Origin of the sequence: Streptomyces sp. NPDC127197, assembly GCF_042672405.1 — a bacterium.
In the GTDB taxonomy this organism is placed as follows: Bacteria; Actinomycetota; Actinomycetes; order Streptomycetales; family Streptomycetaceae; genus Streptomyces; species Streptomyces flavusporus.
Genome location: NZ_JBHXVG010000014.1, coordinates 111,127 through 168,797, shown reverse-complemented (window position 1 = coordinate 168,797; position 57,671 = coordinate 111,127). Strand labels below are relative to the sequence as shown.

Annotated in this window: 32 protein-coding genes and 6 pseudogenes (1 of these 38 running past the window's edge); 13 read left to right on the top strand and 25 right to left on the bottom strand. The window is 72.2% G+C overall.

Annotated features, from left to right (window positions below; genetic code table 11):
* The 4 genes from ACFVJQ_RS23020 to ACFVJQ_RS23005 all read right to left on the bottom strand — a co-directional run.
* Window positions 1-10,815 carry the 5' portion of an SDR family NAD(P)-dependent oxidoreductase gene (locus tag ACFVJQ_RS23020; protein ID WP_385786323.1) on the bottom strand. The gene continues 10,266 nt to the left of window position 1, outside the view, so 10,815 of the gene's 21,081 nt are visible here — the first part of the coding sequence; its start codon is at window positions 10,813-10,815; the stop codon falls past the left edge of the window.
* A gap of 50 nt (window positions 10,816-10,865) precedes the next feature.
* Window positions 10,866-11,708: an alpha/beta fold hydrolase gene (locus tag ACFVJQ_RS23015; protein WP_385508725.1), complete on the bottom strand. Its 843-nt coding sequence runs from the start codon at window positions 11,706-11,708 to the stop codon at window positions 10,866-10,868.
* A 95-nt stretch (window positions 11,709-11,803) separates the two neighbouring features.
* Window positions 11,804-12,757: a chlorinating enzyme gene (locus ACFVJQ_RS23010; protein ID WP_385786319.1), complete on the bottom strand. Its 954-nt coding sequence runs from the start codon at window positions 12,755-12,757 to the stop codon at window positions 11,804-11,806.
* Between the two features lie 11 nt (window positions 12,758-12,768).
* Window positions 12,769-13,017: an acyl carrier protein gene (locus tag ACFVJQ_RS23005; RefSeq protein WP_385508723.1), complete on the bottom strand. Its 249-nt coding sequence runs from the start codon at window positions 13,015-13,017 to the stop codon at window positions 12,769-12,771.
* A 110-nt stretch (window positions 13,018-13,127) separates the two neighbouring features.
* Here ACFVJQ_RS23005 and ACFVJQ_RS23000 point away from each other — a divergent pair, with 110 nt between their 5' ends.
* Genes ACFVJQ_RS23000 through ACFVJQ_RS22980 form a run of 5 tightly spaced genes read left to right on the top strand, consistent with a single transcriptional unit; the run spans window position 13,128 to window position 20,939 of the window.
* Window positions 13,128-14,174 (top strand): cysteine synthase family protein, encoded by a 1,047-nt coding sequence (locus ACFVJQ_RS23000; protein ID WP_385508722.1) that lies wholly within the window; start codon window positions 13,128-13,130, stop codon window positions 14,172-14,174.
* On the top strand, window positions 14,171-15,613 hold the full coding sequence (locus ACFVJQ_RS22995) for an argininosuccinate lyase (protein WP_385786316.1): 1,443 nt from the start codon (window positions 14,171-14,173) through the stop codon (window positions 15,611-15,613). Before ACFVJQ_RS23000 ends, ACFVJQ_RS22995 begins: the two co-directional genes overlap by 4 nt.
* Window positions 15,610-16,812: an ATP-grasp domain-containing protein gene (locus ACFVJQ_RS22990; protein ID WP_385786313.1), complete on the top strand. Its 1,203-nt coding sequence runs from the start codon at window positions 15,610-15,612 to the stop codon at window positions 16,810-16,812. Before ACFVJQ_RS22995 ends, ACFVJQ_RS22990 begins: the two co-directional genes overlap by 4 nt.
* A 27-nt stretch (window positions 16,813-16,839) precedes the next feature.
* Window positions 16,840-20,022, top strand: a complete 3,183-nt coding sequence (locus tag ACFVJQ_RS22985) for an amino acid adenylation domain-containing protein (protein ID WP_385786310.1) — start codon at window positions 16,840-16,842, stop codon at window positions 20,020-20,022.
* A gap of 5 nt (window positions 20,023-20,027) precedes the next feature.
* Window positions 20,028-20,939 carry a kinase gene (locus tag ACFVJQ_RS22980; protein WP_385786307.1) on the top strand — a complete coding sequence of 304 codons (912 nt, stop codon included), beginning with the start codon at window positions 20,028-20,030 and terminating at the stop codon, window positions 20,937-20,939.
* Here ACFVJQ_RS22980 and ACFVJQ_RS22975 read toward each other — a convergent pair.
* From ACFVJQ_RS22975 to ACFVJQ_RS22920, 12 genes and pseudogenes are all read right to left on the bottom strand, one after another.
* Entirely contained in the window at window positions 20,926-21,876 is a 951-nt protein-coding gene (locus ACFVJQ_RS22975; RefSeq protein ID WP_385786304.1) for a TauD/TfdA family dioxygenase, read from the bottom strand. The genes ACFVJQ_RS22980 and ACFVJQ_RS22975 overlap by 14 nt on opposite strands.
* The gene (locus ACFVJQ_RS22970; protein ID WP_385786301.1) at window positions 21,873-34,640 is read right to left on the bottom strand and encodes an amino acid adenylation domain-containing protein; all 12,768 of its coding nucleotides are present in this window, start codon (window positions 34,638-34,640) and stop codon (window positions 21,873-21,875) included. The genes ACFVJQ_RS22975 and ACFVJQ_RS22970 overlap by 4 nt, the downstream gene beginning before the upstream one ends.
* 1 nt (window position 34,641) lies before the next feature.
* Window positions 34,642-37,074, bottom strand: coding sequence for an ACP S-malonyltransferase (gene fabD / locus ACFVJQ_RS22965; protein WP_385786298.1), 2,433 nt, complete (start codon window positions 37,072-37,074; stop codon window positions 34,642-34,644).
* A 30-nt stretch (window positions 37,075-37,104) separates the two neighbouring features.
* The gene (locus ACFVJQ_RS22960) at window positions 37,105-37,926 is read right to left on the bottom strand and encodes a DUF6039 family protein (RefSeq protein WP_385786295.1); all 822 of its coding nucleotides are present in this window, start codon (window positions 37,924-37,926) and stop codon (window positions 37,105-37,107) included.
* Window positions 37,927-37,969: 43 nt separating this feature from the next.
* The gene (locus ACFVJQ_RS22955; RefSeq protein ID WP_385508713.1) at window positions 37,970-38,815 is read right to left on the bottom strand and encodes a hypothetical protein; all 846 of its coding nucleotides are present in this window, start codon (window positions 38,813-38,815) and stop codon (window positions 37,970-37,972) included.
* A gap of 39 nt (window positions 38,816-38,854) precedes the next feature.
* Window positions 38,855-40,033 carry a class I SAM-dependent methyltransferase gene (locus tag ACFVJQ_RS22950; protein ID WP_385786292.1) on the bottom strand — a complete coding sequence of 393 codons (1,179 nt, stop codon included), beginning with the start codon at window positions 40,031-40,033 and terminating at the stop codon, window positions 38,855-38,857.
* A 17-nt stretch (window positions 40,034-40,050) separates the two neighbouring features.
* Window positions 40,051-41,337: a cytochrome P450 gene (locus ACFVJQ_RS22945; protein WP_385786289.1), complete on the bottom strand. Its 1,287-nt coding sequence runs from the start codon at window positions 41,335-41,337 to the stop codon at window positions 40,051-40,053.
* Window positions 41,338-41,539: 202 nt separating this feature from the next.
* Window positions 41,540-43,117: an ABC transporter ATP-binding protein gene (locus ACFVJQ_RS22940; protein ID WP_385508710.1), complete on the bottom strand. Its 1,578-nt coding sequence runs from the start codon at window positions 43,115-43,117 to the stop codon at window positions 41,540-41,542.
* Window positions 43,114-43,929, bottom strand: coding sequence for an ABC transporter permease (locus ACFVJQ_RS22935; protein WP_385508709.1), 816 nt, complete (start codon window positions 43,927-43,929; stop codon window positions 43,114-43,116). The genes ACFVJQ_RS22940 and ACFVJQ_RS22935 overlap by 4 nt, the downstream gene beginning before the upstream one ends.
* A complete protein-coding gene (locus tag ACFVJQ_RS22930) occupies window positions 43,926-44,909 on the bottom strand; it encodes an ABC transporter permease (RefSeq protein ID WP_385508708.1) in 984 nt (327 codons plus the stop codon). Before ACFVJQ_RS22930 ends, ACFVJQ_RS22935 begins: the two co-directional genes overlap by 4 nt.
* The gene (locus tag ACFVJQ_RS22925) at window positions 44,909-46,456 is read right to left on the bottom strand and encodes an ABC transporter substrate-binding protein (RefSeq protein WP_385508707.1); all 1,548 of its coding nucleotides are present in this window, start codon (window positions 46,454-46,456) and stop codon (window positions 44,909-44,911) included. The genes ACFVJQ_RS22930 and ACFVJQ_RS22925 overlap by 1 nt, the downstream gene beginning before the upstream one ends.
* A 145-nt stretch (window positions 46,457-46,601) precedes the next feature.
* Window positions 46,602-47,081: pseudogene (locus ACFVJQ_RS22920) on the bottom strand (substrate-binding domain-containing protein); the annotation flags it as partial.
* A 2-nt stretch (window positions 47,082-47,083) separates the two neighbouring features.
* Here ACFVJQ_RS22920 and ACFVJQ_RS22915 point away from each other — a divergent pair.
* Together ACFVJQ_RS22915 and ACFVJQ_RS22910 are read left to right on the top strand one after the other, a co-directional pair.
* Window positions 47,084-47,346 (top strand): annotated as a pseudogene (locus ACFVJQ_RS22915) (RidA family protein); the annotation flags it as partial.
* Window positions 47,347-47,813: 467 nt separating this feature from the next.
* Window positions 47,814-48,434, top strand: coding sequence for a DinB family protein (locus tag ACFVJQ_RS22910; RefSeq protein ID WP_385786284.1), 621 nt, complete (start codon window positions 47,814-47,816; stop codon window positions 48,432-48,434).
* Window positions 48,435-48,619: 185 nt separating this feature from the next.
* On the opposite strand, the gene ACFVJQ_RS22905 is transcribed toward ACFVJQ_RS22910, so the two are convergent.
* Together ACFVJQ_RS22905 and ACFVJQ_RS22900 are read right to left on the bottom strand one after the other, a co-directional pair.
* Window positions 48,620-48,832 carry a hypothetical protein gene (locus ACFVJQ_RS22905; protein ID WP_385508705.1) on the bottom strand — a complete coding sequence of 71 codons (213 nt, stop codon included), beginning with the start codon at window positions 48,830-48,832 and terminating at the stop codon, window positions 48,620-48,622.
* Window positions 48,833-49,179: 347 nt separating this feature from the next.
* The gene (locus tag ACFVJQ_RS22900; protein ID WP_385786281.1) at window positions 49,180-50,133 is read right to left on the bottom strand and encodes a zinc-binding dehydrogenase; all 954 of its coding nucleotides are present in this window, start codon (window positions 50,131-50,133) and stop codon (window positions 49,180-49,182) included.
* 77 nt (window positions 50,134-50,210) lie between these two features.
* Between ACFVJQ_RS22900 and ACFVJQ_RS22895 the strand changes: the two genes are divergently transcribed.
* On the top strand, window positions 50,211-50,609 hold the full coding sequence (locus ACFVJQ_RS22895; protein ID WP_385786278.1) for a winged helix-turn-helix transcriptional regulator: 399 nt from the start codon (window positions 50,211-50,213) through the stop codon (window positions 50,607-50,609).
* A 90-nt stretch (window positions 50,610-50,699) separates the two neighbouring features.
* Here ACFVJQ_RS22895 and ACFVJQ_RS22890 read toward each other — a convergent pair.
* A pseudogene (locus ACFVJQ_RS22890) lies at window positions 50,700-50,852 on the bottom strand (GCN5-related N-acetyltransferase); the annotation flags it as partial.
* Window positions 50,853-50,953: 101 nt separating this feature from the next.
* On the opposite strand from ACFVJQ_RS22890, the pseudogene ACFVJQ_RS22885 reads away from it, so the two are divergent.
* From ACFVJQ_RS22885 to ACFVJQ_RS22875, 3 genes and pseudogenes are all read left to right on the top strand, one after another.
* Window positions 50,954-51,466: pseudogene (locus ACFVJQ_RS22885) on the top strand (RHS repeat-associated core domain-containing protein); the annotation flags it as partial.
* 49 nt (window positions 51,467-51,515) lie between these two features.
* Window positions 51,516-52,544 (top strand): hypothetical protein, encoded by a 1,029-nt coding sequence (locus ACFVJQ_RS22880; RefSeq protein WP_385786275.1) that lies wholly within the window; start codon window positions 51,516-51,518, stop codon window positions 52,542-52,544.
* A 115-nt stretch (window positions 52,545-52,659) separates the two neighbouring features.
* Window positions 52,660-52,990: pseudogene (locus ACFVJQ_RS22875) on the top strand (transposase family protein); the annotation flags it as partial.
* A 116-nt stretch (window positions 52,991-53,106) separates the two neighbouring features.
* Here ACFVJQ_RS22875 and ACFVJQ_RS22870 read toward each other — a convergent pair.
* Window positions 53,107-53,481 carry a MerR family transcriptional regulator gene (locus tag ACFVJQ_RS22870; RefSeq protein ID WP_385514040.1) on the bottom strand — a complete coding sequence of 125 codons (375 nt, stop codon included), beginning with the start codon at window positions 53,479-53,481 and terminating at the stop codon, window positions 53,107-53,109.
* Between the two features lie 44 nt (window positions 53,482-53,525).
* Here ACFVJQ_RS22870 and ACFVJQ_RS22865 point away from each other — a divergent pair, with 44 nt between their 5' ends.
* Window positions 53,526-54,407 carry an NAD(P)H-binding protein gene (locus tag ACFVJQ_RS22865; RefSeq protein ID WP_385786272.1) on the top strand — a complete coding sequence of 294 codons (882 nt, stop codon included), beginning with the start codon at window positions 53,526-53,528 and terminating at the stop codon, window positions 54,405-54,407.
* 237 nt (window positions 54,408-54,644) lie between these two features.
* On the opposite strand, the gene ACFVJQ_RS22860 is transcribed toward ACFVJQ_RS22865, so the two are convergent.
* The 3 genes from ACFVJQ_RS22860 to ACFVJQ_RS22850 are packed head-to-tail and all read right to left on the bottom strand — an operon-like array spanning window position 54,645 to window position 55,749.
* Window positions 54,645-54,875 (bottom strand): hypothetical protein, encoded by a 231-nt coding sequence (locus ACFVJQ_RS22860; RefSeq protein ID WP_385786269.1) that lies wholly within the window; start codon window positions 54,873-54,875, stop codon window positions 54,645-54,647.
* Window positions 54,851-55,279 (bottom strand): transposase, encoded by a 429-nt coding sequence (locus tag ACFVJQ_RS22855; RefSeq protein WP_385786266.1) that lies wholly within the window; start codon window positions 55,277-55,279, stop codon window positions 54,851-54,853. Before ACFVJQ_RS22855 ends, ACFVJQ_RS22860 begins: the two co-directional genes overlap by 25 nt.
* Complete coding sequence (locus tag ACFVJQ_RS22850) at window positions 55,204-55,749, bottom strand: winged helix-turn-helix domain-containing protein (protein ID WP_385786263.1); 546 nt, start codon at window positions 55,747-55,749, stop codon at window positions 55,204-55,206. Before ACFVJQ_RS22850 ends, ACFVJQ_RS22855 begins: the two co-directional genes overlap by 76 nt.
* 66 nt (window positions 55,750-55,815) lie before the next feature.
* On the opposite strand from ACFVJQ_RS22850, the pseudogene ACFVJQ_RS22845 reads away from it, so the two are divergent.
* Window positions 55,816-56,004, top strand: a pseudogene (locus tag ACFVJQ_RS22845) (integrase core domain-containing protein); the annotation flags it as partial.
* Between the two features lie 86 nt (window positions 56,005-56,090).
* Here the strand turns inward: ACFVJQ_RS22845 and ACFVJQ_RS22840 are convergent.
* Together ACFVJQ_RS22840 and ACFVJQ_RS22835 are read right to left on the bottom strand one after the other, a co-directional pair.
* Window positions 56,091-56,651 (bottom strand): hypothetical protein, encoded by a 561-nt coding sequence (locus ACFVJQ_RS22840; protein WP_385514044.1) that lies wholly within the window; start codon window positions 56,649-56,651, stop codon window positions 56,091-56,093.
* A 34-nt stretch (window positions 56,652-56,685) separates the two neighbouring features.
* Complete coding sequence (locus ACFVJQ_RS22835) at window positions 56,686-57,138, bottom strand: hypothetical protein (RefSeq protein ID WP_385514045.1); 453 nt, start codon at window positions 57,136-57,138, stop codon at window positions 56,686-56,688.
* Window positions 57,139-57,671 lie beyond the last annotated feature (533 nt).

The window sequence follows — 57,671 nt, the reverse complement described above, 5'->3', positions numbered from 1 at the left end:
TTCGATGTCCAGGGTCTCGAACCGTACGAACGGGTACGTCGCCGCGAAGGCGTCCTCGCCCCGCCTCAGGAACGCCGTGGAGATGTCGGTGTACCGGTACTCCACGGGCAGCCCGGTCTCCGCGCAGGCCCGCAGCACGAAGGCGCTGCTGGCCCCGGTACCCGCGCCGACCTCGACGACCCGGACGGCGCGCCCGGTCTCCCGGTGGATCCTGCGTATGGCGTCGGCGGCCTCCTCGGCGAGCATGCCGTGGTAGAAGTCGGCCGAGGACTGGCCGCGGTAGACCTGCTCGACGAGTTCGGCGGAACCACCGGGGAACAGCACCTCCGTGGCGCGGCGCCGGCCGGCCAGCACGTCGGGCACCGCATCGGCACAGCAGCGCAGCAGGCGCCGGTGCGGGGCGGTCTCCGGATCCGCAGCCGTCTCCGGATCCCGGCCCGGTCGCGAGGCACCAGGGGCGGGCTCGATCCGATCGCCCGTCCGCCGGATCCGGCCGTCCGTCTCGAGCATCACCAGCAGCGCGTCGAAGAGCCGTTGCATGTCAGGCCGGACTCCGAGCCGGGCCGACAGCTGCTCGACCGTGCCGTCCAGGGAACCGAGTTCACGGCGCAGGCGATCCTCCAGCAGCTCCGGTGCCAGGCGTTCGAGGGCGGCGAACGCCGCTCGGGCCCGGGCCACCGGATCGGCGGAGGAGAGGTCGGCGGTCCCCGGCTCGACCGCCGCGGCGGGACCGGCCGCAGCAGGGACGGCCGCCATGGGCGTGCTCGCCGCCGTGGCGTCGGCACCGAGCCGCGCCAGTCCCTCCGGCGTGGCCCGGACCAGCAGGGCCTGCGGCACTCGGGAGAGGAGCAGCGCGTCGAGCGCGGCCATGCCCTCGTCCGGTGCGATCGACCCCACGCCGAAACCCGCGAGCCGCGCGGCGTGCCGCTCGTCGGCGACGACTCCGACGCTGCCCCAGTAGCCCCAGTTGACGACGGTGACGGGGAACCGGCAGCGCCGGCGGAGTTCGGCCGCGTACGCGTCCTCGAAGGTGCTCGCCGCCGCGTAGTTGGCCTGGCCCGCCGAGTCGGTGAAGGACACCGCCGAGGAGAAGAACGCCAGGAAGTCCGGCCGTTCGGTACGCAGGATCTCGCCGAACGCGACCGCGCCGGCCACCTTGGGGGCGAGGACGTCCGTCAGGCCGGCCTCGTCCATCCGGGCGAGCGTGCGGTCGCTCAGCACCAGCGCCGCGTGGAACGCGCCGTGCACGGCCCCGAACGCGCGGCGCCCGTCGCGGACCGCCGCGCGCAGGGCGGCCGGATCGGTGGCGTCGGCGCGCAGGTACAGCGCCTGTCCACCGAGCCGCGCGACCTCGGTGAGGAGTTCGGCGATGCGGGCGTCGGCAGCCCGCCGTCCGACGAGCGTCAGCCTGGCTCCGACGGTGCGGGCGAGATGGCCGGCGAGTTCCCGGCCGATGCCGCCGGTGCCGCCGAGGATCAGATAGTGGCCCCCCTGCCGGTAGGGATGGCCGGCGTCGGGCAGGGCGGTGTCCGGGCGGACGGCGCGGGTGAGCCTGCCGCTGTCGCGCAGGGCGACCACCCGGTCGGCGACCGGCTCGCGGCGCAGCAGCGCCGCCAGTTCGGCCGCGGGCCGGTCCCCGGTGCCCACGTCGATACAGCCGACGCTCCAGGCCGGGAATTCGGCGGCGGCGGAGCGGACCATGCCGATCAGCCCGGCGGCATGGGGGCGGACCGGACCGCTTCCGGTGTCCACGGCCCCGGCGAGCACCACCTTGAGGATCACCGGTCGGCCGGTGGAGATCAGTGCCTTGAGCGTGCGGAACAGCTCCAGGGTGGCCGGGTCGCGCTCTGGCGCGGGGCCGCGGAACGGTTCGCAGGCCAGGAAGTAGACGACGTCCGCGAGCCCGCCGGGGTCCAGGGAGGCCACCGCTACGGCGTGGTCGCCCGCGGCCCGGTGCTCCGCCACGAGCGCGTCCGCCAGGGCCGCGGTTCCGGCCCGGTGCACCACCTGGACCCGCGCCCCACCGCCGCTCTCGGGCGGTTCCGGAACGGGCCCCGCGTCGCGCCACTCGGGCAGATGGACGAGCCCTTCGGCGCCAGGGGAGCCGGCGTGGACCGTGCCCGGGACGACGTCCGGCACCCGAGCCGTGACCGTGGGCGAGGCAGCGTCCCGCGCGGTTCCGACGGCCCGTTCGGCCCGGCCGGGACGTGCCGGGCGCAGGACCAGGCCCGTGAAGCGGACGGCCACGCGCCCGTCCCGGTCGGCCAACCGGACGGTGAAACCGCCGCCCTCGCGCCGGACATGGGCATAGCCCGCGGCCGGGACAGGGCCGTACACGTCCAGCGAGGAGAGCGCGAACGGTACCTGCGGTGCGTTCGAGTCGCCGCCTTCGGCGAGTACGGCGACAGCTTGGAGCGCGGCATCCAGCGGGACCGGGTGCAGGGGTCGCCCGGGGACCTCCGCGGCCCGGGCGGCCGGCACCGAGAGGACACCGAGCGCCTCGTCCACGCCGTACAGGACCTGCTCAAGTGCCCGGAACGACTCTCCGTACGCGATACCCGCCGCGGCGAACCCGGCGTAGAGATCGGCACCGGAACGGCGGTGCGGGCACCGGGCAAGGACGGCCTCCGGATCGATGCGCCCGGCCCCGCCCGGCTCGCCGGCGACCACCCGGCCGCGCGCGCACACCGGACCGTCCGCCAGCGTGAAGCGCTCCCCGTCCACTTCCGCGACGGGACGGCGGCGGGCGCTGCCGGTCAGCCCGAAGGGCCGTAGCCACTGCACGTTCGTGAACCGCATCGGGCCGCTGAGCCCGGCGGCACGGGCGGCCAGTTCGAAGACGGCCACCCCCGGCAGCAGGGGCGTACCGCCGATCACATGATCCGTGGCCGGCCAGTCGGCCGTGGCGGGGGCCTCGTCGGTCGCGGCGGCCTCGCGCGCTGGGGTGGCCGCCGGGCCCGGAGCGGCTCCGGCCCACAGCGAGCTGGTGTCGAACTGGTGGCCGGGCAGGGAGATCCGGCGGCCGCCGGTGTGCCCGTACAAGCGTCCCCAGTCGAGCTCCTCGCCTGCGAGATAGCGCTCGGCGAGCTCCTCCTCCGGGCCGGTTCCGGGCCTGCGGGGCACGCCCGCGATCGCCTCTCGCAGCCGTTCCACCAGCTCGTCCGTCGAGGAGACGACGAACGCCGCCCGTACGGCGTGGTGGGCGCGCCCCGCGCCGAGCGTGACCGCCGCGTCCGCGAGCGCGGGCCGCGCGGCCTCGAGCCGGTCGGCCAGGGCTTCCATCGTCCGTACCAGGGCGGGACGGCTCCGGGCGGACAGGGGGATCACCATGGTGGCGGCCTCCGGCGGGGAATCGGTGCGGCGCGGTGGCTCCGCGACGACGAGGTGCGCGTTGGTGCCGCTGAAGCCGAAACTGCTGACCGCGCCGACGAGTTCGCCCGACGGCCCAGGCCGCCAGGGGCGCAGTTCGGTGACGGGCCGCAGCCGGCTCCGCTCGAAGTCGATCTCCGGATTGGGCGTGGAGTAGTTGATCGAGGGCGGGAGCTGCCGGTGGCGCAGCGCGAGCAGTACCTTGAGCAGGCCCGCGATGCCGGCCGCCATCGTGGTGTGACCGATGTTTCCCTTGACCGAGCCGAGACCGCAGTCGCCGGAGCGGCCCGCCCCCCGGCCCAGCACCTGATCCAGGGCCTTGACCTCGATCGGATCGCCGAGGGGGGTGCCCGTGCCGTGCGCCTCTACGTACGTCACGTCCTCGGGACTGATCCCGGCCTGCCGCCGCACGCGCTCGATGAGGCCGGACTGGCCGGCGGCGCTGGGCGCGGTGATGCCGTTGGTGCGCCCGTCGCCGTTGACGCCGCTGCCCCGGATCACCCCGTGGATCCGGTCGCCGTCGGCGACGGCCCGGTCCAGCCGCTTGAGCAGCACCGCGCCCACGCCCTCGCCCAGCACGATGCCGTCGGCCGACGCGTCGAACGGTGCGCTGCGCCCAGTGGGGGAGAGCATGCCGGTCTTGCTGGTCAGTACGTGCATCCGCGGGGTCAGCATCAGCGCGACGCCTCCCGCGACCGCCGCCTCGCACTCACCGGAGCGAATGCTCTCGCAGGCGAGGTGCACGGCGGCGAGGGACGAGGAGCACGCCGTGTCGATCGCCATGGTCGGGCCGGTCAGGTCGAGGTGGTAGGCGATCCGGGCGGCCAGCACCGAGGCCGAGTTGCCGAGGAAGGCGTGTGCGGTCTCGCCCTGCCCCGCGTCCCTGAGCAGGTCGAGGTACTCGCCGGCGGCGCAGCCGACGAACACCCCCCAGCGGCGCGGTGACGGCGCGTCCATCGCGTGGCCGGCGTCCTCCAGGGCCTGCCATGCGGTGCGCAGGAAGAGCCGCTGCTGCGGGTCCAGCGCCGCCGCCTCCAGCGGTGACATCCGGAAGAACTGCGGGTCGAACTGGTCGATCCCGTCCAGCAGCGCGGCCCACTTGCTGTACGTACGGCCGACGGCGCGCCGGTCGGGGTCGTAGAACTCCCGGGGGTCCCACCGTTCCGGCGGAACCTCGCGGATGCTGTCCCGCCCGGCGGCGAGGTTCTCCCAGAAGGCGTCCAGATCGGGCGCGTCGGGGAACTGCCCGGCCATACCGATGACGGCGATGTCCGACCGCACGAGCTCTTCCGACGGTACCGGGGGAGGGGCACTCGCTGGAGTCGGGCTCAGGACGACGGTCGCCGCGGAGGGCGAGGCGGGTGCTTCCTGTGACTCCGGCGAAGCGAAGGCGGAGTCCGGCGGCGGGAGCGTGACCTGTCCGTCGAGGGGCTGGATTGCGCCGGCTGCCAGGGGACTTGGTACGGCCTCGGCCGCCGGGGCGGTCGCGGACGCCAGCAGGGTCAGGTCGCGGGCGATGACCTCGCGGACGTGGGCGACCAGGCGGGGGACGGTCGGGTGGTCGTACACGGCGACCGAATCGATGTCCAGGTCGAAGGCCTTGTTGAGCGCCCGTACGAGCTCCACCGCACCGATCGAGTCGAGCCCCATCTCGTTGAAGCTCAGGGCGGGGTCGATCTCCTCGCGTGCCAGGTACAGGGTCTCGCAGAGCACGTCGTGCAGGACGTCCGTGATCCGTGCGGCGTCAGGGGCGGCCGGTGTCGGGCCGACCGTCTCGGCAACCGCCGGCGTGACCGGCGCCGGCACCGGGGCAGGCCGGGACTCGGCGGCGTGCACACCCGTGGAGCGGTCCGCGCCCGAGCTGAACCGTTCCACCTTGCGGAAGTGCTCCCGGATCCGGTCGACCGAGTCGCTGCCGAACACCCGCTCGTGCATGGCCGACTCCCGCTCGATCACCGGCGCGAGCCCGGTCAGCGCCCGGTCGGCCAGATCCCTCTTGAGCACCCGGACGGCGTCCGCCGGCTTCTCCGCGATCGAGCGGGCCAGCCCGAGAGCCGTCGCGAGCACCTCGGACCGGTCGGCGAAGCGGACGTCGGCACCGCGCCGTTCCAGTTCCTCCCCGCGGTACGGGCGCCCGGTGTAGATCATCTCGGCGGCCAGGGCACGCCCCAGCCGTTCCCCCAGGATGTGCGTGGCGCCCACCCCGGGCGTGAAGCCGTACGTCAGGAAGTTGGCGCCGTACACGCTCTCGCGCGCCATCACCACGATGTCCGCGAAGAGGCCGAAGGCGAGACCGCCGCCCGAGGCGTGGCCGCGCAGCGCGGAGATCACGGGACGGCCGCAGCGCAGCATGCCCTCGTAGACGAACGGCACATCGGTGAAGCGGCTGCCGCCCCCGGCCAGGGTCTCCAGGCCCTCCGGCGTGGCGCCCATGCTGAACACGGTCTCGGTGCCCGTCAGCACCACCGCGCGGACGCTGTCGTCGACTTCGATCCGCGCGAAGGCGTCCTGGAGGCCGCGCATCATCGCGTCGGTGAACATGTTGCTCCCGCCGGCGTCGCGCATGACGAGCAGCGCGATGCCCGGATCGAGCAGCCGGAACTCCACCTCCTCCCCGCCGACGTCGACCGGCTCGGGAGGACCGTCGGCCTCCGGCGCGGCCACGGTCAGGGCCGGGGGTACATACGTCTCCCGGTCGGGGGCGGCGGGGGCACGGTCGCCGTCCTTCCAGCGGCCGACCCAGCACACCTCCTGTCGGAACGGGTAGCCCGGCATGGGACGGCGCCGTCCCGTGCCGCTGCCGGCATGGCACGCGGCCCAGTCGACGTCGCCGCCCGCGGCCCAGTACGCCGCCACCTCGGCGAGTCGCCCGGACCGGAACGCGTCCACCACGTCGGCCGGTTCGGGCGTGTGCCCCGGGTCGCCCTCGCCCGCCGCCCGTGGGCGCTCGCCGTGGCTCCAGTAGGCGTGGTCGCCGGGCGGCTCACCGTCGACGTAGCGACGCAGCGCGGCCCGCACTTCGCCGATGTCCGACGCGATCACGGCCAGGCGGCAGGACATCGGGGCCCTGCCGACCTGCGAGGTGTACGCCAGGTCGGTGAGGAGGTGACGGTCCTCGTCCCCGCCCGCGGCGGCCAGTTCCGCGAGGGTGCTGTCCGGCCGCGGCACGGTTCCGGTCGCCTCGCCCAGCTCGCGCAGGCCCAGCACGTCGAAGCCGAGGTCGACGAGCGGCTCGCCCGGGTCGAGAGCCTCGGCCGGGACGCCCAGCAGCGCCGCGGCCCGTTCCGTGATCGACGGGACGGAGCGATCGCCCGTGCCGCCCAGGAACTCCAGGTGGCGCCCGGCGTAGTCGCGCAGCTCCGGCCCGTTCCGCGCGGACAGCACGAACAGCCGCTCCCCGCCGGGGGGTTCCGGATCACGTACGGCGGGAGGCTCCTCCTCGACCAGGACGTGGGCGCTCGCGCCGCCGGCCCCGAAGGCGCTGACACCGGCCCGGCGCGGGATGTTCCCGGCCGGCCAGGGACTGCGCTCCTGCGGCACGCGGAACGGAGAGCCGGCGAAGTCGATGTGCGGATTGGTGCGGGCCGAATGGAGGGAGGGCACCAGTTCGCCGTGGCGGAACTGCAGCAGGACCTTGGTGAGTCCTGCGATGCCCGCCGCGCTCTCCAGATGACCGATGTTGGACTTCACCGACCCGAGCGCCACCGAACCATCGGCCGGTGCGGCGTCCGCGAAGACCTTGCGCAGCGCCTCGACCTCGATCGGGTCACCGAGCGCCGTGCCCGTGCCGTGTGCTTCCACACAGCCGATCGTCGCCGGATCCCAGCCCGCGCGGTCCAGCGCGGCACGGATCAGCTCGGCCTGGGCGACCGGGCTGGGCACGGTATAACCGCTGGTACGGCCCGTGTGGTTGAGGACGGTGGCGCGGATGACCCCATGGATGTGGTCGCCGTCGGCCCGTGCCCGCCGCAACGGCTTGAGCAACACCACGCCGACCCCTTCGCCCGGCACGTAACCGCTGCCGTCCGCACCGAAGCTCCGGCACCGGCCGTCGGCGGAGAGGAACTGCCCCTGCGCGAGCTGCAGGTACTTCTGCGGGTGGACCGTGACGTTGACCCCGCCGGCGAGAGCCAGTTCGCACTCGCCCCGGCGCAGGCTCTCGCATGCCAGGTGGAGCGCGGTCAGGGACGACGAGCAGGCGGTGTCCACGGCCATGCTCGGGCCGTGCAGGTCGAGGGTGTAGGAGACGCGGTTGGCCACGGAGGCGTGCATGGCGGTCGGGGCGACGCCGCCGGCCTGGTCGGCGAACAGCTGGTAGTGGTTCCACATGACACCGGCGAACACGCCCGTGTTCCGGGTGGCGGCGGTGCGGGCGGGGTAGCCCGCGTTCTCGAGGGCGTGCCAGCTCGCCGTGAGGAAGAGCCGCTCCTGCGGATCCATCCGTTCGGCGTCCTTGCGGGAGATCCCGAAGAAGGCGGGGTGGAACCGGTCGACTCCGTCCAGGAAGCCGCCCCACCGGCTGTAGGTGCGGCCTTCGGCGTTCCTGTCCTCGGAGAGGTAGGCGCTGTGGTCCCACCGGTCGGCCGGGACCTCGACGATGCTGTCGACGCCCTCCGCCAGGTTGCGCCAGAAGGTGTCGAGGCCGGGTGCGCCGGGGTAGCGGCCGGCGATGCCGATGATCGCGACGGCCTCCTCGTCGGGGTCGGGGCCGCGGGTGTCCTCCGCGTGCGCGGGGGAGAGGTCCGGCTCGCTGGACGCGGTCGGCGTCGCGGGCCGGGTTTCCGGGGCGGGCAGCAGGTGCGGGACGCGGGCCGGATCGCCGTGCAGGACCGCGAAGGCCGGCGGGCCACCCGCGAGTCCCCGGTCCAGCAGGTCCAGCCCGACGGCGGTGGGCAGGGGCACCATGCCCGTCCGCGCGGTGGACTGCCGTAGCGCGGACTCGGCGCCCCGCATACCGCCGTCGGCCCACAGCGGCCAGGCCACGGCGAGGGTGCGGCCGGGGCGCGCGGCGGCCCGGGCGTGGGCGAAGTGCAGCTGGAAGGCGTTGGCGTAGGCGTACTCCGCCTGCCCCTGATTGGCCAGCACCGCGGACACCGAGGAGAACAGGACGAACAGGTGGAGGTCGTCGTCGGCGGTCGCCGCGTCGAGGTGGACGGTGCCGTCGGCCTTCGCAGCGCAGACGGCCCGCAGATCTGCCTCGTCCTTGCGGAAGAAGAGACCGTCGCGCAGCTCGCCCGCGCAGTGCAGGACGCCGTCGACACGTCCGAAGGCCTCCCGCGTCGCCGATGCAGCGGCCTCCGCCCCGGCCCGCGTCGACACGTCGGCGGTGACGTACCGGACGTCCCCGCCCAGGTTCCGCCAGGCGGCCATGCGCGCCTCCAGGCCCGCGTCGGCCGGGCGCCGGCCGGTCAGCATCAGTCGGGCCCGGTGCCGGGTCACCAGATGGCCGGCCACCAGACCGGCCAGTCCGCCGGCCCCGCCCGTGATCAGATACGCGCCACCGTCCGCGAAGCCGCCGCCGTCGGCCCGGTCGCCACCCGCGCCCGGTTCCACGGGGGCCCAGCGCCGCGTCTGCCGCTGTCCGGCCCGGTACCGCACCCAGTGCTCGGGCCCGTCAGGGTCGGACAGTTCGGCCCGCAGCGCGGCGCCGGCCGGGCCCTCGGTCTCGACGAGCCGGCAGCGCAGCAGCGGGACCTCGGCGCTGACCGTGGCCGCGAGCGCCGCCAGTGCGGCGAGCCGTGGTGCGGCCGGATGGTCCACGCTGATCAGGACCGGCGTGGCAGTGGTCGGCCGCGCGTCGACGAGCGCGGCGGCCAACGACCACAGTTCGGCGGCCGGCCGGTCCTGAGGGCGCAGCACGTATCCGCCGGGCCGGAACCCGTCGTCGGCCAGCGCACCCAGGAGCCGGCCGAGCTGCTCCCGGTCGGCGAGGTTGCACCGGAAGGCGCCGGGGGCCAGGCGTTCGAAGGCCGTGCCGGGCTCCACGATGGCGACCCGCTCGGCAATCGCGCGGCCCTCGGCGGCCAGTTCCTCCGTGGCGCCGAGCAGCACCACGTCGCCGACCCGTCCGCCGTCGGGCACAGGGGAGTCCGCCCACTGTTCGACCCGGCAGACCGTGACCGGCCCGGCCGCGTCCGGCTCGGCGGGTGCGGTGTCGTCGGCGCCGGTTCCGCGGGTCGCGGGGCCGCGGTCGCCGGTGAACGCCTCGGGATAGGTGTCGGCGAGATGGCGAGCCAGGGAGTCGATGGAGCCGTACTCGAAGAGCAGTGTCGGGTAGAGCACCGCGCCGACCAGCTCCTGAAGCTGTTCCCCGATCCGAAGCAGCGCCACGGAGTCCAGGCCCAGGTCGTAGAAGCCGGTGTCGGAAGGGATCACGGAAACGGGACGGTCCAGGGCCGCCGCGACGACTTCCTTCAGGCATGCCACCGCCGCGGCGGCCGCGTGCCGTCGCCCGGCCACAACATCCCTGACGGGCCCGGCACTTGGGACACCGTCCACCACCAAGGAGACGTCGGCCACCGCTTCGACCGGGCCGCCCTCGGCGACCGGCGCAGGCCGCCCCCGCACCTCGTCGAGCAGCCGGGTGATCAGCTCAGGATGCCGGATGCGCTTGCACGTCATGTCGCGGAACTCCACCAGCAGGCGGCCCCGTTCGTCGTGCAGCGTGTAGTCGTTGCGCACGAGGTCCCCGGATTCCGAGGCCACCTCGGGATGCGCCACATGGATGTGGAAGCTCCCGCCGACCGCCTCGGGCGCGCGGAACCATCCGATGTGGAACGGGATGAAGGGCTCCGCCCCGACGTCCTCGTTCTGGCCGAACGCCACCAGCGTGGAGGCGTCCGCCTTCGCGGGGTGGAAGTGGAAACCGTCCTCGTGACCGGCGTCTTGACGGCCGAGCCGCAGCGAGGCCAGGAGAGCGGGCTCGCCCTTGTACAGCCGGCCCACGCACGTCATCGGCCCGCCGTGGCGGATGCCCTCCCGGCGCGTGCGGGCGTACAGGACGTCCATGTCGTCCTCGCGCACGGCCGTGTCGCGCAGGCGCGCGAGATCGAGGGGCGCGGGCAACGGCTCGTCGGTGCCCACGAGTTCGGCTCGGGCGTTCTCCCGCCAAGGAGCGACCGGCTCCCCGTCGCGCAGCCACCGGCTCTCGACGCGGACCCGCCGGGGCCGGTCGTGGTCCGCGGCGTCGACGGTGACGCGCAGTTCGCGCTCATGGCCCTCGCAGGTGACGACCGGCTCCGAGAAGAGGACGTCGCGCAGCGCGAGGCGGTGGTGGTCCAGCCCCCGGGCGATGAGCACCCGGAGAATCAGGTCCAGGAAGGCGACCCCCGGCAGCACGGAGACGCCGTGGACCACGTGATGGGCCGTCACGAAATCGGCGTGCGTCAGCCGGATGCGGCAGTCGATCGCCCGCTCCCGCTCCTGATCTCGCTTGTACGCGGCCAATGCGTCGTCCCCCCTCGTGCGGAGCTGATCGGTGGTGCTCGCGCCCGGCGTCACGCCCGGTGCGCGGGCACGGGAATACCGCCGATGAAGTCGGCCAGGATCCTCTGGAGCCGCGGACCGGCGGCGAAGACGGAGATGTGGTCCCCGTGCGGCTCCACCCTCAGCACCGCGCCGGACAGCGCGGCGGCCACGCGGTGGGAGCCGGCCGGGTGCGCGGTGTGGTCGTCCTCGCTGGTCACGACCAGGGCGGGAATCCGCACGGCGGGCAGCGCCGGGGTGATGTCCTCGGTCATCGTGGCGAGGGTGAGCGTGCTGTAGCGGAAGAACAACTCGGCGGACGAGTACGGGTACATGACCAGCTCGGCCACCTCGGCGGGGACGCCCGCGCGGGCGGTCTCCGCCAGCGTCTCGTTGATCATGGCGGCGTCCGGGCGGCCCTGCGCGGCCATGCCGAGCAGCGCGCGCAGATTCTCCTGGTGGCCGGTCATCGGCGCCGGCGTGCCGGAGAAGTCACCGTGCCACAGGCTCAGCGACCCGATCCGGCCGGGCCGCAGGTGCGCGGCCCGGAGGGCGATCACGGCGCCTCCGCACAGGCCCATCACATGGGCTGTGCCGATCCCGTAGTGATCCATCACGGCGACCAGGTCGGCGGCCTGGGCGTCGACGTCGTGGGCGAGGGCGTCGAACGCGGCGCCGGTGCCCAACTCGCCGAAGAGCCCCCGGGTCTCCCAGGCCACCACATGGTGGCCGGCCGCGGCGAGGTGCCGCATCCACGGCTCGCACAGGGCGTACGGCATTCCGCAGGCGGAGGCGATGACGACGGCCGGGCGGCCGGGCTCACCGGCGGAGTACCCGCGCAGCGTCACGCCGGCATCGCCGGCGACGGTGTCCATGGCGGCGAACATTCGGCAGTCCTCGATGTCCTGGCAGGCGATGCCGCGCGGACCGGGACGGCATCGCGCAGCATCTCCCGGGCGGGCGGGGCGGATCACCGAGTGGTGAAGGGGTGACCGGTCGTGGTCTTGGCGGCGATCACGTTGTGGTCGTACTCGTTGGTGCCCGAGACCAGCACCGAGCCGAAGCGCTCCAGGCCGACCCGGCCGCCGTACTCGATGATCTCGGTGGTGTCCGGATAGACCCGGACCGACGTCGGCACGTAGCGGTTGGCGAAGCCGAGCCGCATCTCGTCGGTCCTGCCGTTGTGCGGCAGTGAGGCGTGCATGAGCGTGGACCAGAACATGATGGCCTCGCCCGGACGCATCACCATCGGCACGGCCTTGGACTCGTCGGGCACGAAATCCCGGTCGATCTGCAGCTCGCGGTAGTCGTAGCCGAAGAAGCCGCGCCGGATGCCGCCCTTGACCTCCGCGTTGATGCGGTCCGGGTCGTAGTGCATCTTCTTCGTCTCGTCGTACATCATCTTCTGGTGCGTGCCCGGTATGAACTGCAGGCAGCCGGTGTCCTCGTTGGCCGCGGTGAACGCGGTCCAGACGGTCAGCGTGCCGCCGAAGTGGACGAGTTCGTCGCCGGACCAGACGATCTGCGGGGAGCCGGAGGCGTTGGCGAAGGTGTCGGCCTGGTGCCAGTCAGTGCCCTCGTCGCCCGGGTACTTGGGGAAGAACTCGGTGCGCCAGCACAGCACGTCCGGGCCGAGCACCCCGGCTACCTTGTCCGTGATCCGCGGATTGCAGACATGATCGGCGAGGAAATCATTGTCCAGGTGCCGGTCGTAGTTGGAGATGTTGGTGTTTCCGGACTGCGCCGCCTCTTCCTGATAGACGGCGTTACTGCGGTCCATCAACGCCAGCCGTTCGGTGCGCCAGATACGGCGCATTTCCTCGACTTCATAGACCTTGAACGGGCCGAAGAAGCCGTCTGCGTGGAACTTGGCGAGTTCGTCCGGTGTGAGCGCGAATTCGCCCGGCGCGGCCTTCTGCGTCATCTCGGATCCCCTTAGCTGTCGGCGGCCAGAGCGGCCTGTTCCTTGGCGGCGCACGCAGCGAGATTCCGCGGCGTCGCAACTCCCCCCAGATCCCCCGCGCGCACTTTGACGTGCAGTTCCCGGCCGATTTCGGCGAGCACCCGTACGAAGGACAGGGACGTTCCCCCGTGATCGAACAGATCGTCGTCGAAGCCGAGGTCAGGCTTGCCGAGTACATCGCGGACGATTCCCAGAATCCTCTGCTCATCCGTGGGCTCCATGGCACAAACGTACGCAGCCACCGCAACGGCGTCTGTTCACTGTTGAGCAGACCCGCCGGCGGTCACCGGTGGACCGTGGATCCGAGAATGGCGGCTTCCCGGGGGAGCGAATGGCTTCGAATGCGTACCGCGAAACAACGGAGGCACTGCTGCTGCCCCGGATCATCCGGCTCGGACCCAACCTCTACGGCGCGGCGTTCACTCTGATGAAACTGGTGCCCGCGCGGCACATCCTGCTCAAGGCGGAGCGGACCGGGGCGCTCGGTCCGCGCACCACGATCGTGGAGACCACCTCGGGCACGTTCGGGCTGGCCCTGGCCATGCAGGCCGCCCTGATGCGACGCCCGCTCACCCTGGTGAGCGATCCGGTGATCGACGCGAGCCTGCTGCGCAGGCTGGCCGACCTCGGAGCCCGCGTGGAGATCTGCGCCGAGCCCGCGGCGGTCGGCGGCTTCCAGGAGGCCAGGCTCAAGCGGCTGGCCGAGATCCGCGCGGAACAGCCGGACACCTTCTGCCCCGAGCAGTACGACAACCCCGACAACCCGGGCTCGTACGGCGTCGTCGCCGAGCACCTGGAGCGGACCCTCGGGACCATCGACTGTCTGGTCGGCCCGGTGGGTTCGGGCGGCTCGATGTGCGGGACGGTCCGGGCGCTGCGCTCGACCGGCGGACCGCAGGTGCGGGCGATCGGTGTCGACACCCCGAACAGCGTGCTGTTCGGGCAGCCGGACGGCGAGCGCACGCTCCGCGGCCTCGGCAACAGCCTGATGCCGGGCAATCTCGACCACCGCGACTTCGACGAGGTGCACTGGTGCACGGCCCCCGAGGCCTTCGCCGCCACCCGGTTGCTGCACGCCACGCACGCGCTGTTCCAGGGGCCGACGAGCGGCGCCGCCTACCTGGTGGCCCGCTGGTGGGCGGCCCGGAACTCCGAGGCCCAGGTCGTGGTGATGCTGCCCGACGAGGGCTACCGCTACCAGGACACCGTCTACGACGACGCCTGGCTCGACGCCCGCGGCCTGCGCGCGCCGATGCCCCACGGACCCGTCGAGACCACCGACCCCACCGGCCCCGGCGCCGCGTGGACCCGTTACGCCTGGAACCGCCGCCCCTTCGCGGACGTCGCCGGCCCCCACCCGCTGGAGCCGGTCCGATGAGCCGCCTCACCGCCACCGTCGGCGCGCGCATCCAGTCCATCGTCTACGGCTCGTCCTCCGCGGCCGAACTCGCCGACGAACTGCGCCTGACCACCGAGATCGACCTGGCCCATCTGGTGATGCTGGCCGGCCGCGGACTGATCGGCGCCGAGGACGCCGCCGCCCTTGTCCGGGCGATCGAGCGGATGCGGGCCGAGGACTTCCGCTCCCTGCACGGCGTACCCACCCCGCGCGGCCTGTATCTGGCGTACGAACAGGCGCTGAGCGGCGAGTTGGGCGCCGAGACCGGGGGCCGGCTGCACACCGGCCGGTCGCGCAACGACCTCAAGGCCACCGCCACCGCCCTCAGGCTGCGCACCGAACTCCACGACCTGATCTCGGAACTGACCCGCTGCCAGGCCGTACTGCTGGCCCGCGCCCGGGCCCACCGCGACACGGTCATGCCGATCCACACCCACTACCAGGCCGCGCTGCCCGTCACCTACGGCTACTACCTGGCCGGAGTCGCCCTCGCCCTCGGACGGGACATCTCGGCGCTGCGCCGCTGCGTCGACGACCTGGACCGCTGCCCGATGGGCGCGAGCGCCGTGGCCGGAACCGACCTGCCGATCGACCCCGCGAGGACCGCCCGGCTGCTCGGCTTCGCGGGCCCGCCCCGGCACGCCCTGGACGCGGTGGCCAGCCGGGACGGCGCGCTGCACGCCCTCGCCGCGGCGGCGGGCGCGGCGCTCACCCTCAGCCGGCTCGGCACCGACCTGCAGCTGTGGAGCAGCGCCGAGTTCGGCTTCGTCACCTTCCCCGACCGGCTCGTCGGAGGCAGCTCCGCGATGCCGCAGAAGCGCAACGCGTTCCTGCTGGAGCACGTCAAGGCCAAGGCGGGAGCGGTGATCGGCGCCTGGACGGCCGCCGCGGCCACCACCCGCTCCACGCCCTTCACCAACTCGATCGAGGTCGGCACCGAGGCCGTGGGCGCGGTCCGGCCCGGCCTCAGGGCGGTCCTCGACGGGACGGTCCTCGCCCGCGCGCTCGTGGGCGGCGCCCGGCCGGTGCCGGAGCGGATGCTCGCCCGCGCGGAGGACGGCTTCGTCGGGGCCACCGCGCTGGCCAACCGACTGGTCCGGCAGGGCGTGCCGTTCCGCACCGCGCACGAGCTGGTGGGCGGCGCGGTGCGGCGGGCCGTGGAACGCGGGGGGACCCGGCTCACCGCCGAGGACCTACCGGCCGAACTGCGGGACACGGAGCTGTCGATGCCCGCGCTGGTGGCCGAGCAGCGATTCGGTGCGGGGCCCGGAGAGTTCGACCGGGTCTTCGGCTCCGTACGCGCCGATCTGGAGGACCATGCCGGATGGCTGGGCGCCGTACGCGAACGGTGGGGCGGCGCCGCCCACGAGCTGGCCGGGGCCGTCGCCGCCCTGGTGAAGGAGGGGACCCCGGCATGACCTGGCTGGCGCTCGTCGAGAGCAACACCACAGGCTCGGGGCGGCAGTTCTGCCGGGCCGCCCGTGAACTGGGGCTGCGCCCCGTCGTCCTGACGACCGGGCCTGGACGCTACCCGTATCTCACCGAGGACGAGGTGGACCATCTCGTCCTCGACACCGGCGACCCCGAGGCGGTGCTCGCCGCCTGCCGGGAGCTGAAGGCGGGGGAGGGGCTCGCCGGCATCACCTCCAGCTCCGAGTACTTCATCGCCACGGCGGCCGAGGCCGCGCAGCGGCTCGGTCTGCCCGCCCCCGACGCACAGGCGCTGACCCGCTGCCGCCACAAGGACCGGCAGCGCGCGGCACTCGCCGCCGCCGGGGTGGCGGTGCCCGGCCACCGAGCGGTGACCAAGGCCTCGGCGGCCCGCGAGGCCGCCGAACTGCTGGGCTGCCCGGTGGTGGTGAAGCCGACCACCGGTTCCGGCTCCGTCGGCGTCCGGCTGTGCACCGGCCCCGCCGAGGCGGCCGAGGCCGCGGCCGCCCTGCTCGAGGCGCCGCGCGACGAGCGCGGCCGGGCGAGACCCCGACTGGTCCTCGTCGAACGCTACGTCGAAGGCCCCGAGTACTCGGTGGAGACGTTCGACGACACGGTGGTCGGCGTCGTGGCCAAACACCTGGGCCCGACCCCGTACTTCGTGGAGCGCGGCCACGACTTCCCCGCGCCGGCGGCGCCCCCGGAGCTGGCCCGGACCGCGTTGCGGGCACTGAAGGCCCTCGGTCTCGGCTGGGGTCCCGCCCACACAGAGCTGCGGTGCGGCACCGCCGGCCCGGTCGTGATCGAGGTCAACCCCCGGCTGGCCGGCGGCATGATCCCCGCCCTGGTCCAACGGGCCGCCGGGGTGGACCTGGTGGCCGCCACCGTGGCCAGGGCCGTGGGCCACCGGGTCGCGGTGGAGCCCGGCTGGCAGGCCCATGCCTCGATCCGGTTCGCGCTCGCCGGCCGCGCCGGCACCGTCACCGCCGTCCACGGGCTGGAGACCGCACGCGACATGCCCGGGGTCGAACTCGCCGAGCTCACCGTGGCGCCCGGGGTCAGGGTGGAGCTCACCCGTTCCTTCCGGGACCGGTTCGGCTACGCCGTCGCGACCGGGCCCGACGCCGCCACCGCCGCCGACCGGGCGGAGCGGGCCGCGGCTCGCCTGGACATCACCTGCGCATAGCGACCTGCCGAGGAGTCAGGAGACCAGATGACCGACACGCAGCCGCCCGCCGGAACCGTGGTGCCGCGGTGGACGATCGCCGGAGCGGCACCCGAGCCCGGCTTCGCCCAGCAGCGGGCCGCCCTGGGGACCGAACTGGCCTCGGCACTGTGCCGCCGTGCCGACGAACTGGGCGTCGACCTCGACGTCGTCCTCTTCGCCGCCCACCTCAAGGTGCTCAGTGCCCTCACCTCGGAGCGGAGCCTGGTGACCGGCCGGCTCACCGACGCCGGGCTGACCGCTCACCGCGCGACCCTGGACGACGGCACCTGGCGCGAGCTGGTCACCGAGGCCGCCCGCGCCCTCACCGAACCGGTGCCCGGCGAACCGGAGACCGTGGCCGATCAGCGCACCACCCCGGCCGCCTGGCCCGCTGCCGCCTACGCGGTCCACTACGACGCCGACCTGGTGCTGGCCCTGACGTACCGGCGGGACGTGATGACCGCCGACCACGCGGAGCGGGTGGCCGGATACCACGTCACCGCACTCCGGCTGTTGACCGGCGACGTCGACGCGGCCCACCACGAGCAGAGCCTGCTGTCCCAGCGGGAACTGGACTTCCAGCTCACCGGGCTCTCCGGTCCCCGCCGCCCGCTGCCCGGCCCGCTGTTCGTCGAGCTCTTCGAGGAACAGGTGCGCGCCCGTCCCGACGAGACCGCCGCCGCCCACCGCGACCAGCGCTGGACCTACCGGGAACTCGACGAACGCGCCAACCGGATCGCCCACAGCCTGCTCGCCCGCGGGCTCGGCGACGAGGACGTGGTCGCCGTGGTGATGGACCGCAACCTCGACTGGCTCGCCGCCACCCTCGGCGTGCTCAAGGCCGGCGGCGTCTATCTTCCGGTCCGCCCCGACTTCCCGGCCGGCCGGGTGGCGAGCCAGCTGGAGACCAGCGACTGCCGGCACGCCGTCACCGAGCCAGGCAGCGAGGACGTCCTGCACGCCGCGGTCGCCCGCACCGGACGCCAGTGCCAGACGGTGCTCGCGGACGACGCCTACCGCACGCCCCGCACCGACACCCCCGGCCGGACCGTCCGGCCGGAGCAACTCGCCTACATCTACTTCACCTCGGGCTCCACGGGATCGCCCAAGGGCGCGATGTGCGAGCACGAGGGAATGCTCAACCACCTGTACGCCAAGGTCGACGACATGGAGCTGCGCGCGGGCGACGTGGTGACCCAGACCGCCTCGCAGTGCTTCGACATCTCCCTGTGGCAGGTGCTGGCCCCACTGCTCGTCGGCGGCTCCACCCTGATCGTCGACACCGACACCCAGCTCGACGTGGACCGTTTCGTCGGCCTCGTCGCGGCCGGAGGCATCCAGGTCATCCAGATCGTGCCCGCCTACCTCGACGTGATGCTCGCCAACCTGGAGAGCAGTAACCGCCCGCTGGGCGATCTCCGGTCGGTGTCGGTGACCGGGGAGGCGCTCAAAGTCAGCCTGGTCAAACGGTGGTTCGCGCTCTACCCGGACATCCGGCTCGTCAACGCCTACGGCGCGACCGAGGTGTCGGACGACACCATGCACGCCGTGCTCGACCGGGTGCCCGAGCGCGACCTGGCCGTGGTCAACGTCGGCCACTCCCTGCGCAACGTCACCACATACATCCTCGACGCGCGGCTGCGGGCGGTGCCCCTCGGCGCCCCCGGCGAGATCGCCTTCTCCGGCGTGTGCGTCGGCCGCGGCTACATCAACGACCCGGAGCGCACCGCGCAGGCGTTCACCGGCGACCCCTACCGGGCCGGCACCCGGCTCTACCGCACCGGCGACTACGGCCGCTGGCTGCCCGAGGGCACCATCGAGTTCCTGGGGCGGCGCGACGAGCAGGTCAAGGTCCGCGGCTACCGCATCGAGATCGGCGAGATCGAGAACCGGCTGCTGCAGATGCCCGGAGTGACCAAAGCCGCTGTGGTGATCGCCGGCGCCGGGGACGGCGACAAGAACCTCGTCGCCTTCCACACCGGCGCCACGGACCTGGAGCCGGCCGACCTGCGCGACTTCCTCGCCGCCACGCTCCCCGAGTACATGGTGCCGTCCTACTTCCACCGGCTCGACGCCCTGCCGCTCACCGAGAACGGCAAGACGGACAAAAAGTTCCTGGCCGGACTCGCCGCGGAGCTGGGCCAGGACGTCGCCGCCTACTCCCCGCCCGCCACCGACACCGAACGCAGGCTCGCCACGGCCTGGGCCGAGGTGCTCAACGTACTGGTCGGCAAGATAGGCCGGGACGACGACTTCTTCCGGCTCGGCGGTACCTCGCTGGCCGCGGTCCGGCTGGTGGTCAGGCTCCAGCGGCAGATCTCGCTGCGCGACCTCCTCGCCAACCCGGTGCTGCGCGACCTGGCCGCCGCGATCGACGGCGTCGCGACCGGCCCGGTAGACCGCGCAGGCGTCGTATCGCCCTCGCAGGACGACCCCCTGCTCCAGCAGGTGTCCGCCGCCGGCGACACGGCCGAGGCGACGCTGGTCTGCTTCCCCTACGCGGGCGGAAACGCCGTCAACTTCCAGCTTCTCGCCCAGGAGCTCGCGTCCGAGCCGATCGCGGTCCACGCCGTCGAACTGCCCGGCCACGACATCAGCCGCCCCGGCGAACCCCTCGCCGACGTCTCCGAGATCGCCCGGCGCGTCCTGCGCGAACTGCCCGACGGCCCGCTGATCCTGTGGGGCCACTGCGCCGGCGGCGCCTACGCGGTGGAGCTCGCCCGGCTCCTCGAAGCCGAGGGCCGCCCGGCGGAGCGGCTGTTCATCGGCGCGCTGCTGCTGGAGGACCCGGCCGAACTGCTCCGGGAGAGCACCGAGGTGACGGCCCTGAGCAATCGCCAGATCACCGCCCGGCTGCAGGGCGACCGGGCCTACGTCGAGCTGGACATGCTCAAGTCCGAGCGCTCCGAACTGGTCAGCCGCGCCTACCGGCACGACGTGTGCTCGACCAACGCCTACCTGCGCGCGCTCCAGGAGGGCCCGCGCCCGCCCCGGCTCACCACCCAGGTCGAGGTCGTCGTGGCCGCCGACGACCCCACCACACGCGACCCGCAGCAGCGCTACAAGCTGTGGGAGCAGGCCGCGGCCTCGGTCGCGCTGCACACCCTCGACGAGGGCGGCCACTACTTCACCCGGACCCGCGCGGCCGACGTGGCGGCGCTGGTCACCGCCCGCCGCGCGCAGACCTGATGCCGGTGGACACGCATTCCGTCCCCGGTGGCCCTCCGGTCCGGTACCGGGGCGCCACCGGGGTCAGCACCTGCTTCGGCACCTTCGGGGAACTGCTGCAGGGACGGCTCCCCGAGCCGGGCGCCGACTTCCTGGTAACCCTGCCGGTGGCCCGCTGGACGATGGCCAAGTTCCAGGTCGATCCCGGGCGGGACGACGTGGACGTACGGCCCCACCACAAGGACAAGGCCCGCCGGATGGCCGAGATGGTCCTGGCCGCGGCGCGGGGCCCGGCCGGCGGGAGCCTCATGATCGACAGCAGCCTGCCCGAGGGCAAGGGCATGGCCAGCTCCTCGGCCGACCTGGTCGCCACCGCGCGGGCGGTCGCCAACGCCGTCGGCCTCGAACTGCCCCCACAGCGGCTGGAGGATCTGCTGCGCCGCATCGAGCCGTCCGACGGCGTGCTCTACCCCGGCGTGGTCGCCTTCGACCACCGCCGGGTGCGGCTGCGCGCCCGGCTCGGCTCACTGCCGACCATGACCGTCGTCGGCATGGACGAGGGCGGCACGGTCGACACCGTCGCCTTCAACCGGCTCGCCAAGCCCTTCACGCCCGCCGACCGCCGCGAGTACGCCCGGCTGCTGGAGCGGATGACCCGCGCGATCGCCCGGCGCGACCTCGCCGAGGTGGGCGCGGTCGCCACCCGCAGCGCCGAGATGAATCAGGCGCTGTGGCCCAAGCGCACCCTCCCCGCCGTCCAGCGCATCTGTGCCGACGTCGGGGCGCTCGGTGTGGTGGCGGCGCACAGCGGCACCATGCTCGGCGTGCTGCTGGACACCGCCGACCCCGACTACGTGGAGAAGATCGCCGTCACCGTCCGGGCCTGCTCCCTGATCAGCCCGGACGTCTCCCTGTTCCGCTCGCTCAGCTTCGACTGACCGGCGCCGGATCCGCCAGGGCGACGGCGATCCGCCGCTCGCCCCGGTACGGGTCCCGGCTGTGCGCCATCCGCAGGTTGTCCACCACCAGCAGATCCCCGGCCTGCCACGGCTCGCGGACCGTGTGGGCGTCGTAGACGTCGTTGATCAGATCGACCGTGGCACGGTCCAGCGGGCTGCCGTCGCCGCAGCGCGTGGTGAACGGCAGCCCCTCGGGGCCGAATTCGAAGACCAGGTACTCGCGCACGGCCGGATCCATCGTCCACTCGTTGAGGAAGGCGATCTGGTTGAACCAGACCCGCTCACCGGTGCCGGGATGACGCAGCACGGCCGGCCGCACCCGGCTGGTGCGCAGGGTGCCGTCCACGGCCCAGACCCAGCTGATGCCGTTCCGGGCGCAGTACCGCTCCACCTCGGCGGGGTCGGTGGTGCCGAAGGCGCTCTGCCAGCCGACCCCCACCGGCCCGTTGTGGGTGCGCCGCAGCTCCCAGCCGTGCCGCTCGAACCGCTCCACCAGGTCCGCGGGCAGCCCGCGCAGCACGGCGGTGCCGTCCGCGAGCGCGACGGCACCGCCCTCGGCGGGAGCGGTCAGACAGGCGAAGACGATCCGGGAGGGCACCTGACGGGCGTAACTGAGCTCGTGGTGCATGCACATGGGCTGGTCCGGCGGCCACTCGGTGGACGAGTAGAGCCGCGGCCGGTAGGCGGCCCTGGGGGCGAACGGCTCGTACTCGTCCATGAGCTCATCGGTGACCGCCCGCGCGGCGGCCTCGGCCGACGCCGCGTCCGGCAGATCGAGCCCGCGCAGCAGCAGCGCTCCGTGTTCGGCGACAGCCTCGTCGACGGCCTTGCGGTGGGCGGCCAGTTCCCCGGGGGCCGGGGCCACCCGGGCGACCGGGGGCCGCCCGGCCGTGAGCGTGAGGGCGAACGGCGTCATACCCCGGCCTTTCCGTGCGCGCTGAGGTCCGTGCGGAAATCGAGGTCGAGCAGCGAGGAGACCAGCGGCAGGGCCACCGCCTCCGCGCCCGGCGCCGCGACGCGTTCTCGCCACAGCCGCCGGCGCCGGAAGACGGGCGGCGGCAGCGGAGTGCGCCGCGGCCTGCCGGCCGGCGCCTCGGAGACGATCGCGTGGGCGTTGGTGCCGCCCAGCCCGAAGGCGCTGACCCCGGCGACGCGCCGTCCGGTCCACTCGCGCAGCCGGGTGGCGGGCGTGAACGGCGAGGACGCGAAGTCGAACCGGGGATTGGGCGTCTCACAGAACAGCGTCGGAGCAATCTCGCCGTGCTCGACCGCGAGGAGCGCCTTGACGAGTCCGGCGATCCCGGCGGCGCTGAGCAGATGGCCGATGTTGGACTTCACGCTGCCGATCGCGCAGAACCCGGTGCGGTCGGTCTGCTCGCGGAACACCTCGGTGAGCGCCCGCAGTTCGATCGGGTCGCCGATCAGCGTGCCGGTACCGTGCGCCTCGACCAGACCCACCTCCTGCGGCCGGACACCGGCCAGCGCCAGCGCCCGCCGCACGACCTGAGCCTGAGCCACCGGATTGGGCGTGGTCAGCCCCATGGTCCGCCCGTCGTTGCCGACCGCGACGGCGTCGATCACCGCATGCACGCGGTCGCCGTCCCGCACCGCCCGCTCCAGGGTCTTCAGTAGCAGTACGCCGCAGCCTTCACCAGGGACGAACCCGTCGGCGTCCTTGTCGAACGTGGCGCACCGGCCGCGCGGCGACAGCGCCCGCGCCACACTGAACTCCAGATACGGCTCCTCGTCGAGCAGCACCTCGACACCACCGGCGAGCGCCAGCACGGACTCCCCGGCCAGCAGGCTGCGGGCCGCGGTCTGCACACTCACCAGCGCCGAGGAACAGGCGCTGTCGACGACGAGGGCAGGGCCCCGGAAGTCGTACTGGTGGGCGACCCGTGCGGCGATGAAGTTCTGGTCGCCACCCAGCCCGGTCGCGGAACCCTCCAGACCGATCCGGCGCCGGTAGTCCGACATACGGGCGCCCATGAACACGCCCACGTCGCCGCCGCGCAGCTCTTCGTCGCCGTACCCGGCATCGCGCAGACAGGCCGCCGCGGCCTCCATGGTCAGCCGGATCGCCGGGTCGAGATCCCGCGCCTCCGCCTCGCTCATCCCGAAGAACGCGGGGTCGAAGTCCTCGATCCCGTCGACGAATCCGCCCCACTTGCTGATGCTGTACCCGGCGGAACGCTCGGGCCGGTAGAGCCGGTCCGTGTCCCAGCGGCCGGCCGGCACCTCGGTGACCGCGCAGCCCCCGTCGCGCAGCAGCCGCCGGAACGACTCGACGTCGGGTGCGCCGGGGAACCGGCAGGCCATGCCGATCACGGCGATCCGGCCGTCGGGCTGCTGAGCGGCGCCCGCGCCGGCCTGTGGGACCGGCTGAGGCTCGGACGTGTCCCGCACGGGAACTTCGGCGGGCACTGCGGCCGGTTTCGGATCCCGGCCGGTCGGCCCCTCCGCCGCCAGATGGGCCGCGAGCCGCCGCAGTGTCGGGTGGTCGAGGAGCACGGCCGGTTCGAGCGGACGGCCGGTTTGCGCCTCGATCCGCGTGGTCAGCTCGGCGAGCATCACGGACTCCACGCCGAGGTCACCGAAGACGACGTCGTGGTCCAGCTCGGCCTCCGGTATCCGCAGCGTCTCGGCGAACAGCCGCACCAGCCAGGGCTCGGGTTCGCCGGCGCTGCCGGCGTCGGAGGCCGGACCGGTGGTGGGCTCGGCCTCGGCGGGCTCGCCCGGTGGACGGTTCGCGTGCAGTACGGACTCCGCGTCGAAGGAGCCCTCCTGGGCGGGGCACGGCAGCAGCACGGTCGCCGCCGGAAGGCCGAGCACCCGGTCCAGTACGTCCAGCGCGTCGGCGTCGGTCAGCGGCGCCAGGCCCGCTCCGGCCGCCGCGTCGGGACGGTCGGTGGCACCTCCGGTCTGCTGCCACACGGGCCAGTTGACGGCCCGGACGCCGCTGCAGTGCCGGGCCACTACGTCCAGACGGGCGTTGGCGGCCGCATAGTCCGCGACACCGGCGGCCAGGGCGGGCACGGCCGCGCTGACGGAGGAGAACAGCACGACGAAGTCGAGCGGGTCCGGCCCGGTCAGCTCCAGCAGCGTGTCCAGGCCGTCTCCCTTGGGCTCCAGGACCCGCCGGATGCCGGCGATGTCCTTGTGGACGAGCGGCGCCGGTCCGGCCGTGCCCCGGCCGGCGCAGTGCACGACACCGCCGATCGGACCGAGCGCGGTGCGGACCTCGGAGAGGAACCCCGCCAGCTCGGCGCGCCCGGTCAGTGCGCCGGTGTGGGTCATGACCTGGGCGCCGAGCCGCTCCAGCTCGCGAATGTTCTCCACCGCCTCGGCCTCGGGCCCCGAGAGCTCGCCGCGCGCCCACTCGTGCCGGGGCGGCAGGGGGCGCAGGCCGAGCACGGCCAGGCGGCGGGCGCCCCGGCGGGCGAGGTGCCGGGCGGTGAGGGCGCCGAGACCGCGGGTGCCGCCGGTGACCAGGTACACCCGGTCCGGCCGGGGCTCCCACGACGACTCCTCTGACGGCACCGGCACCAGCACGGGCCGGAGGCGCCTGCCCTGCCTGAGGACGAGCTCGCCGTACGGGGACGAGTCCCGCCAGGCGGCCGTCAGTTCGGCGAGCGCCTGCGGACGGTCCGTGTCCAGGACGGTGGACCGTGCCCACGGATATTCGGCGCCCAGCGACCGCACGAAGCCGGACAGCCGGGCGCCCGCGGGATTCGGGCCGGCACCGGACAGCGCCTGGAGCCCTCTGGTCACCTGAAGGATCCGCAGGCCGCCGGCCGGCCGGGCGGCGAGGAGCTGCTGCAGGATCGCCAAGCGGGCTGTCCACGGTCCGTCGTCGTGCTCGTGCTCCGTCCCCTCGGCAATGGCACACAGATCCAGTACGCCGGTGACGGGCCCGCGGCCGAGCAGTTCGCGCACCGTGGCGACGGCGCTTTCCACGTCCGTGAAGTCGGTTCCCTGACGCAGTGTCAGCAGCTCGGCGGGAGCGAACGCCTCGGCGAGGCCCTGCCGTTCGTCGCCGAGCAGACAGAGAATCCGGCCGGACGGCTCCGGCCCGGGCTCGGGGAACGGCTCAGCCCGCCAGTCCCGCGCGAGCAGGGGGACGCGCGCCCCGCCCTCCTCCTCGGCCGAGCCCGACGGCACCTCCGCCAGGGCCGGAACCTCCGCGTCCGCCCAGCACCTCATGGACGCGAACGGGTACCCGGGCAGGTCGGCCAGGCGGCGCGCAGAGGGGTGCAACTGCCCCCAGTCCACGGCCCCTCCGTCCGCCCAGTGGCGGGCGAGCTCGTCGAGCGTGGTCCCCGGTCCGGCCTGCGGACCCGGCGTCGTACCCGCCCGGCCGCGGACCACGGCGGACGCATCACCGGCCAGGTACCGGTCCAGCAGGGCGGCGAGGTGGGTCTCGTCCCGTGCGACGACGGCCAGCCGTTCGCGCATCGGCTCGCGGCCGAGTTGCGCCGTGTACGCCAGGTCGGCCAGGGACGCATGGGGTCCCCGCAGCATCTGCCGCCAGCGGGCGGCGAGCCGGCTCAGCCCTTCCTCGGTCCTGGCCGAGAGCACGATCAGCTGTGGCCCGCCGCCGGTCTCGCGCGCGGGCCCAGCCGGCGGGGCCTCCACGACGACGTGCGCGTTGGTGCCACCGGCGCCGAAGGAGCTGATGCCGGCCCGGCGCGGCGCGTCCGCGGGCCACGGCGCGGCCTCACGCTGGACGCGGAACGGCCCGCGCGCCCAGTCCACATGGGGGTTGAGGTCCTCGGCGTGCAGGGACGGCGCGAGCGTGTCATGCCGGAACTGCAGCACCACCTTGGTCAGTCCGGCGATCCCGGCGGCGGCCTCCAGATGACCGATGCCGGACTTCACCGAACCGATCGGCCACGGCCCACGCGACGCAGCGGCGGAGGCGAACGCCCGGCCGAGCCCGTCGATCTCGATGGGGTCGCCCAACGCGGTACCGGTCCCGTGCGCCTCCACGTAGCCGATGTCCTGCGGGCCGACCCCCGCGTCCTTGAGGGCCTGCGTGACGAGCTGCCCCTGGGCCACGGGGTTCGGCACCGTGTAACCGTTGGTCTTTCCGTCGTGGTTGACGGCCGTGCCGAGCACGGTCGCATGGATCCGGTCCCCGTCCGCGACGGCCTGTGCCAGCGGCCTGAGCAGTACGGCGCCGACGCCCTCGCCGGGGACGAAGCCGTCCCCGCCCGCCCCGAAGCTGCGGCACCGGTGGTCGGACGAGGCCATGCCGAGCTCGCGCAGCGTGGCGAACTTGTTCGGGTGCAGCGACAGGTTCACCCCGCCCACCAGCACCGCCTCGCACTCGCCGCGGCGCAGGGCGGCAACGGCCAGATGGAGCGCGGTCAGCGAGGACGAGCACATGGTGTCCACGGTCAGGCTCGGCCCGTTGAGGTCGAGGAAGTAGGAGACCCGGTTGGCGATGCCCGCGATGGCGGACCCCACCGGCCGAGGGCCGTGCAGACCGAAGTACGGGTACTCGTTGTACATCGAGCCGACGAACACGCCGACCCTGCCGCCGTGCCGCTCGCGCAGCTTCGCCCGGGTGTAGCCCGCGTCCTCAAGCGCATGCCAGGCGGTCTGCAGGAACAGCCGCTCCTGCGGGTCCATCGCGGCGGCGTCGCGCGGCGTGATCCCGAAGAAGAGCGGATCGAACCCGGCCACGTCGTCCAGGAATCCGCCGGTCATCGTCTCCGCGCCGGTCCCTGCGTCCCGGCGGCGCCCCTCCGGCAACGGCGCGATCAGATCGCGTCCGGCGAGCAGGTGCTGCCAGAACTCCTCCACGTCGGCGGCCCCGGGATAACGCCCTGCCAGCCCGATCACCGCGATCCGTCCGTCCCGGTCCCCGGCCGCCTCCGGGGAGTCGGCGTCAGGACGGGGCATCGGGGCCCTGAGCCCTGCCAGTTCGCCGGCCACCCCGGCGAGATCGCGGTGGGCGAAGAAGAGGGTGCTGGGGACGTCCTCGCCCAGATCGGCCCTGAGACGCGCGGTCAGCCGCACGACCTGGGCGGACGACAGGCCGTACCGCTCCATCGGCGCGTGCGGATCCAGCCGGTCGGCGGGCACGCCGGACACCTCGGAGTACACCGACTTGAGGTACTCGACGGCGTCGCGGTCGCCGAGGGTGCGGGGAACCGGGGGCGTGCCGGTGCGTGGGGCCGGGAGGGCGGGTCCGGTCCCGATGGGGTCGGCCGTGAGGGCATTGCTGGTGTGTTCCAGCGCGTGTCGTTCGAGACGGAAGGGGAGGTTCGGCAGCGGCACGCGGCGCGCCCCGGCCGGGCGGTGGCGCGACCAGTCGATGTCCGCGCCGGACTGCCATGCCGCGAGGTCCGCGTCAGACGGGACCGGGCGAGTGGCGCCCCGGCCGACCTCCCGAAGCCGGGTCAACAGCTCCTGAGGGGTCGACGCCTCGACCACCACGCGGCGTTCCAGGTGGCGGCGGCCGGACTGGAGGGTGAGGGCGAGGTCTTCGAGGGCGGGTGCCCGGCCGGACTCCAGCCGGCGCTGGAGCAGACCGGCCAGGGCGACGAGCTGCTCGTCGGTCTGCGCCGACAGGGGGAAGGCGAGCCTGTGTCCCGGCTGATCGGGGTGCGGCCCACTGGTGCGCCGGGCGTCCGCGGCGGACCCGTTCGGCTCCGACGACTCGGCGGGCTGCCACGCGCGCAGCAGGACATGGCCGTACGATCCGGTCGCCCCGACCGCGTTGACCAGGGCACGCCTGCGTCCCGTGCCGGGCCAGAACGCGAGGTGGTCGGCCCGGCGCAGGCCCGCGGGCCACGACACGCCTGACCGGTCGCTGAACACCGTCGGGGCCAGCTGTCCATGACGGAACTGGAGCAGCACCTTGACGAGTTGGGACAGACCCGCCGCCGCCTCGAGGTGCCCGATGTTCGGCTTGACCGTGCCCACGGCGACCCGGCCGCCGAAGCCGCCACCGGCGAACACCTCACCCAGGGCCTCGAGTTCGGCGGCGTCGGCGAGCAGGGCACCGGCCGCGGCGCACTCGACGTAGTCCACGTCCCCGGGCCCGACCCCGGCGACGGCCAGGACACCCTTGATGGACCGGGCGAGCGGCCCCGCCTGCGGTGTGGCGAACCTGCCCGCGCCGCCCGGATGACCGACCCGCGTGGCCTCGACCACCGCGATGGGCGTGTCTCCGTCGCGCTCGGCGTTCGGCCCGGTGCGCAGCAGGACCGCGGCGACTCCCTCGCCCGGCGACCAGCCGCCCGTCCCGTCGGCGAAGGCGCCGTCCGGCAGCCGTTCCGCCAGCAGCCCCGTGTCGGCGAGGAGCCGCAGGTGGTAGGGGTGGGTGATCAGGTTGGCCGCCGCGACGACCGCGGAGTCGCACTCGCCGCGGTGCAGGCTCTCGACCGCCAGGTGCAGGGCGGACAGCGAGGAGGAGCAGGAGGTGTCGACGGCGAGGCTGGGACCGTCGAAGCCGAAGAAGTGCGAGATCCGGTTGGCCGCCTCGGACGCGGTGGCGGAGATCGTCGCGGACGCCCCCGAAACGGCAAGATCAGCGCCGACGTGCTGGTAGTCCTGCCACATAGCCCCGAGGAACACCCCGACCCTGCCTGCCGAGTTGAGCGACTCCGGCGTGTGGCCGGCGTCGTCCAGGCACTCCCAGACCGTGTGCAGCAGCATCCTCGACTGCGGGTCGAGGGAGGCCGCCTCGGCGGGGGCGACGCGGAACAGCAGGCTGTCGAAAGAGTCGACGTCGGTGAGGTAGCCGCCCGCGGGCGCGTCCTCGGGGAACTGCGCCGCGCGGCCCTCGGGCACGCCGGTCAGCGAGCGGGTGCCCCTGCTCAGGTTCGTCCAGTACGTGTCGAGGTCGTCGGCGCCGGGGAAGCGGCCGGCCGCCCCGACGACGACGAGTTCCGCGCGGCCGCCGGCGTCACCGTCGCTGACGCCGGGAGACGTGTCGGCTGCCGCTACGAACAGCGGGCGTTCCCCGCCGGCGGTGGCCGTGGGCGGGGGAGCGGCGAGCGGACCGCCGAGGAAGGCGTGGAGGTAGCGGTGACGTTCGCCCAGCCCCAGCCGGTCCCGTACGGCGTCCAGGGCCAGGGTGCCGACCGGGCAGAGCCCCACACCGGTGAACGGCTGGGCGAGGAGCAGCAGTTGGCCGAGATAGCCGGCCTCCAGGAGCTGGAACCGCTCGGTGTCGGTGCCGTACAGCGGCTCTATGGCGACGTCCGCTCCGAACAGGTACAGCTCGAACCCGGCACCGTCGAAGACCGGTCGGTTGTAGACGAAGTGCATCGACCGGTCGAGCCCCGGCTCGGCATCGACCAGGTGCAGCGCGTGCTGGACGGGGTGGTGGTAGTACAGGCCGGCAGGGACGCCCTCGACGCCCCCGGGGCGCACGTGGACGTAGACCTGGACCGAGTAGGTGTCCCCGGCCGAGGGGTACAGACGCCGGTTTCGATCGCCGATCCGTGACTCGCGGAGCAGGCCGAGCAGCCGGACGAAGGCGCGGTGGGGAACCGGACCGGCACCGAACTCACGTCGGCTCGCCCGCCAGCTGAAGTGCTCCTCGGCCACGTCTTCGCCGTCGAGCGGCAACACGGGGGCGCCCTGCACAGGCTGCCGCAGATCCCGCCGCGCCGCCTTGAACGCCTCCCGCTCCGAGGCCGAGAAGAAGTCCACCTCGACGGGTCGCGTGTGGGCGCCGGCGCCGGGCCCCGCCGTCGTGTCGGCCTCGTCCGGCGCCGGGTCGCTCTTGTCGGCCCGCGCCGGAGTGCTCGCCTCGGACCCCGCCGACGAGCCGGGTTCGGCCGGGGCCGGAGCGTCAGCCGCCGTCTGTGTCCGGCCCTCGCCCTCGGGCCGTGCCATGACGCCGGACTCGGCCCCCGTCCCGGCGTCCCCGGCCTCCCGCTCCTCGGTGCCGGGGTCCGCGGACAACTCGGCCACCGCGGCGGCGATTCCGGCCACCGTGGGGTCGTTGAGCAGTGCAGAGACCGGGACCCGCAGGCCATGGCGCTGCTGCAGGACGCCGGAGACCTGGACGACGGTGAAGGAGGTGGCTCCCCGGTCCCAGATGTCGTCCGTGACGCCGATCTCGGGCAGCCCCAGCAGCTCGGCGAAGATCCCCGCGATCTCCCCCGCGAGCTCCTCGACCCGGGCGCCGTCCGGCCGCGACCCGTCCGGCCCGGTCCCGTCCGGCCGCGACCCGATCGGTTCGGCGCCGTCCGGCCGCGACCCGATCGGTTCGGCGTCGTCCGGCCGCGACCCGTCCGGCCGCGACCCGTCCGGCCCGGTCCCGTCCGGCCGCGGCTCCCGAGCCGACGGTCCGTCTGGCAACCCCTCCTCGGCCGCCGGTCCGCCGGGTCCTCCGACCGGCGCCGCCGCCGTCGTATGGAAGCTGTCCGGTTCCACCGGCCACGGCAGCGCTTCGCGGTCCAGCTTGCCGTTCGGCGTGGCGGGGAAGGTGTCCACGAAGGCGACCACGTTGGGGACCATGTAGTCGGGGAGCGCCTGCGCGGCATGCCGGCGCAGAGCGGACGCCGCCGGTGCCTCGGCCGGATCGCCGACCGGCACGACGTACGCGACCAGCCTGCGGTCGCCCGTCCGGTCCGGGCGGGCCAGGACGACGACGTCCTTGACCCCCGCGTGGCCGCGCAACCGGTGCTCGACCTCGGCGAGTTCGACCCGGAAGCCACGGACCTTCACCTGGCTGTCCGTCCGCCCGTGGAACGAGATCACGCCGTCCGGGAAGCGGCTCGCGCGGTCTCCCGTCCGGTACATCCGCGCGCCGTCCCGGTCGCTGAACGGATCGGGCACGAACCTCTCCCCGGTGAGGTCCGGGCGCCGGTGGTAGCCGAGACTCAGGCACTCCCCGCCGATGTACAGGTCGCCCTCGACGCCGACCGGGCAGGGACGCAGCCGCTCGTCGAGGATGTAGTAGCGGGCGTTGTCGATCGGGCTGCCGTAAGGGATGCTCCGCCAGGCGGGGTCGACGGTGCCGATCTCGAACCAGTTGGACCACACGGTCGCCTCGGTGGCGCCGCCGAGGCTGACGATCCGGGCGTGCGGGAAGAGCCCGCGGACCTCGTCGGGCAGCGGCAGCGGGGTGTAGTCGCCGCTGAGATAGACCAGCCGCAGGGTGTCCGTGCCGGGCCGGCCCGCGCTGCCGGGGAAGAGCGGGGCGAGCTGGTTGAGCGTCGTCGGCGCCGAGTTCCAGAACGTGACGGGTTCGCGGAGCAGGACGTCGAGCAGGAGGTGCGGGTCCCGCTGCTCGGCCTCGTCGGCGACGTACACGCAGGCGCCGTACGCGAGCAGGCCCAGGATGTCGAAGACGGACAGATCGAAGCCGAGCGAGGTGACACACAGGCCGACGTCCTGCGGGCCGAAACCATGAGTTCGTGCGCACCAGTTGAGGAGGTTGAGCAGCGGGCGGTGGGTGACCTCGACGCCCTTCGGCGTGCCCGTGCTCCCGGACGTGAAGATCACATACGCCAGGTCGTCGACCGAGCCGACCGGCTCGGGGTCGTGCTCCGGCAGGCCCGCGGCCTCGACCGGGACCACCCGCACACCGTCGGGCACGCTCCAACCGGTCCGTTCCTCATCGCTGAGGAGCACGCCTGTCCCGGCGTCCCGCAGAATCGTCTCCGCCCGTGCCGCGGGCAGCGACGGTTCGAGCGGTACGTAGAAGCCCCCGGCCTTGAGCACGCCGTGGACGGCGGCGACCATGGCCGGGCCCCGGCGCACACTGATCCCCACCGGCGTCCCGGGGCCCACTCCCCGCTCCCGCAGCGCCCAGGCGATGCGGTTGGCCCACCGGTTGAGCTCGCCGTACGTGCGCGTACCGCCGGCCCAGCGGACGGCGACGGCGTCGGGGTGGGCCGCGGCCTGTTCCTCGAAGAGCCGGTGCACCTGGCGGTCGGCGCGGAACTCGGTCTCCGTGTCGTTCCAGCGTGCCGGATCGGCGGAAAGGCCCTCCAGGGTTTGGCGGTAGAGGGCGAACATCGCCTCCAGTCGGCCCGGCGCGAACCGGGACGGGTCGGCGTCCCAGTAGAAGCGCAGCTCGTCCCCCTCGTCGATGGCGATGCAGTCCAGGGCGACGTCGGGGGTGCAGGTCAGCCAGGGGCCGAGGCGGACACCGTCGGGGAGCTGCTGTGCGGACAGGTCGAGCACACCGGTGTAGACGACGGGCAGGTCGAACGCCCCGGCACGTCGTTCGCGCATCACCCGGCGGCGCAGCTCGCCCAGTCCGCCGACCGCGTCGGCGGCCCGGTCCTCGTCGAGGACCCGGCGGAACTCGGCCGCCTGCTCCCACGGGCCGAGCGCGGCATCCTGCCGGGTCACCCAGCTCAGCGCCGTGTACTCGCCGGGGCGGTAGCGGGCGGAGTCTTCGGTCCAGCGCACCACCGGGAGGCTGAACGGAACGGGGAAGTCGGCGGCCAGCGCCCCGGTGCAGGCGGCTGCCAGCAGCTCGTCCGGGCCGACACCGGCCCGCTCCGCGCGCTCCTTGACGCTCCGCCAGCCGGTGAGCCGTCCCTCCAAGCGCAGCCGGCTCCGCTCGGAGCCGGCCGCCGGCAGCTGCGGTCCCGGGTGCAGGCCGGCGATCCGCTCGCGCCAGTGCTCCGTCCACGACGCGAACTGCGGGCCGTCGCCCAGCCGCTTCCGGTCGGCGGCCCAGTCGTCGTACGACGCGCACGGCGGTGGCACGGCCGCCTCGTCCGCGTACAGGCGCCACAGCTCTCGTACGACGAAGTGGATGCTGCGGCCGTCCAGCAGGGTGAGGTCGGTGGTGAGGTGGACGGTGGCCGGGCCGCCCGGGTGGAGGGTGACCCTGAGGTCCGACTGCGGTCCCCGGCCCAGCGGGAACGCCCGGCCCGCCATACGGGTGCGCAGCGCCGCGAGACATGCCTCGGGATCGTCGACGGTGGACAGGTCCAGGACGGGGATCATCCGCCGCGCGGACACATGCGGGCTGACGGCGAGCCTGCCGTCGTGCGTGACCACAGTGCGCAGTGGTTCGTACGCCGCGACCAGCCGGGACCACGCCGACTCCAGCCGTTCGGGGTCGATTTCGTCCACCTCGAACGAGTGGTAGACCTGGCAGCCGTCCCACTCCCCGGGCAGGGTGGCGATCCGGGGCACGAAGTACGCCTGCTGCAGGCCGTTCATCGGGCGGTGCACGCTGGGCCGGTCCGTCAGGGTGAGCAGGGAGTTGACGAAGCCGGCGAACAGGTCGTCCAGCTCGCCGGGCGCGAACCGCTCGGGGACCGCGTCCCAGCGCACGTGCAGTTCGCCGTCCCGCTCCCACATCTGGTGGTCCAGGGCGACGCCGGTCGTCTGGCTGACGGCATAGCCGACCGAGCCGGCGAAGCCGTCCGCGCCCGCCCGGCCGGTGCCGAGCATGCTGGTGAAGACCACGGGCAGGCTCGGCGCGGGTGCCGTACGGTCCCTGGCCCGCAAGGCGCGCAGCGCTGCCACGCCCGACACCAAGGAGTGGTCGAGGCCCTCCCAGAGCCGCTGGTGGACCTCCTGGACCGCGTCCCGCAGCGGACGGTCCAGGGTGTTCGGCAGAGGCAGGACCAGACTGGAAGTGAAGGGGCCTACGAGGTCGTCGCTCTCGGCGGGGAGCCGGGACCGGTGGCTGGTGGTGAGGACAAGGGAGAGCGGCCGGGCGTCGCGCTGCCGGCCGAAGGTCTCGGCGAAGAGGGTGAGCACCAGCGCGGTGGGCGACACCTCCCACTGGGCCGCGAGCCTGCCGACGGCCTGCCACTGCTCGCGGTCGACCCGTGCGGTCAGCGCCGAGCGCACCGCGGGCCCGTCGGCCGCGGCACCGACCGACGGGCCGTCGGGCAGATCGGCCAAGTGCCCTGTCCAGTGGTCGAGATGGGTGCGGTACTGGGGTGTGCGCCGCTGTGCGGCGAGGTCGAGGACACAGTCCCGCACGGTCAGCTCCGGGGCGGCGAGCCGGTGGCCGGCGTTGCGATAGCAGTGCCACCAGTCGTCCAGGATCACTCCGAGGCCGTGGCCGTCGATGAGGAGCACGTCGATGCTGAGGTGGACGACGGCACGGCCGCCCGCCGGGTCGCGGGACACCTCGACCGTGTGCATCGGCCACTCGCCGGGCTCGTACCGGCGATGCGAGAGGCGCCGGCGGACCGCGGGGGCGTCCGCCATATCGGCGACGGCCAGCGGCGGCGGGTCCACGTGCTCCTGGACACGCTGGCGGCCGTCCGGGGTGATCACGGCCCGGAGCATGTCGTGGTGGCGCACGACCCGGTGCCAGGCGGCCTCCAGCGCCGCCACGTCGACGTCGTCCAGCTCGAACTCGCGGTAGACGTGGCAGCCGATCGTGTCCCCGCCCGACTGCGGATCCTTGGCGACGAGATAGGCCTGCTGGAGGTCGGTGAGCGGGAAGGGCTCGTACCGGGTGGCCGGGTCGGCCGCGACGGGCGCGGTCGTGGCGCCACCCTGCTCCGCCTCGATCCTGGCCAGCAGCTCGGCCGGGGTGGCGCACCGGCGCAGCCACGACACCGGCACATCGACACCGAACTCCTTGCGGAGCCGGAACCACACCCGGGTCAGGGCCAGGGATTCCAGGCCCTGCTCGCGCAGTGCCAGGTCGAGGGTGGGTTCCTCGCCGGGGATCACCTCGGCGAGGATGCGCAGCAGCCGTTCGGACCGTTCGTCTTCCCGCACGTCAGTCTCCTGGAGTGGCAACGGACCAGGCGCGCAGCGAACCGTCCAGCAGCGCGGCGGCTCCGGTCATCAACAGCTCGGCGATGGCGTCGACATGGCGGTTCCGCCACGCCTCCAGCGGAGTTCCGGCGACCAGGCGGTTGAACGCGCCCATCGCCGGCCCGCAGTGGATCTGGTAGTTGACCTGCTCTCCCGGTACGCCGCCCAGGGCCAGCCGCGTGGAGTGGACGAAGTACCAGCGGAACACCTGGGCCATGCGCACCTTGGGGTTCCGCTCCGCGCGGGCCAGCTCGTCGGGTCGGTGGTCGCGCAGATAGGCGCCGGTCTCGGCCCAGATGTCGTCGAACGACCGCCGGAAGTACCGTTCCTCCAAGGTCTGGCGGGTCGATGCGTCGATCTCGTCGAGCCCGTCGTAGCGGCGGTAGAGCTGGTAGAGCTTGTTGGCGCGGGCGGGGAACAGGGTGCTCCTGCGCACGACCTGTACGCGCGCGCCGAGTTCGAAGAGGTCGCCGGCCGGTGCGTAGGTGGTGTCCTGCACGTCGAGCGTGGCGAGCAGGTCCTTGACGGCGTCGGAGGTGCCGGCCTCCGGGGAACACTGGTTGACCGAGCCGGTGACGACGAAGTCGGCGCCCAGCACGAAGGCCGCGGCGACCGACTCGGGCGATCCGAGGCCGCCGGCCGCGCCGACCCGGACGGCACGCGGGTAGCGGTGCTCGGCCATCAGGGAGTCGCGCAGCCTGATCATGGCCGGCATGAGTGCGTACGGGCTGCCCGCGTCGGTGTGCCCCCCGGAGTCGGCCTCCACGCACACGTCCCCGGCCACCGGCAACAGGGCGGCGGCCTGCGCCTCGGCGGAGCTGAGGGCGCCCTCGGCGACCAGGGCGTCGAGGAGCGGGCCGGGCGGGGGACTCAGGAACGCCGTGGCCACCTCGGGACGGGACACCTTGGCCAGCACATGCCGTACGGCGACGGGCGTGCCGTCGGCCGTCCGGTGGGCTCCGGCGAACCGGAAGCGCACCACGGGCGCGGTGACCCCGGTGAAGGCGGCGGCCTCGACGAACCGCACGTCGTGCTTGAGCAACAGCTCGACCTGTTCCCGCTCGGCGCCCGGACTCTCCGGAGCGGCAAGCAGGTTGACCCCGAACCGGGCACCGGGCCCGAGCCGGTCGGCAATCTCCCGGATCGCCGAGTCGACCTCGGCCGGAGTGAGGCCGCCGCTGCCGAAGTAGCCCATGAGTCCCGCGCGGGCCATCCGGACCACCAGATCCGTGGAGGCGATCCCCTTGTACATGGACCCGGCCAGATAGGCGTGCCGCAGCCCGTAGTCGGCACGGAACTCCGCCGAACCGAGCCGCTCGGGACGGACCGTGCAGGGGAGGGAGCCGGCGATCGGAGCCGGGGTGGGCGGGGGCGGGGTCGTCGTGCCCGTAACTGACGGGCGCGCGGGCGCTGTTGGCGCGCGCGGTGGGATCGCGGGCGCGGATTCGGCGCGGGGCGGGGCCATGACCCGTGCCGATTCAGCGGTGGGCGGTGCCATGCCCCGTGCTTCCGCCGCGGTCGGCGTGTGAGCCGAGGGCCGTGCCAGCGCCGGCTGGGTGCGAGCCGCCTCCCAGAGGCCGGTGAGCGTGCGGCCGGGGCCGATCTCGACGAACTCGGTCACGCCCCGGTCCAGCAGCAGGCTCATGCTCTCCCACCAGCACACCGGTGCCGCCACCTGGCGGGCCAGCAACTCGCGCACCCCGCCCGGCGGATAGGGCCGCGCGGTGACGTTGGCGATGACCGGGATACGCGGATCGGCGAAGTCGATCCCCGCCAGGAAGGAGTCGTACTCAGCAGCGGCCTGCGTCATGTAGCGGGAGTGGAACGGGGCGCTGACCTGGAGCGGGACGCACCGGACCGATGCGTCCGTCCGCAGCGCCTGCGCCGCCCTCCGCAGCGACTCCTGCGGCCCGGCGAGCACCACCTGGCTCGCCGAGTTGCGGTTGGCCGCGTCCACGTCGTCGATGCCCGAACGCTGAAGCACCTCGTGGATCCGGTCCGGATCGGCGCCGAGCACGGCGAGCATGCCGCCGCCACCGGCCCGGCCCATCAGCTCACCGCGCCTTTGCACCAGCCGGACGCCGGTGGCGAAGTCGAAGCACCCGGCGGCGAACAGCGCGTCGTACTCCCCGAGACTGTGGCCCGCCAGACAGTCCGGCGCCGGATGGTCCTCCAGCCGTGCGAGAAAGCCCAGCGCGTTGACCACGAACAGCGCGGGCTGCACCGAGCGGGTGTCCTTCAGGCCCGGCTCGGCGCCCTTGAGACACACCTCCCGCAGCGAGTACCCGAGGATCTCGTCGGCCTCCCGGACCAGGCCGGGGTAACGGTCGAGGACGTCGGCTCCCATGCCGACACGCTGCGCCCCCTGTCCCGGGAACGCCCACACCACGGTCATGCGTCTCAACTCCGCTGTGCGGGGGCCCGGTTACCCGTCCTGCTCCGGCGACTGCTGCCGAGTGGCGTACAGACCCCAGTGGTGCGGCGTCAGGGCGGTCACGGTGAGGCTGCCGTCGACGAAGGTGCCCGGCCTGCCCTCGACGGCGAGCGCGTCGCGCAGCCGCCCATGGACGGTGAGGTCCTTGAGATGGAGCAGCCAGTGCACCCGGTCGTCGTCGCCGAACGCCTCGTCGAACAGCGTGACGGAGGCCTCGCCGGAGAACCTCTTGTTCACGGTGTCGGCGAACTCCCGCGCCAGCTCCCGCCCTTCGGCGAGGAAGCCGTGCCCGATCCGTGCCGAACGCAGCAGCACGATGCCGGCGTTGGCCGAGTTGAGCGGCTCCTCGGCACGCTCCGCCCACGGCAGCAGCACGTTCGAGCGCACGCTGCCGTCGACGAACAGACGGTCCCAGGCCCCGGCGCCGGTGCCGGCCTCGACCCGCTCCTTGGCGATCGACTCGCGGAAGGCGCGGTCCCGGTCGCCCATCTCGACCATGTCGTAGTAGGTGTCGAGGGACTTCAGATGGATGAGGAAGTGGATGCGGTCCTCGAAGCCGAAGGTCTCCTCGTAGACGAACGCGGTGGCCTTTCTGGTCTGCTGGGAGTTGACGTGCTTCGCCACCTCCCGGGCGAACATCCGGCCCTCGTTGCGGAATTCCGACTTCAGCTGGCCCACTTTCTGGACCACCACTCCGGCGTTTCCGGAATGCAGCATGTCGGCGGGGGCGAGTTCGGCCTGATGGGCGGCCGGCGGAACGATCTGGGCTCGCCGCTCCTCGGCCTGCGCCGACGGCGTGAATGCGTTGTTCATCGTCGGACCGCTCTCTTTCTGCTCGTCCTGTCGGCTTTGAACGCTAGGCCACAGGGTCGCCAAAAGGCTGCTCAGTTTGGAGCAGCCCCTCGATGGTCCGGGCGACCTCGGGGGTGCGCATGAGCTCCAGATGCGGAATGTCGAAGTCGATGACCCGGGCCACCAGACCGGCGCGCTCCTCCTCGGGGAACGCGTCGAGCCCGAAGCCCTCGGTGGCGGAGTTCAGCGCCGTCGCCGCCCGCCACGCCGGACGCGGATCCAACTCGGCCCCGGCCGCCAGCCAGTGCAGATAACCGGCGAATATCTCGGCCAGTTCCCTGCTGCGTTCGCCGGTCATTCCGCCGCGCTCGCACGCGTCGGGAAGAATGCGCCGGCACAGCGTGCCGAGTTCCGCCGCGAGATCGAGGGGTGTCTTCGCGGAGGCGTCGGCGTCGCGGCCGGCCCTGACGGCGGCCTCCACCGCCTCCGCGGTGAGTACCGGGCTCAACCTCGCCGTCATGAATCGCTCGTAATGCCCGATCACCATGTGGCGTTCGGCCAGATCCGGGTCGATGAGAATGAGCAGCGGTGTTTTCTGCCACCGCGAGATCTCCTCGATCAGCGCCGCCGCGTACACGCTTCCGCTGCAGAATCCGATGACCGCCCGGACCGGAAGCCGGCTGTCGCGGATGTCGCGCACCCAGCGCGCGACGTGATCCGCCGCGCTCATTCCGGCCTCGTGCCCGTAAGGCGGAGGCATCGTCTCCCAGAACGTGAGGTCGGTCCGCAGTGCGGTGACGAGTTCGGTGAAGGTCGCCGAGGGGCGTCCCGCGGTTCCGAAGTCGGCCGCGACGACGAGTTCGCCGTCGCCGGACCGACGCAGCACGCTGTGGGCGGCGGGTGTGCTCATGGGTTTCTGCTCCTGGAATGGGATGAGTGGCGGCGGAGGTCACTGCATGCGCGGCACGTTGACCAGAGGACGGCCGGGCTCGTCGACGACGTCGGCCGCGAGTCCGCTCGCCCGCGAGAGGGGCGCCAGCACCGCGTCGTACCGGGCCGACTCGGAGTACGCGGGCAGGCAGTGGCAGGCCAGCCCGCGCTCGGCGGCGACCTCGCGCAGAGCCGCGGGACGGATACCGGCGGTGCCCGCCGCCCGGGCCCGCGCCAGCAGGGCCGTGACGTCCACCCGCTCCTCGTCGGCGAGCCCCCGCACCGTGGTCAGCGCCGTGACCGGCGGATCCAGGTCGGGATGGACGATCCCGGTGACCGTCACCGGCAGTTCGCCGGCCGTCGTCTCGTCGACGAGCCGCTCGGCGTCGCGGGAGTCCCAGGGGACGCGGGCCGTCGCCCCGGGGCTGACGAGGCCGGGGCCCGCCGGGCGCAGCCGCACGTCGTAGCGGAACAGGTTCATCTCGGTGTCGTACGCCCCCGGCTTCAGCCGGATGTCGGCCACCAGTGAGTGCTCGGCGGCGAAGGCGGGGAAGAACGCCGGGTCGATCACCAGCTCGCGCTCGCGGTCCGCCATCGCCGCCAGCCGGCCGCGCACCTCGGCGGCGCTCAACTCGCCGGGCTCCGTGGCCGCGAGGACACACAGGCGCAGGGCGTCGCGCAGCGGCAGGCTGTGCACGTCGCCGAGGAACACCGCGCCGCCGGGAGCGCAGGCCCGTACGGCCCGGCCGAGTGCGCGGCGCAGATAGCCGGCGCCGGGGAAGTGGTGGACGACCGAGTTGAGGACCACGACGTCGAACCCGCCCGGAATGTCGGGGGAGTCGGCGTCCGCGACCCGGAACCGAGTGCCCGCACGGTGCCCGTAGTCCCGGTTCATACGGGCGACGGCGGTGGCCGAGATGTCGGTACCGACGTACCGCTTCACATGCGGCAGGATCGCCTCCACGACCAGGCCGGTCCCGGCGCCCAGCTCCAGCACGCTCTCCGGCTCCAGCCGCAGGATCTCCTCGGCCGTGCCCCGCAGCCACTCGGCGGTCTCCGCAGCGGAGTAGTTCTCCCCGGTGATGCTGCTGCGCCAGCCGGAGAAGTCGGCGCCGGAGGAGTCCTCCGCGCTCTCGTAGACGGCGTCGTAGATCGCCGCCCACTGCCGGACGATCGCCGTCTCGTGGTCGATGCTCATCGGCGTCACCTCCCGGGTCACCGGCCGACGGCCGCGTCGAGCCTGACGGGAAACTCGACGAGGCCCCGCATGATCCGGGTCGGCCGCCAGCGCAGCTCATCGGCGGGACAGGCGAGCGACAGCCGCGGGAAGCGCTCGATCAGCATCCCGATCCCGATCTCGCCCTCCATCCGGGCCAGCGGCGCTCCGACGCAGTGGTGGATTCCATGGCCGAAGGCCAGATGCGCGTGGTCGGCGCGGGTGACGTCCAGCCGGCCGGCCTCGGCGAACCGTCCCTCGTCCCGGCCGGCCGCGGCGATCGACAGGGCGACGATGCCCCCGGCGGGGATCACGGTGCCGGCGACCTCGACGTCCTCGACGGCGACCCGCATCGTGGACAGCTGCACAGGAGGGTCGTAGCGCAGGAACTCCTCCACGGCGCCCTCGATCAGTTCCGGCTTCTCGCGCAGCATCGCCAGCTGCTCCGGATGGTCCAGCAGCGCCAGGACCCCGTTGTTGATGAGGTTGACCGTGGGTTCCTGGCCCGCGCTCATCAGCAGCATCACCGTCGAGACCAGCTCGGTCTCGGTGAGCCGGTCGCCCTCGTCGGTCGCGTGGATCAGCGCGGTCAGCACATCCGCACGTTCCTCGCCGGCGTCCTGAGCCCCGGACCGTTTGTCCTGGATGAGGGAGGTGAAGAAGTCGCGCATCGCCGCGTACCCCTCGGCCTTCGTCATCGCTCCCGGGGCCGCTCCCCCCGGGGCGGTGAGGATCGCGGTGGCCCAGGTGCGGAAGGACTCCCGGTCCAGGTCGGGGATGCCGAGGATCTCGCACATGACCGTGGTGGCGAGCGGATGCGAGTACGCCTGCACCAGGTCCACGGTCCCGCCGGCCTCCCGGGCCATCCGGTCCAGCAGTCCGGCGGCCACCTGGCGGATCCGCGGCCGCATCGCCTGGACCCGGCGGTTGGTGAACGCCTTGCCGATCAGCTTCCTGAGTCGGGTGTGGTCCGGCGGGTCGGTGTTGGCCACGTGGTAGAGGTAGTCGGCCCGGTCGCCGGGTTCCCCGGAGACGTACCCCGCCTCACGCAGCTGCTCCCAGGCCCGGGTCGGGTCCTTGGAGAATCGGGGGTCGGCGAAGACGTCCCGGGACTCGGCGTAGCCGAGGACGAGCCACCGGTGCAGTCCGTTGGGCTCGCGTACGAGGTGCACGAGACCCTCGTCGCGCAGTTCCGCGTAGATTGCGTACGGATCGGCCTGTGATCCCGTGGACAGCTCCCGTACGGGCCTGTCGATTGCGGATCCGGCCGGGGACGGCTCGACCATGGGCGCTCCTTGACTCGGTGGCGGGGAGTCTGTGGCTGGCTCGGCCATCGTCGTCGCCGAGCCCCGGCCGGTCTGTCCCGGATTGAGCATCGGCGGGAAGCGCCACGGATCGAGCATCGGCGGAAAGGCCCGGTATCGAGCGTCGGCGGGAAGCATCCGGGATCGGGCATCACCGGCGAGTGCCGGTCAGCCGGCAGTACCGTCAGCCGGAACCGCTCAGCGTCTCCATCGCGCCCGCCGCCGACGCCTCGACCAGCGTGCGTGTCCACGGGTGCTCCGGCGAGGTGAGCACCCGCTCGACCGACCCCTCCTCGCAGACCACGCCGTCGTGCAGGGCCAGCACCCGGTCGGCCACCCGGGCCAGCACGCCCAGATCGTGGGTGATCACGATCACCGCCAGGCCCAGCTCCCGGCGCAGCCGCGTGACCAGCTCCAGGATCGTCGCCTGCACCCGGGTGTCGAGGCTGGAGGTCATCTCGTCGCAGATCAGCACGGACGGCGCCGCCGCGAGCGCCCGGGCGATGGTGACGCGCTGGACCTGGCCGCCGGAGAGCTGGGACGGGTAGCGGTCGGCGAACTCCGGGCCGAGCCCCACCAGCCCGAGCAGCCGCCCGAGTTCGGCGACCGCGTCGGCCTTGCTCATGCCGCGCAGACGCCGCAACGGCCGCGTGATGGCGGCGCGGACCGTCCGGCGCGGGTTGAGAGATCCCGCCGAATGCTGGGGGATCAGCTGGATGCGCCGACGCTGCTCGGCCGTGCGGTCGCGGATGCGGTCCGGCAGAACCTGACCGTCGAGGCTGACCGTTCCGGCATCCGGCCGGTGGGTCCCGCTGACGCAGCGCGCGAGGGTGGTCTTGCCGCTGCCCGACACCCCCAGCAGCGCCAGGCACTCGCCCGGCGCGACGGTGAACGACACCCCGTCGACCACGATGCGACGGCGTCCGTTCTGCCGGTGCCCCGCCCGCACGCCGTCGACCCGCAGCAGCGGCCCATCCACGCCGGCGGGCGCCGCTGGTGGCCGCCGGCGCACCTCGGCGACGGTCGGGACAGCACTGATCAGCTCGCGGGTGTACGGCGCCGCAGGCTTCTCGAGGACGTCGGCCAGCGGCCCGTCCTCCACCACGCTTCCGCCATGCAGTACGACGAGCCGGTCGGCCACGATCCCCGCGGCGGCCAGGTCGTGGGTGACCAGCACGAGCGCCGAACCGCGGCGCGCCACCAGTTCGTCGACGCGTTCGAGGACCAGGTTGCGGGCCACGGCGTCGAGTCCCGTCGTCGGCTCGTCGACGACGAGCACGGCGGGATCCGAGGCGGAGATCCTGGCCAGGGCCAGGCGCTGCTGCTGGCCGCCGGAGAGCTGGTGCGGATAGCGCCGCAGCAGCCCGGGGTCGTGGGGCAGGCCGACATCGGTCAGGCGGCGCAGCAGGGCCGAGTCCGCCCGGTCCACGGCGAGTTCGGCGAGCTGGCCCCGCACGCGCAGGGTCGGGGTGAGCGCGGAGGCGGGATCCTGCGGCAGATAGGCGACCGTGCTGCGGCGCAGCGCCCTGAGTTCCCGCGGGGCAAGGGCGAGCACGTCCACGCCGTCGACGAGAACCCGGCCCCGGGTCACCCGCAGTCCCGGCTTGATCTCGCCGAGCAGCGCCAGCGCCAGCGTGGTCTTGCCCGCTCCTGATTCGCCGACGACGGCGACCCGTTCGCCGGGCCCCGCCTCCAGTGACACCCCGTCGAGGACACGACGGCCCGCCGCGTCCTCGACCATGAGGTTCTCGACGCGGATCACCGGTCCAGCCTCGCGGCGAGCCGGTCCATCCCGAGGTTGGCCGCGACCGCGAGGACTCCCAGGCAGACGGCGGGGACCACGACGGCCCACGGGGTGAGGGTGATGCCCTCGATGTTCTCGCTGATCATGGCACCCCAGTTCGGTTCGTCCTCGCCGAAGCCCAGGAAGCCCGCGGCGGAGGTGAGAGCGACGGCGATGGCGAGCCTGGTGCCTGCGTCGGCCAGGATGGGGCGCACGATGTTGGGCAGGATCTCCCGGGCCAGCACCGAGGGCGCGCTCTCGCCCAGCCCCACGGCCTGTTCCACGTATCCCTGCCGCATCACCTGGGCGGTTGCCGCCCGGGAGATCCGCGACACGAACGACACCCCGGTGACGACGACCACCATGACCAGGACGGCGGACGAGTATCCCCAGCCGTGCAGCAGGACCAGCATCACCAGGATCGGCGGCAGCGCCAGCAGGGCACCGTCCAGCCGCGACACCAGCGCGTCGACGAGACCGCCGAGGTAACCGGCGAGCATCCCCAGCACGGTGCCGAGGACGGTGGTGAGCAGGACGGCGAGCACGGGAACGACGATGAGCGAGCGGCCCCCGTTCAGGACCCGGACCCACACGTCGCGCCCCGCGTGGTCGGCACCCAACGGCATCCCGCCCCCCGCTTCGGCGTACGGCGCGGCGACGATACGGCCGGGATCGTCGCCCACCAGCCAGGGCCCGGCGATCGCGATGCCGACCACGGCGACCGCCGGCAGGACGAGGACCAGCCGGACCAGGAACCGGGCGGCCCGGCGCAGTTGTGCGGTCGTGGTCATGAACTCCCCGTCCGTGCCCGGGGATCGGCCAGCAGGCCGATCACGTCGGCGATGACGAAGGACACCAGGATGATCGCCGCGAGCAGTAGCCCGACCCCTTCGAGGACCGCGATGTCGTGGTTGTTCACCGCCGACAGCAGCACCCTCGACAGGCCGGGATAGTCGAAGACCACCTCGACCACGGTCGTGCCGCCGAACAGGCCGCTGATCAGCCAGCCGAACACCTGGGCGTTGGCCGGCACGGTCGTGGGCAGCACATGCCGCCACACCACCTGGTGCTCGGGCAGTCCGGCCAGCCGGGCCGCCCGGGCGTTCGGCGCGCTGTTGGCGTCGGCCACGGTGGCCCGGACGATCCGGCCGGCCCAGGCTGCGGCGAACAGCACGATCGACGCGACCGGCAGCACCAGGATCTGCGGCCGGTCGAGCGGTGTGCCGCCCAGCGGTGGATGGGACACCGCGGGCAGCAGCCCGAGGGCGCCGGAGAACAGCAGCACGAGCAGACTCGCGATGACGAAGCTGGGCACCGCGACGATCACCAGGCTCGTCCCCGACAGCATCCGGTCCAGCAGGCTGCCGGGCCGCAGCCCGGTCGCCACCCCCAGCAGCACGGCGAGCACCACCGTGCCGGCGCCCGCGATCAGCACGAGCAGCGTCGTGGACCACAGCGGCTCGGCGACGACCTCGGTCACCGGACGCCTGGAGATCAGGCTGGTGCCGAGATCGCCGTGCAGCACCCCCGTGATCCAGTCCGCGTACCGGACGGCCAGCGGCCGGTCCAGTCCCCACTCGTGGCGCAGGGCGGTGATCTCCGCGTCCGTGGCGCTGCCTCCGAGCCAGCTGCTCGCGGCGTCGCCCGGCACCACCGACGCCCCCGCGAACAGCGCCATCGACACCACGAGCAGCGTCAGGAGGGTGGCGCCGAGCCTGCGCGCCACGGCGAGGAGCAGCTTTCGCGCGGACACCGCGGATATCGCGGACATCAGGGCATGGTCGCCTTCGCCTGGTCGAACAGCTGGGTGGACTGGCTCAGGCGTACGCCCTCGACCCCGGGACGGGTGGCGTCGAGCTGCTCCTGGAAGCCCCACACCAGGTCGCCGCCGTTGTCGTAGAACTCCTTCTGCAGGTCGTCGAAGGCCTTGGCCCGGGCCGCGTCGTCCACCAGGACCTGCGCCGCCGCCAGCTTGCGCCAGTGGTCGGGGCCGGCTCCGGTCACGTTGAACACGGCCTGCTCGGTGGTGGTCGCCGAAAGGTGCAGGGCCGCGGGGCGGTTGACGTAGTAGAAGACCTGGAACGGGTGGCTCGACAGCCCCTTGAGATCGGCGTAGTAGGTGTCGACCGGCACCTCCTTCACGGTGAGCTCTACGCCCGCCTCCTCCAGCTGCTGGGCGAAGAGCTTGGCGGCCGACAGCATGCCGGGCACCACGTCGGCTGCACGCAGGGTCAGCTTGGTGACCTTGGCCTCGCGGAACAGCTTGCGTGCCTCCTCGACATCGCGCTCGCGCTCGGCGAGCCCTGTCGCATACCCCGGAAGGTCCTTGCCGACGACGTCGTCGCCCTGCGCGCCGAATCCCATCAGCGCGTGCGACACGAGCGCGGGCCGGTCCGCGGCGAGCCGCACGGCCTTGCGCACCCGGGGGTCGTCGAACGGTTCGAGCTTCTGGTTCATCGCGAACGACAGCGCGTTGGAGTTGGCGATGCCGCCGCGCTCCATCCGTATTGCGGGGTTCTTCTTCTCCGTCTGGGCGCCGGTGGCGCTGATGCCCACCGCGTAGTCGATCTGACCGTCCTTCAGCGCCGCGAGCCGGGCGGCCGGGCTGGCGATGCGGTTGATCTCCAGTACGGGGATGGAGGGCTTGCCGTCCCAGTACGAGGTGTTGGCGGTGAGCCGGACGATACGTGCGTCGCTCTTGCCGTACTTGTACGGGCCCGACCCGATCGGCTTGCTGAAGTCCTTGGTGCCCTCCGGGAAGACGACCGAGAACACCGCGAGCACCGACTCCTTGAAGTCGGCCCTGGCCCGCTTGAGCGGGACCTCAAGGGTGCGCTCGTCGACGACCTTGATCTTCGCCGTGTCGACGTCCGCGTAGACCGACGCCCGGTTGCTCGGCGGGGCCGCCAGGGTGCGCATGCTGTAGGCGACGTCCGCCGCGCGGACCTTCTTGCCGTCATGGAAGAGCACGCCCTCACGGAGCTCGACCGTCCAGCGGGTTCCGTCCGCGTTGGGCTCGACGGACTCGGCGAGCTTCAGCTTGTACTCGCCGTCCTCCAGCGTCACAAGGGAGTCGAAGACATGCGCGGCGACGATGGAACTCGCGCCGGCGCTCACCGTACGCGGGTCGAGGCCCGTGGTGTTGGTGGCGTCGGCGGCGGCGACTCGCAACGTGTCGGCCGCCGCCTTTCCGGCGCCCTTCTCCTCGGGGGAGGACGAGGAGGAGCAGGCCGAGAGGCTGATCACACTCGCGGCGATGGCCAGCAGTGCTCTGGCCTTGAGCGAACTCCGGAAGGGCGAGCCAACGCCTTGCGTCATGACGGTTCAATCCTCACATGTGCGCCGCCGGCAGACCGGCCACGGGAATCAGACCGTGGAACTCTCCCCCCTGCCCATGTCCACCGTCTGCGCAAATGTGTGCACCGGAACCGGCCTTGCGCTTCTGTGACGAGCCCGTCGACCGTCAGTCCGGCGCCGGTCCGCTGGTCCCTCGTACCACCAGCTTCGGATCCGGCACCGCCTCCCGAGGCTCCAACTCCTCGTCGTCCAAGCGGTCCACGGCGAACCACACCGCGTACTCCGCGATGAGGACGGCGTCCTGACGGACCGTGGTCAGACCGATCGGCATCAGATGGGAGAGACGGCTGTCGTCGTGGCCGACGACGGACAGGTCGCGCGGCACCTCGACGGCCGCTCGTGTCAGGTTCATCAACAGGTCCATCGCGCAACGGTCGTTGCCCACGAGAACCGCCGTCGGCAGCGGGCGGCCGCTCTTGCGCTCCGATCCGGCGGTCAGCAAGGCAAGGGCCTCGTCGTGGTTCAGACCGGTGAGCTCGGTCCGGAAACCGGGCGACAACGCGAAACCGCCGTACCGGCCGCGTTCGGCGTAGACCGGGACGCCGGCCGCGGACAGCGCCTCGATGTCGCGCAGCACGGTGTGGGTCCCAGCATGACGGTGACATGGCGGCGCAGTTGGCGCTGGGCATCGACAACCTGGAGGCCGTGCTCGGCGAGGCCGGCATGTCTCTCGCGAACGTCGTCCGGCTCAACGTCTATACGACCGACGTCGATCTGCTTTTCCAGCACTACGGCGTGCCGGCGGCGCGGTTGGGCGCCGCCGGGGTGGCGCCGACCACCACGATGCTCGGGTGACGCGGCTGGCGATCCCCACCCTGATGGTCGAGCTTGAGGGGACCGCCGTCGCGTGATGCGACCTCGCCGCCTCTGCTATCGGTGCGTACCCCCGACCCGGGTGATGCCCCGTACCGCCACGATGCCCAGCGCGGGACAGAGGGTCGGGAGGTTTCGTAGCCGCCACCTCAAAGGGTGAGCGCGCTGAACAGCAGGTCTCAGTGCCGCTGCACAAGTACTGCTGATGCGAAGTCAGCTCTGAGAGTGCCGTGAAATCTGAGACCTTACAGCGAGTGTGGGGTCTCATCGGTCGTGTCCTTGCGACGATGCTGAGAGCCGGGGGGGCTTCACCAGGCGTCTCAGTAAGTGCTGTCCCGCAACTGCTGGGCGACACCCGTGACGTCGTTCGCTGAAGCGCAGTCTGGGCGGGTGAATCTCTTCGGTCAGCTCTGCTGAGGTCCCTGAGAAATGGAGATGCCTCTGTAGTGCCGGCTGTGCCAGGCTGGCGGTTTGTCTCTGGACCAGTTCGACACAGGAGCTTCTGATGACGACACCGTCCCGCCTGTCTCCACTGCTGGAGCAGTTCGACTTTGCACGCGAGCGTCTTACCGACCGCATGACAGGGCCGGTCATGGACAGCGGCGACGGGGCGGATACCGAGGTCGGCCCCATGACCGACGAGGAATACCTCTGGGAACCGGTACCTGGCTGCTGGTCGGTACGGCGACGCGTGGACGGGCCGGGACCGCGCGCGACTTTCCTGGCCGGCACCGGCGACTGGGGACGCGACGCCGCCTCCTACCCGCATCCCTGGCCGCCGCCCTTCACCACCATCGCGTGGCGCCTGAGCCACCTCAGCGAAATGCTGGCCCTGCGCGCCGACCACACCGCTGGCGGACACGCGCTGACCCGGGACGACTACCCCGTCAGCGGGGACGCCTCAGGGGCGGTCGCGGCCTTCGACGCCGGTGCCGCGGCCTGGCGGAAGGCGCTGCTGAGCGCCGACGACACCGCGCTGGACACCGTGGGGTATTGCACCTACCCGCACGGCAGCGACTCGGAGGAGCCGTTCATCGACATCGTGTGGTGGGTCAACCAGGAATTGCTGCACCACGGGGCCGAGATCGCCCTGCTGCGCGACCTCTACCGTGCCCGACGACACTGACCCCCCGTCACCACCGGCTTGCGCGGCGCGGCAGCCAGATCTCGGTGCTGGGAAAAGCCGCGCGAAGCTGGGGTGTTCTGCCTCCCGCGCCCCAGGAGGCGACCTCGCGTCCGGAGCGAGCATGGGAGCACTTCAGCCTGCCCGACCACGAACTTCAGGGCGAAGGGCGAGATGCTGCTGGCCACCTACACCCGCGTCAACGCGCGTTTCACCGCACGAGTGTACGAACTGGCGAACGCAGGCGAGGCGGAGGGCTGCACCATCGCCGAGATGCTGCGGCAGGCGTTAGCCGAGCTGATCCGCTCGACGACGTCCACCGTGCCGAATTCCTGGTCCGTCTCGCCTTCGCGGACCAGGCCGCGCACAACGCCCGCCTTGCCGCAGTCCAGAAGGAGCACTTCACAGGCATCCGCTCACGCGTCGCCCAGGCCATCGCCCAATGACACGGTATGCGGCGAGGTTCCTGACGCCGCTGGCACACCCGAACCGGCGGTCCTCGTCACGCTGGACGGCCAACTCGGCTGCGTATTCAGGGGAACCTGCCCACGCGCACAGCGCAGCCAGGTACCGGTTCCCAGAGGTATTCCTCGTCGGTCATGGGGCCGACCTCGGCATGCCCGTCTTCACCGACCAGGTGTGCTGTCCCGGGACGTTGGTGACACGCGTGCTGGGTACTTGAAGAGGTAGGGGCTTTCTGGGTTCGGTGTGGATGTCATTTGGCTCCGCACGTGATCGTCCGGCCGGACTAGCCCCGCGGAGAAGGTCCCGGGGCGTGCAGCTCACCGGATGCCGTCTCCAGGACAGCTTTTCCGGAGATCCGACGACCGCGAAGCGCCTCGGCCGCCTCGTCAAAGCAGTCCCAAGATCCTTGCCAGCCGATCTCGACGGTGAGGGCCCCCTCAGCGGCCAGCTCGGTGAGAATGGCCAGGTCAGCGCCGGTGTCGCCCTCGATGACGAAGGAGGTCAGCGACTTGGCCGGGCCGACGGTCGCATACGGCGGAAAGACCGCCGGCTCCCCGGATGTCCAGCCGACGCTCTGCACGCTCCCCCCGGGAGCGAGCAGGTTCCATGCCGCGACCAGCTGGGGGCCGCCGACGCTGTCGATGACCACGTCGACCGGTCGCTCGAGTCCCTCCAGGCCGATCAGCACCTTGTCCGCGCCGGCCTCGGCCAACCCCTCCCCGCGGCCTGTCGAGCCCACGGACGCGATCACGTGAGCACCGGCCCGCGCCGCCAACTGGACGGCGAACCGGCCGACTCCCCCCGAGGCACCGGTGACCAGCACCCTCTTGTCCGGACCGAGCCCGGCGGCCCGCAGCGAGCGCAGTGCCGCCACTCCGGCGACCGGCAGAGCAACCGCCTGCGCCAGGTCCAAGCCCTTCGGCACCTTGGCGAGCGCACCCACGTCGATCGCGACGCGCTCAGCGAACGCCCCCGAGGTCAGGGCCACCACCCGGGTGCCCACCACCGGGCCGGTGCCGTCGGCGGCGGCTTGAACCACCACCCCGGCAGCGTCCGAACCGAGCACCGCACCCATGGGGACCCGACCGGAGCGGGCGTCGTTGAGGTCGCCGTAGTTCAACGAGGCGTGGGAGACGTCCACCAGGACCTGGTTCGGCCCGGGCACGGGGTCAGGCACCTCGGCGAGACGGACGGCGGCGGGTGCGGACGGATCGACGACGAGAGCACGAACAGGCATGTCTTCCCCCTTGGTTCACGGCTTGTAACAGCAGTCATCATCGATAACCTTGCTGCTCATCGGAAGGAGGCACTTTCATGTCACGCAGTCACACCCGTGTTACTGATGCACTGAGGGACGAAGCCTGCCCGGTCACTGAGGTGCTCGACCGCGTGGCGGGCAAATGGAGCATCGGGATCCTGATCGCCGCCGCCCACGGCCCGGTCCGCTTCACCGAACTCGAACGCTCCATCAACGGCATCAGCCGACGAATGCTCACCCTCAACCTGCGCAGGCTGGAGCGGGACGGACTGCTCGTTCGCACGGTGTATCCGACCGTGCCGCCCAAGGTCGAGTACAGCCTCACTCCCATGGCCCGGGAGCTCCACGCCTCGCTGACCGGGCTGGTGGGCTGGGCCGAGCGTCACCGGTCCGCCATCGCCGAGGCCCGGGCCGCCTATGACACCGCGGCGGAGCAGGAACCCCACGCCGGCTGAACGGGCCCGGACCGGCTCTCGGGCTTCCGCGATTCAACGACAGCCAGCGGGGAGCGAAGGGCCCACCCTGGCGTCAAGAGACCTGCATGATTACCAGGACAGGTCCTGGATGATCTCGATGCTCAGCTGGAAGCCCAGTTCCTCAAAGCCCAAAGAGGCCGTAACACGCCGGGAGGCAGAAGGCCGCGCACGCCATTGCGGCAGCAGCCCGGCAGCGAGGGCATGTGCGACCGTCGCTGAGCCCTGCCGCTGACGTACGTCACACGCGGCAGTGGCTACGTCCTGACCGTCGAGGACCCCACAGCGGCCTCATACGCCAGTTCGAGCCGGCACTACCGCTACGACCACCGGGCCGCCGCACCGCCAAGTACCGCCTCGACGAGGCCGGCCAGGCCGTCGACGAGACCCGCTTCACCTGGGACGGCGCCCGCCTGGCCGAACAGACGACGACCACCGTCGGCACCACCCTCACCTGGGACCACGACGGCTTCCGGCCGCTGGTCCAGTACGAGCGCAAGCCGTTGTCCGGCGAGGAGGTCGACTCCCGCTTCTTCGCCATCGTCTCCGACCTGGTCGGCACCCCGACCGAACTCGTCGACCAGGACGGCGCGATCGCCTGGCGCAGCCGAGTCACCGTCTGGGACACCACGGCCGTCAACCCGGACGCCACCGCCCACACCCCGCTGCGCTATCCCGGCCAGTACGCCGACCCGGAAACCGGCCTCCACTACAACTACTTCCGCCACTACGACCCGGAGACCGCCCGGTACGTCAGCCCCGGCCCGCTGGGCCTGATGCCAGCGCCCAACCCTGTCGCCTACGTCGACAACCCCCTGGACCTGTACGACCCCACCGGCCCCGGCTCCGCTGTCCGAACCCGCCCCCGACCTACGGAAGCCTCGGCTCATGCCCCGTACCACCCCGCCCCGCCCCGTCGACGTGGAAGCGGTCTTTCCCGAACTGGCCGCGCTGCGCCGCACCGCGACCCGGCTGCACCCGCGCCGCGGCACACCCACGGCCCAGGACAGCTCCGTCGGCGGACCGATGCTGTGGCCGGCCGACGAGCCCTGGCCCGTGTGCACGCTCGCGCACAAGCGCGGCAGCGGCCACCGCTACGCCGATGTGCTGCGCGAGCGCGAGATCCTGGAACGGGCCTGGCGGCGCGATCCGCGCTCCGGCCCGAACGCCGAGGAGGCCGACGAGCTCGCCCGCTTCAAGCGCGGCCGGCACGCGCCCCACCTGGCCGACACCGACCCCATCCCGCTGATCGGTGTGGCCCAGCTGTACCGGCGGGACGTGCCCGGCCTGCCCGACACCGGGGCAGGGGATCTGCTCCAGGTGTTCTGGTGTCCCTTCGAACGGCACGGCGAGAGCCGCCACGAGTTGCACGTCGAACTGAGGTGGCGGCGCTCACGGGATGTCGGCACGCCGCTGACCGAGCAGCCGGTTCCCGAGGTCGTCGGTCGTCCCGAACTCGTCCCGTCGCCCTGCGTCCTGCACCCGGAGGAGGTCATTGAGCACCCGTGGTTCGAAGAGCTTCCCGAGGACGTGCGGGAACGCATCGAAGCATGGGAGGGGCCGGAGGACGAGGACCAAGACGAAGAGGAGAACAAGGGCGAGGGCGAGGGCGAACAGTACATCTACGACCTGTCAACGGCCCCCGGCTGGAAGGTCGGCGGCTACATCGCCTGGAACCTCACCGGACCCGCGCGCCTGGCCTGCTCGGTCTGCGACGCGGAGCTCACCCCGCTGCTCACCGCGGACCAACGGGAATGGGACCCCGCCACCACCAGCTGGGTCCTCTACGAGGACCGGCAGGACATCGGGGTCATGGGCGCCAACGTACCGACGGGCGTCTCACCGGGCCGGGGCCGGCTGATCATCGCCGTCTGCCCCCGCGACCCGCACCACCCGTTCCGCCTCGTCACTCAGTGAGATCTTTCAGCGTGGCCACTGATCGGGTGACAACGTAGCCGTCCGCAACGGACAAGGCTCCTGTGCCGTTGAGGGAGGTGTTCGAAGTCTCAACCCACTGGCACAGGAAGCCGCGTTGGTTCCGTATTCTGCCGCACTCGACCTGCCGCAGGCTTTGGTCGAGTGGGTCACGATGATCATCGTCATTCGCGAGGGTGACCGCCGCTGCAAGCTCCCGCCGCACCAGCGTGCGCTGGTCGGCCTGGTGTACCTGCGCAGGCACGACAGCTCGCGCAGATCGCCGTCGGCTTCGGTATCTCGGTGGGCACCGCCCACGCCTCTGCGCGAGACCGATCCCGACTACGTCCTGCTCGACAGCGCTCTCGCCGAGTGCGACCGAGTCGGCGACGGCCGTGCCGACTACTCCCACAAGCACCCGCCGACACGGGGTGAACGTGCAACGTGTTGCGGGTCATGACGTTGATGACGGCGAAGTGGCGACACACTGCTGCCGTGCAGTGGGATGAGGGAGAGAGACCGAAGAGGACTGCTCGGCGCTCGGGCTTCCCAGCCGGAGGGCGGCTCAAGCTTCACGCACGAAAGTCGCACAGTCCGGGCAGTCGTCGAGATATCGATGCCGACACTCAACGGTGTGTTGCAGGAAGGTAATCGCCTGCTGTCTCTGGATGACTTCACTTTCGAGTGCCGCGATCTTCGCCCTCACGACCGCCTGTGCCGCCGACTTCGTCGGCGACATGGCGGCGGTGACCTCGGGCAACGAGAGCCCGACTCGCCGCAGTTTCAGCACGGTGCGTGCCTGCTCCAGAGCCTTGTCGTCGTAGATGCGGTACCCGTTGCCGTCGCGACGCGCGGTGAGGGCCCCAACGTCTTCCCAGTGCCGCAGCACGTGGGCTTCGATTCCGAGTTCTGCGGCTACTTCCCCGATCGTCTTCACCACACGCCCTTGCCTTCATGTCGACCTGAACCCTTAGCGTCTCGATCATGCTTGATACCACTCGCTCCGCGGGCACCCGTCACCGTTCATCGATCCTGGTCACCGGCGCAGCCGGCAACCTCGGCCGTGAGGTCGTCGACCGTCTCCAAGCACACGGCGCGCGCGTGCGAAGCCTCGTGCGCCATCAGACTGGTCCGCGCCCCGGAGCCGAGTCGGTGGTCGGCGACCTCACAGACCCCACTGTTGTCCGCGAGGCGCTCGTGGGCATCGACGCTGTCTTTCTCATCTGGCCACTGCTCGATTCCGCCCCTGCCCACCACCTGGTTGCGGAACTCATCACTGCGGCACCCCGTGTCGTCTACCTGTCCACGACCGCCATAGACGACGAAGCCTCTCGCCAGAGTGATCCGATCGTTCAGGTACACGCGGACATGGAAGCCCTGCTCCACGATGCCGGTCTGCGGCCCGTGGTACTGCGCAGCGACACATTGGCATCCAACACCCGTGGCTGGGCACCACAGTTGCGGGCGGGCGACGTAGTGTCAGGCCCGGAGGCGGCGCGCACAGCCGTCGTCGACGAGCGCGATGTCGCTGATGCGGCCGTAGCCGTGTTGCTCGCGCAACGCGACCAACTGGACCAGGGCTTGTACGTGTTGACAGGACCCGAGGTCCTCAGTCGCGCCGACCAGGTCGCTCACCTCGGTGCTGCTCTCCGGCGCCGTCTGCGTTTCCAGGCGCTCCCCGCTGACCTCGCGCGATCACAAATGCTCGCAGACGGCCGTCCCGAGCCGCTGGTGGAAGCGCTGATCGCTGCCTCGATGCGGCGACCAGAGTCAAACTGCACCACCGATCATGTCGAGCGCCTTACCGGCCGACCGGCCGGCACCTTCATGAGGTGGGCCATCGACCACGCGGCCGAGTTCAGCTGACGAAAACTGCGGCACGCCTCACCAGGCCATTACGGACGTGCTCGATGACCTGCACGGGGCGTCGGGTCAGCCATCGTTCGATTTTCGACAGGAAGGCATCCATGGCGCACGCCAACGCTCCGCTGTCCACCGAAGGTTGGCCTTGTAACCAGGGGCGGGAGTCGTTTCGACGTGACTGTGGGAGTCACCTTCTGACCGAGTTTGGGATGTCGGTTTGTTTTGACGTCACCCGAGTACTCAGGTTGAACTCGTGGAGTCCGACGGACCTGTCGCGTCGTAACCCATGATCAGGCCGGTGGGTGGCAGGCAGCCGTCGATCAGGTGGGGCCGGTACTGGATCTTCTTCAGCTTCCGCTTGATCACGCGGGTGAGGTGCGCGAGATCAGCCGCGGCGAAGTCGGCCAGGTGCCGCTTGAGCAGCGACCAGATCTCCTCGGCCGGGTTCAACTCCGGTGCGTAGGAGGGCATCTGGACGAGCTGTAACAGTCCTTGTGCTCCTCGGCGAAGTCGGCCAGCTCCTTGACCAGGTGCACGTTCAGATTGTCCCAGCACCCCACCACGGGAGTGCCGAGCTGCACGTGGGTCATGACGATCAGGTCGCGGTACTGGCGCCAGGTGAACGCCTTCGGCTCGCCCCGGCGCCCGTGCCAGATGTGCAGCTTGAAGAAGAACCGGGAGCGGTATCCGGCGCGGTAGCAGACCACTCCGGCGATGTTGACCCGTCCCCGGTTGCGGCCGCGTACCCGCACCACCGGCCGCTGTCCGCGCGGGGCCCAGGTGCGTCCCTTGGACGGCCTCAGCCCCTGGCCGGTCTCGTCCTCGAAGCAGATGTGGGCGCCCAGGTGGGCCGCGGTCCTTTTACCTGCGGCCACACCTCCGTCTTCCACACCTCGATCGCCTCCTCGTCGCGCTCCAAGGCCCGCCGCACGGGGACCTGGGCGCTCCAGCCGTGCCGGCGCAGCAGCTTCCATACGCCCTGGATCGTGTAGCCGACGTGGAACATCCGCCCGATCAGCAGCTTGACCCGCTTCAGCGTCCATCCCTGAAACTCGTCGTCAAAGCCGTGCGCGAGCGGACCGCGCCGTAACTCCCGCTCCAGCCGCTGCCACTGCTTCGGGCTCAGCCGCTCCACCGATGCCGGCCCCCTCGAGCGCAACGCATCCGCACCGCCCTGCTGCCACGCCCGCCGCCAGCGACGCACCGACCGCGGCGTCACCCGCAGATCCCGCGCGACGGCCTCGGTTTTCTCACCACGAGCGAACCGCTCAGCCGCCTGGAGACGCACCCGCTCCCGCTTCTGCTGCTCCTTGGGCGTCAGCCCGCCCCCATGCGCGTACCGCATGACGACGTCGTACCGCAGCGATCAAGAACCGTCACGGCCTGACGGACTCCACGAGTTCAACCTGAGTACAACCGGATCATCGCCGAAGAGTTCCTCTACGCCCGCACCTGGCTGTCCGAAGCGCAGCGCCGCGAGGCCCTGGGAGTCTGGAATATCCACTACAACTACCACCGGCCCCACGGCGAGGCAGGAAGGCAGCCGCCAGCGGCCCAGCTACGCGAAGGCGTAACCAACGTCCTGCCCTCCTGCACTTAGACCGTGTCCTACGTGGTGCGCCATCGATGCTGCTTCACGGGACGCGGGGGCCGGAACTCTTCCAACCGGCCCCCGACCGCTCAAGGTTACTTCTCGATGTCCTTCACCGAGGTCGGCCCCAACTGCTTGGCGCTGGCGTACTCCGGCATCGTCATGGGCTTGTCGAACAGGAAGAACGACTGGTTCGTGCCGACCGTGAACTCCATGTACGCGCCCGTCGTGGCGTCGAAACCGTAGTAGGCATTGCAGGTGGAACCCGAACTGTACGTGCCGTCCATGCCGGGCTGCGCGAGGACCGCGATGCCGTTGGAGGAGGACTCCACCTTCTCCGTCGGAGTGAGCATCTTGCAGCGCGGCACCGGCAGACCCTTCATGATGAAGTACCCGTACTCGCCGTTGGCGTTCTGGATGTAGACGTACGAGAGTTTGCCCCGCTTCCCCCACGTCTTGATCCACTGGTTGATCGCTTCGCGGGTCGGCGAGTACTCCATGCGGCCCGCCGGCTGCTGGGCCACGAGGTGGTCGTAGTTCTCCTGCTTGGCCTTGTTCTCCTTGTCCTGGCTGGAGTCGTCGGTGCAGGACGTCAGGGCAAGGCCCACAACGAGCGCGACGACGGTGGCCAGGGCCATGCGTGCGAACTTCTTCATGCGGTGCTGCCCTCTTCCCGGGATGAGATGGGGATCAGTTGGTGCACGTCGTGCGCTCGGCGGTGGCATCCAGCCGGTACGGCAGATCCTTGTCACGGAAGGGCGCGCGGTGCTCCTGGGCGGCCTTCGAGTTGTAGGCGTTGACCGACTCGATCCGCGTGGCCTTCAACGCGGTGATCGACTGGTCGATCTGCGTCGTGCGAGTCTCCGAAGCGGCCTTCCGCTCCTCCTGGAGCGCCTGGATCGTCCCTTCGGCGTTCTGCACGGCCTCGCACAGGTCGAAGAACTCCTCGTACGTGGTCTGACGGAACTCGCCCGAGCCGACGGTGTTCTCGCGCTTGTCCGCCTCACCGCGGAACGGGGCGGTGATCCACCCCGCGCCGCCGAAGGCGAACACCCCGATCACGTACAACACTGCCAGACCGATGACCCCGCCGACGGCCCAAGCCCCTAACCGTGCCCCCTCGCGTACCTGCCCCATGGCCATCCCCCTTCACAGTGGTTCCGCGGCGTGGAACCACCCTCCGCGAAGGAGGACACGGCGCCCGGTGAAACGGTTCCTAGCTGCGATCACCCGATCGAGACTCCCGTTCGACGCACACCCCTCAAGATCGGAACGACAACAACTTCTAAGAGGGCCGGAACAGATTGCGGTTGCTGTTGGCCCGCTGTGCGTGGCGATGGTCTGTGGGCGGCTGAGGCGAGCCTGCGCGACTGACTCGACGCGGTGATCCGCTTGCCTTCGGGAGGCAAGGATCCGCGACGTTGGACAGCCTGGAGACGGAGGCGGGGTTCGCGACGCTGTGTAACGGCGTCCCGGCGTCAACGGACTCAGCGGTGCGCGCTGAGAAGCAGGTCGGTCAGCACCGAGTCAGCACGCCACCATCCCCGTGCTGGTTCCGCGCTGACTTCGGCGGCCGGAATCATGGAAAACCGCAGGTCCTAGCCCCGATCGAATGAGTCGTCGTACCACTCGATGGTGGCGCCGATGAGGCTGGCGGCGACGATGCGCTTCAGGTT

What these genes read in the sequence shown, in the direction of transcription:
- ACFVJQ_RS22990 (WP_385786313.1), top strand. Translation starts at nt 15,610, where the DNA reads ATGACCTGGCTGGCGCTCGTCGAGAGCAACACCACAGGCTCGGGGCGG.
- ACFVJQ_RS22925 (WP_385508707.1), bottom strand. Translation starts at nt 46,456, where the DNA reads ATGACGCAAGGCGTTGGCTCGCCCTTCCGGAGTTCGCTCAAGGCCAGA.
- ACFVJQ_RS22960 (WP_385786295.1), bottom strand. Translation starts at nt 37,926, where the DNA reads ATGAACAACGCATTCACGCCGTCGGCGCAGGCCGAGGAGCGGCGAGCC.
- ACFVJQ_RS23000 (WP_385508722.1), top strand. Translation starts at nt 13,128, where the DNA reads ATGGCTTCGAATGCGTACCGCGAAACAACGGAGGCACTGCTGCTGCCC.
- ACFVJQ_RS22860 (WP_385786269.1), bottom strand. Translation starts at nt 54,875, where the DNA reads ATGCCCTCCTACGCACCGGAGTTGAACCCGGCCGAGGAGATCTGGTCG.
- ACFVJQ_RS22930 (WP_385508708.1), bottom strand. Translation starts at nt 44,909, where the DNA reads ATGTCCGCGATATCCGCGGTGTCCGCGCGAAAGCTGCTCCTCGCCGTG.
- ACFVJQ_RS22895 (WP_385786278.1), top strand. Translation starts at nt 50,211, where the DNA reads ATGTCACGCAGTCACACCCGTGTTACTGATGCACTGAGGGACGAAGCC.
- ACFVJQ_RS22975 (WP_385786304.1), bottom strand. Translation starts at nt 21,876, where the DNA reads ATGACGCCGTTCGCCCTCACGCTCACGGCCGGGCGGCCCCCGGTCGCC.
- ACFVJQ_RS23005 (WP_385508723.1), bottom strand. Translation starts at nt 13,017, where the DNA reads ATGGAGCCCACGGATGAGCAGAGGATTCTGGGAATCGTCCGCGATGTA.
- ACFVJQ_RS22945 (WP_385786289.1), bottom strand. Translation starts at nt 41,337, where the DNA reads ATGGTCGAGCCGTCCCCGGCCGGATCCGCAATCGACAGGCCCGTACGG.
- ACFVJQ_RS22910 (WP_385786284.1), top strand. Translation starts at nt 47,814, where the DNA reads ATGACGACACCGTCCCGCCTGTCTCCACTGCTGGAGCAGTTCGACTTT.
- ACFVJQ_RS23015 (WP_385508725.1), bottom strand. Translation starts at nt 11,708, where the DNA reads ATGGACACCGTCGCCGGCGATGCCGGCGTGACGCTGCGCGGGTACTCC.
- ACFVJQ_RS22880 (WP_385786275.1), top strand. Translation starts at nt 51,516, where the DNA reads ATGCCCCGTACCACCCCGCCCCGCCCCGTCGACGTGGAAGCGGTCTTT.
- ACFVJQ_RS22900 (WP_385786281.1), bottom strand. Translation starts at nt 50,133, where the DNA reads ATGCCTGTTCGTGCTCTCGTCGTCGATCCGTCCGCACCCGCCGCCGTC.
- ACFVJQ_RS22950 (WP_385786292.1), bottom strand. Translation starts at nt 40,033, where the DNA reads ATGAGCATCGACCACGAGACGGCGATCGTCCGGCAGTGGGCGGCGATC.
- ACFVJQ_RS22835 (WP_385514045.1), bottom strand. Translation starts at nt 57,138, where the DNA reads ATGGCCATGGGGCAGGTACGCGAGGGGGCACGGTTAGGGGCTTGGGCC.
- ACFVJQ_RS22985 (WP_385786310.1), top strand. Translation starts at nt 16,840, where the DNA reads ATGACCGACACGCAGCCGCCCGCCGGAACCGTGGTGCCGCGGTGGACG.
- ACFVJQ_RS22865 (WP_385786272.1), top strand. Translation starts at nt 53,526, where the DNA reads ATGCTTGATACCACTCGCTCCGCGGGCACCCGTCACCGTTCATCGATC.
- ACFVJQ_RS22840 (WP_385514044.1), bottom strand. Translation starts at nt 56,651, where the DNA reads ATGAAGAAGTTCGCACGCATGGCCCTGGCCACCGTCGTCGCGCTCGTT.
- fabD (WP_385786298.1), bottom strand. Translation starts at nt 37,074, where the DNA reads ATGACCGTGGTGTGGGCGTTCCCGGGACAGGGGGCGCAGCGTGTCGGC.
- ACFVJQ_RS23010 (WP_385786319.1), bottom strand. Translation starts at nt 12,757, where the DNA reads ATGACGCAGAAGGCCGCGCCGGGCGAATTCGCGCTCACACCGGACGAA.
- ACFVJQ_RS22995 (WP_385786316.1), top strand. Translation starts at nt 14,171, where the DNA reads ATGAGCCGCCTCACCGCCACCGTCGGCGCGCGCATCCAGTCCATCGTC.
- ACFVJQ_RS22955 (WP_385508713.1), bottom strand. Translation starts at nt 38,815, where the DNA reads ATGAGCACACCCGCCGCCCACAGCGTGCTGCGTCGGTCCGGCGACGGC.
- ACFVJQ_RS22850 (WP_385786263.1), bottom strand. Translation starts at nt 55,749, where the DNA reads ATGCGGTACGCGCATGGGGGCGGGCTGACGCCCAAGGAGCAGCAGAAG.
- ACFVJQ_RS22935 (WP_385508709.1), bottom strand. Translation starts at nt 43,929, where the DNA reads ATGACCACGACCGCACAACTGCGCCGGGCCGCCCGGTTCCTGGTCCGG.